This is a genomic window from Methylobacterium sp. Leaf399, from assembly GCF_001424525.1.
Classification (GTDB): Bacteria; Pseudomonadota; Alphaproteobacteria; order Rhizobiales; family Beijerinckiaceae; genus Methylobacterium.
Genome location: NZ_LMQK01000031.1, coordinates 57,672 through 112,874, shown reverse-complemented (window position 1 = coordinate 112,874; position 55,203 = coordinate 57,672). Strand labels below are relative to the sequence as shown.

The window sequence follows — 55,203 nt, the reverse complement described above, 5'->3', positions numbered from 1 at the left end:
GGCCGTCCTCGACGAAGATCGCGGTGACGGTGCCGGCGCGCGGCGCGACGATCTCGTTGAAGGTCTTCATCGCTTCGATGAGCAGCAGCTTCTCGCCCGCGGCGACCACCGAGCCGACGTCGACGAAGGCCTTGGCGTCCGGCGACGGCCGCCGATAGGCGGTGCCCACCATCGGCGACGGGAGCGCACCCGGATGCGCGGCCGCCGGCTTGGAGCGCTCGGCACCCGGCCCTGCCAGGGGCGGCGGGGGCGGCGCGGGGGCGAGGGCCACGGGTGCCGGCGCGGCGACCTGGACCTGGACCGGCTCGATCCGGCGGACCACGCGGATGCGCAGGTCGCCTTTCTCGATCTCGATCTCGGTGAGGTCGGTCTCGGTGACGAGATGGGCGAGCACGCGAACGAGCTCGGGGTCGAAGGGATCGTTCTTGGACATCGGGTCGGTCTTGGACTCAGGCGAGAGTGGGGGAGGCGGCGGCGCGCGCCGCGATGATGTGCGCCAGGGCGTCGAGGCCCAGCGCATAGCTATGGGGGCCGAACCCGCAGATCACCCCGGCGCAGACGGGGGCGATCAGCGAGACGTGCCGGAAGGCCTCGCGGGCGTGGACGTTGGAGAGATGCACCTCGACGGCGACGACGCCGCTGCCGGCGATGGCGTCGCGAAGGGCGATCGACGTGTGGGTGTAGGCGGCCGCGTTGATGAGAACCCCGGCGCCGGCCCGGCCGGCGGCCTGGACCAGGCCGACGAGATCGCCTTCGCAGTTGGTCTGGTGGAAGCCGAGCGCGACCCCGAGCGCGTCGGCGCGCAGGCGCAGGTCACGCTCGATGTCGGCGAGGGTAGCGCTGCCGTAGATCCCGGGCTCGCGCGTGCCGAGCAGATTGAGGTTGGGTCCGTTGAGGACGTGGATCGGGATCATGACGTCGCGTTCAGGAGCGGTCGGGCGGACTGGCGCCGCCACGCCGGGCGGTCCCGGCGTGGATCGGTGAGGCGGGCGCGGGCCGGAAAGGCCGGCCCCGCCGCGGAGCGAGCGGGGATCAGCAGCTCGCGTGGCCGCACTGGCGCACGTCGGCGATGGTCTTGCGGATCGGCTCGATGCCGACGGCGCCGGGGATGATCTCGTCGCCGATGACGAAGGCGGGCGTGCCCGAGAGGCCGAGCTTGTCGCCCAGGCCCACGTTCTCGGCGAGCGCGGCCTTCACCTCGGCCCCCTGCGCGTCCTTGGCGAGACGGGCGACGTCGAGGCCCATCTCCTTGGCCACCGCCATCGCCTTCTCGGCGGTCACCCGGCCCTTGCTCTCCAGGAGCTTGGTGTGGAACTCGAACAGCTTGTCGCCCTTCAGCTGCTGCTTGGCGGCCAGCGAGATCTTGCTCGCCTCCAGCGATTCGGCGCCGAGCACGGGGAAGTCCTTGAGGACGACGCGCAGCTTGGGGTCCGACTTGATCAGCGCCTGGATGTCGGTCAGCGCCTTGCGGCAATAGCCGCAGTTGTAGTCGAAGAACTCGACCAGGGTGACGTCGCCGTTGGGATTGCCGGCCACGACGCTGTGGGGCGAATTGACGAGGGCTTCGCGGGACTCCTTGAGAGCCGCGCCCTGCGCGAGCTTCTGGGTCTCCTGGGCGCGACGCTCGCCCTCGGCGATGGCCTCCTGCAGCACGTCCGGATTCTTGACGAGGTAGTCCTTGATGATCGCCTCGATGGCCTGGCGCTGGCCGTCGTTGAAGACGCTCGTCCCGGCCTGCGGCGTCGTCTGGGCCGATGCCGCGGAGGCGGCGAGGACGAGCGGGCCGGCGACGAAGGCGGCGATGAGGGAACGGGGCAGCGTCATGTGTCCTCGGCTTCTGGTCGCGGCAGGTGGCGTGGCGCCCCGCCTTTGGATGCGTCGGTAGTGCCGGGGTTAGGCGTTTTCGCGGCGCCCGGTCAAATCACCTTGCCGTCCGCGCGCCCGGCCATCGCAGCTCCGCGCGAACGGCGCGGGATACGCCGCGGGTGCTTGGATCGTCGCGCGAATGGCGCGATAGCTGCACCATGACGGTATCCCACCTCTCCCGCCGCGCCGCCACCGTGGCGCCGTTCCTCGCCATGGACGTCATGAGCGCCGCCGCCGCACGGGAACGGTCGGGCGCGCACGTCGTCCACATGGAGGTCGGCCAGCCCTCGGGACCGGCCCCGCGGGCGGTGATCGCCGCCGCCCGCGGGGCCCTCGAGACGGGGCAGCTGCCCTACACCGAGGCCCTCGGCCTGCCGGCCCTGCGCGAGCGCATCGCCCGGCATTACCGCGACACCCACGGCGTGACGGTGGCGCCCGGGCGCGTCGTCGTGACGACGGGATCCTCGGCGGGCTTCGTCCTCGCCTTTCTCGCCCTGTTCGACGCCGGCGCACGGGTGGCGGTGCCCGAGCCCGGCTATCCGGCCTATCGCAACATCCTGCGCGCGCTCGACATCGACCCGGTGCCGTTGCGCCTGCGCGCCGAGAACCGCTTCGCACCCACCGGCGCCGACGTGCGCGCGCTCCACGCGACGGGCGCGCTCTCGGGCCTCCTGGTGATGAGCCCGGCCAACCCGACCGGCACGGTGATCGCCCCCGACAGGCTGGCCGAACTCGGCCGGACCGCGCGGGACCTCGGCATCCCCTTCATCTCCGACGAGATCTACCACGGCCTGTCCTACGGCCTTCCCACCGACACCGCGCTGCGGAGCGAACCGGACGCGGTGATCATCAACTCGTTCTCGAAGACCTGGTCGATGACCGGCTGGCGCATCGGCTGGATGGTGGTGCCCGAGGCGCTGGTCCGGCCGGTCGAGCGCCTGGCGCAGAACCTCTTCATCTCGCCGCCCTACCTGTCGCAGGTGGCGGCAACGGCCGCCTTCGACGCGCACGAGGAGGTCGAGGCGACCCGGGCCGGCTACGCGGCCAACCGCAGCCTGCTCCTCGACGCCCTGCCGGGGCTCGGCCTCGGCCGCATCCATCCGGCCGACGGCGCCTTCTACCTCTACGCCGACGTGTCGCCGCTGGCCGACGACGCCTCCGCCTTCTGCCGGCGCATGCTGGCGGAGGCCGGCGTGGCGGCGACGCCGGGCCTCGATTTCGACCCCGTCGAGGGCGGGCATCACGTCCGCTTCTCGTTCGCCGGGTCGCGGGACGATTGCGAGGAAGCGGTGCGCCGGCTGCGGGCCTGGCTGGCCTGAACGATGGCGTGGATCGCGGGCGCGGACGGGTTCAAGAGCCGGTGGTGCGTGGTGCTGCAGGACCTCGACACCGGGGAACTGCGCGTCCGCATCGTGCCGACCTTCGCCGGCTTGCTCGATCTGGCCGAGCGCCCCTCGGTCGTCGCCGTCGATATCCCCATCGGCCTGCCGGAGGTCACGCTTGCCGGCGGCCGGGCCTGCGATGCGGCCGCGCGGCGGCTGCTCGGCCGGAGAGGCGCCAGCGTGTTCTCCGCTGTCGGACGCATCGCCCTGGCGGGCGCGAACCGGGCCGGGGCCGATGCCTTGAACCGGGCGCACGGTGGGATCGGCGTCGGCGCCCAGGCCTGGGGCCTCGCCGACAAGCTCAGGCAGGCCGATGCGGCGATGACGCCGGAACGCCAGGACACGGTCCGGGAGGTCCATCCCGAACTCTCGTTCTGGGCGATGAACGGTCGCACGCCGATGGCTGACGGCAAGAAGTCGGCGGCAGGCGCCCTCGCACGGACGGATGCGCTCGCGGCATCGGGCTTTCCCGAAGCCTTCGTGCGTCGTGCGCCCTGCGCGACGCCACGCATCGGCCCGGACGATTTCCTGGATGCCTGTGCCGCCCTGTGGAGCGCCCGCCGGATCGCCGCCGGCAGCGCCGAACGCCTGCCGGCGGCGGAGGACCGCGATGGGCGCGGTCTCGATCAGGCGATCTGGTTCTGAAGAGCCGGCGTCCGCTCACGCGATCCGCCGACCCCTTCCTTCGCGCATCCGATGTCTGCGAAAGCCGGCAACCACCTTCCGGTCCGATGCGATCGGCTTACCGAAACAGGTTCAGGAGGCCGCCGGGCTCGGCGTAGATGCCGGGCGCGGCGGTGGAGGTCTGGAAGGTGATCGAGCCGATCACCGCCTCGCCGCACCACTTCGAGGTGCCGCCGTTGGTCAACTGGCGGAAGTCGCCCGTGAGCGCCGCGCACTGGCGCTTGTCGAGGTCGGTGTCGTGGTAGCGCACGTCGAGGGTGATGTTCTTGTAGGTGTAGGACAGGCCGACGTTGCCGTAGAGGTAGCTCGGCAGGTTGAACGACGGGAAACGGCCCGGCGCGGTGCTGCCGAAGGCACCGGTGGCGGAACTCTTGGCGCTGCCGAGGAAGAAATAGCCGACTTCGCTGGAGAGCGAGAAGCCGCCGGCATAGGCCTCGGGCAGGAACGGGAACAGGGTGGCCGGCAGCAGGTAGGCGGCGGTGCCGGAGGCGTAGGTGCTGTTGGCGTGGGTGCCGAGGAAGTTGGGCGAGAAGAACACGTTGGCGCCCAGCGTCAACGCATCGGTGGCCGTGTAGAGCACCTTGCCGGCGGCCTCGTAATAATCGGTGTTGGCGGTGGTGAACGGCGTGATCCCGTCGGCGTTGAACAGGCGCGTCTCGTTCGGATAGAAGTAATACAGGATACCGAGATCGAAGGCGAGCTTGCCGAACGTCGGCCGAATACCGGCGACGAGATCGAACTCCATGTCCGGCCTGGTCGGCAGGCGGGTCTGGTAGGTGGCGAAACCGGCGTAGGCGAAGTTGTTGAGGAACTGTGCCTCGAAGAAGGTCTGGTAGCTGCCCTGCAGGTTCGACTGCGACACGCCGCGGAAATTATAGTCGGTCTGGTAGCGCGAGCCGAACGAGAAGCCGATCAGCGGGTCGGGCGCCTTGGCCTCCACCGGCATCACCTTGGGGGCGGCGAGATCGGCGGCGACCGCCGGGAGCGGGAGGCCGAGCCCGCAGAGGGCGGCCAGGGACAGTTTCGTGACGGTGCGCATACCCAAGATCCCCTCGCCCGCGTTGGTCGCCGGGCCGTTGTCGGCAGGGCGTCGCCGTCTCCCGCGAACCCGCCGAAGCCGGAATGCGATGTCGTGCGATCTCCTGATGAGGGATCAGCGTATCCGTGGGTTCTTAAGCGACAAACCCGACGGGCGGACACATCTGGTGAAATTCAATGCAATCCGCCCAGCAAACCGCCAAGTCGTTCCGCCGGCCAGAGAATGAAAAGCACTGTTGCCGCAATGCCGCATCGATCGTCGTGCCTCCAGGGTGGCAGGAGGTCTAGGTGAACTCGTCGATGTTCGTGATTCGGGCACCGCTAGCCGATTCTGGGCGCGGACGGGTCCGAGGGACGACAGGCCGAATGGACATCGGCGGATCGCGCGTTGCATCCGACGCGTTGGACGCCCGGAGCGTGCGTGGGCACGGCCGGCAACAGGGACAGGACCGGGATGGAGGCTGAACTCGCGCGGATGGTCAGGCAGGCGGCGGCGGATGCGCGCCGACGGGCCATGGGCTTTCCCGGATCGACCAGCGGGGACGACCTCCCCTGGGCGGTGACGAAAGCCTTCGACGACACCGTACGCGGCCATGTCGAGCGCGATCCGGGGATCGAGGACGAGCGGGACGGCGTGCTCGTCGCCGCCGTCGACCTCGCCGAGTCGGATCCGGAGGACGGCGACGAGATGCACCCGATGCTGCGCAAGCTCCTGGATGCCATCGACAGTCTCGAGCGGGTGACGCTGAGCCGGGGCGTCGTCAACCGCAAGGCGGCGGCGGCAGGCTACGGCACGGCCGGCCAGCGTCTCGCCCCGGCGAACTGAGCCGGTTCGGGCTGGCAGGCCGACGCTTCACCCTGCTCGGGTCCATGGTCTGTCGCGGGTCGTCGACGCAAAACCGGCGACCACTCTCGAGAGCCGGCGACCACTCTTGCGACACCGGCTCGGTTTCGCTCACCGACCCGAAACGGACCGTCGCGAGGGTGCCGGGGCGGGACGGAACGATCAGTACTCGATCACGTCTTCCAGGGCGTAGTGCTTCACGGTCTTGCGGTTGGCGATCAGCTCGTCGATCGTCGGCTCGCCCTTCATCGCCCGGGCGATGGCGAGCTTCGTCGCCTCGTAGTTGGTGCGATAGAGATCCTTGCGGTCGAGGTTCTCGTCGCTGCCGCAACGCTCGTCGAGCCAGATCGTGATGATCATGCACAACTCGTCGAGGCCGTCCTTGGGCAGGACGCCCTCGATCACGCAGTCGACGATCGCGTCGCCCGTGGCCGCCTGAACCACGCCGCCGAGAAGCTCGGCGTATTCGGCGGTGTGGATCGTGACCTTGGTGGTCATCATCGTGGACGGGCGCACGAGCTGGTTGAGGTCGCGCACCACGAACATGCGGGTGTGGCCCTGGACCTGTCCGAGCATGCCGGCGAAGGCGTGTCCGACGGGCCCGCGGGTGGAGCCGATCAGCACCTCCGGCATCGCGTCGGTGAATTGACCCTCGGCGGCGAGCACCGTCGCCTCGCCGGTGCGGAACCAGATCTCGGACATCGTCAGCCACTCCTCAACGTCCGCGACGGCGGCACGCGCGGGCGCACAAACACCGCCGACGCACCCGAGGTCAATCGCGCAGGGACCGTGCAAGGGCGATGATCGACAGAACCGCCCGGATCGTCCATTCAGGTCCGGCTTCGGGCGGGACGAGCCGGGGCGGGAGGCGTCATGACCGGGCCACAGACGGAACGCGACTGGAGCCTGTCGGTGGCGCCGTCGGCGGATGGGGTGCGACTGGCCCTCGACCTGAAGGATCTCGGCGGCCAGCCGTTCACGGCGATCCTGTCGCTCGACCCCGTCGAGGCCCGCCACCTCGCCCGCGCCCTCCTCGCCGCGGCCGGCGACGCCGCGGAACGGACGTTTCCCCGCCCGCCGACGATGGACTGAGCGCCGCTACCGGACGCCGACCTGGCTGCGGCCGGGCAGGCGCGGCACGGTGGTGCCGCGCGGCTCGATCGGCTCGGCGCAGGCGTAGGCGAACTCGGTCTGGAGGTCGGTGAAGACGATTTCGCCGGTGATGCGGCACTGCTCGCGCACGGTCTCGTCGAGGTAGGCCCGCGCCGCCGCCCGGAACCGCTTGGGACGGCTCGCCTCCGGCGACTCGCCGTCGAGGCCGCAGCCGGCGATCTCGCGCGGCCCGTTGGAGACGATCAGCATGCGCCGGGCCCGGCGCTGGTCGTAGACCTCGTAGGGGTCGTTGCAGCCGATCGTCACCACCTGCGGCGTCAGGCTGACGTAGGTCTTCGAGATGTAGGCGAAGCCGGTGCAGCCGCTCACCGCCGAACCGAGCACCAGGACGAGCGGAACCGCCAGCCGCTTCCCCATCACCGACACCCGCCTCATCACACGCGATCCCCGCCGCATTGGAACGGCCGTGCTTCCCCGGTCAAGCCCGAGCGGGTGGACCTTACCCCGCTTCGTCTTCGCAATTCTCCACCGGAAGATCCGGGACGCGCGAGAATTCGCGGGTGTTGCGCGTGACCACCACCAAGCCACGCTGCAGGGCCTGGCCGGCGATCAGGACCTCGCAAGGGCCGATGGGCGTCCCGGAGGCGGCGAGCGCGGCGCGGATTTCCGCGGCTCGCTTGGCGGCGGCCGACGTGAGGTCCAGGATCGGAAAGCGAAGGCGTTCGAACTGCTCGATCGCCCGCTCGGTACGGACGGCGCGATAGGCCCCATAGAAAAGCTCATGCGCGACGATGACCGATAGACAGATGTCGCGCGGGGATCGATCCCCCGGACCGTCTCGGAGACGCGCGGATGCGGTTTCAGGAGAGCGATGACGACATTGGTGTCGACGAGGTACTACACTCGAACGCCGTGTCGAGTTCCGGGCGCTCCTGTTGCGGGACGGCTTCCTCGATCGCCGCAATGACATCGTCATCGATCGGCCCGATGGTTTTCAACCACGCCCATTCGTCCTCGACGAGCGGCTAGAGGATGACGGCGTCGCCCTCGCGCCGAATCCGCACCGCGGCGGCGTCGAAGCGGAATTCCTTGGGCAGCCGCACCGCCTGGGAGCGGCCGGACCAGAAGACCTTCGCGATATCGCCCATGGGCGCCTCCTGCCATGTCTCGCCAGAGACATGGCAGGAGAGGCTCGGGCCGTCCCGCCCTACTCGGCGGCGACGGCGAGGTAGCGCGCCGGATCGTAGTTGAGGATCGGGCCGAGCCAGCGCTCCACAGCGACGAGGTCCATGCCCTTGCGGGCCGCGTAATCCTCGACCTGGTCGCGCTCGACCTTGGCGACGCCGAAGTAATGCGCCTCCGGATGCGCGATGTAGAGGCCCGACACCGACGAGCCCGGCCACATGGCGTAGCTCTCGGTGAGCTTTACGCCGATACGCGGCTCGGCCTGCAGGAGGTCGAACAGGGTGACCTTCTCCGTATGGTCGGGCTGCGAGGGATAGCCGGGCGCCGGGCGGATGCCGTCGTATTCCTCCTTCGAGAGGTCTTCCGGCGCATAGGCTTCGTGCGGCGCGTAGCCCCAGAACTCCTTGCGCACCCGTTCGTGCATGCGCTCGGCGAGCGCCTCGGCGATGCGGTCGGCGAGCGCCTTCACCAGGATCGAGCGGTAATCGTCGTTGGCCCGCTCGAACCGCTCCGCGATGCGGACCTCCTCGAGACCGGCGGTGACGACGAAGCCACCGACGTAGTCGGCCACGCCCGAGCCCTGCGGCGCGACGAAATCCGAGAGGCAGGTGTTGGCGCGCCCGTCGCGCTTCGACAGCTGCTGGCGAAGGCCGTGGAAGGTGGCGAGCGTCTCGCTGCGGCTGTCGCCGGTGTAGAGCCTGATGTCGTCACCGACGGCATTCGCCGGCCAGAAGCCGAGGATCGCCTTCGGGTTGAACCAGCGCTCCGCGACGATCTGCTTGAGCATGCCTTGAGCGTCGTCGAACAGGGCCTTGGCGGCCGGGCCCTGGTTCGGGTCCTCGAAGATCGCCGGATAGCGGCCCTTGAACTCGTAGGTCTGCAGGAACGGCGTCCAGTCGATGTAGGGTACGAGGTCGGCGACCTCGTAGGTGCGGAACACCCGCGTGCCGGTGAAGCTCGGGCGCACCGGCGCGTAGCCGGACCAGTCGATCTTGAACGGGTTGGCGCGGGCCTTGGCGAGCGACAGGCGCTGCTTGTCGAGCTCGGAGCGCGCGTGGGCGTCGGCGACCTTCTTGTACTCGGCCCGGGTCTTCTCGATGGTGGCGTCCCGCGTCTCCTTCGACAACAGGCTCGACACCACGCCGACGGCGCGGCTGGCGTCGGTGACGTAGACGGTCTGGCCGCGGGCGTAGGACGGGTGGATCTTCACCGCGGTATGGACGCGGCTGGTGGTGGCCCCGCCGATGAGGAGCGGCACGTCGAAGCCCTCGCGCTCCATCTCGGCGGCCACATGCACCATCTCGTCGAGCGAAGGCGTGATCAGGCCCGACAAACCGATGATGTCGACGTTCTCCTTGCGGGCGACGTCGAGGATCTTGGCCGCCGGCACCATCACGCCGAGATCGATGATCTCGTAGTTGTTGCAGGCGAGCACGACGCCGACGATGTTCTTGCCGATGTCGTGGACGTCGCCCTTCACCGTCGCCATCAGGATCTTGCCGGCAGCCTGGCGCTTGCCGTCACCGCCGTTGGCGAGCTTCTCCGCCTCCATGAACGGTTCGAGATAGGCCACGGCCTGCTTCATCACACGGGCGGACTTCACCACCTGCGGCAGGAACATCTTGCCGGACCCGAACAGGTCGCCGACCACGTTCATGCCGGCCATGAGCGGGCCCTCGATGACGTGGAGCGGGCGCGCCACGCCGAGCCGCGCTTCTTCCGTATCGGCGACCACGTATTCGGAGATGCCGTTGACCAGCGCGTGCTCCAGCCGCTTCTCCACCGGCGCCTCGCGCCACGACAGGTCGGCGGTCTTCGCCTGGACGCCGCCGCCGGACTTGAAGCGCGCCGCCGCATCGAGCAGGCGGTCGGTCGAATCGTCGCGGCGGTCGAGGACCACGTCCTCGCAGAGTTCGCGCAGTTCGGCCGGCAGCTCGTCGTAGATCGCGAGCTGGCCCGCGTTCACGATCCCCATGTCCATGCCGGCCTGGATGGCGTGGTAGAGGAACACCGCGTGCATCGCCTCGCGCACGGGCTCGTTGCCGCGGAAGGCGAAGGACAGGTTCGAGATGCCGCCCGAGATATGGGCGTGGGGCAACGTCTGGCGGATGATCCGGGTCGCCTCGATGAAGGCGACGCCGTAGCCGTTGTGCTCCTCGATGCCGGTGGCGACCGCGAACACGTTGGGATCGAAGATGATGTCTTCCGGCGGGAAGCCGATCTCCTCGGTCAGCACCTTGTAGGCCTTGGTGCAGATCTCGACCTTGCGCTCCAGCGTATCGGCCTGGCCCTGCTCGTCGAAGGCCATCACCACGACCGCCGCGCCGTAGGAACGGCAGATCTTGGCGTCGGCGACGAACTTCTCGATCCCCTCCTTCATGGAGATCGAGTTCACGATCGCCTTGCCCTGGACGCACTTGAGCCCGGCTTCGATGACGTTGAACTTCGAGGAATCGATCATCACCGGCACGCGGGCGATGTCGGGCTCGGCCGCCACGAGGTTGAGGAACTCGACCATCGCCTTCTCTGAGTCGAGCAGGCCCTCGTCCATGTTGATGTCGATGATGCTGGCCCCCGCCGCGACCTGGTCGCGGGCGACATCGAGCGCCGCGGCGTAGTCGCCGGCGGTGACGAGCTTCCTGAACTTGGCCGAGCCGGTGACGTTGGTGCGCTCGCCGACGTTCACGAAGGGGATCTCCTTCGTCAGCGTGAACGGCTCCAGGCCCGACAGGCGCATCAGCGGCGCGATCTGCGGGATCTTGCGCGGGGCCTTGTCGGCCACGGCCTGGGCGATGGCGCGGATGTGGTCCGGCGTGGTGCCGCAGCAGCCGCCGACCATGTTGACGATGCCGCCCTCGGCGAACTCGGCCACGAGCTTGGCCATCGCCTCCGGGCTCTCGTCGTAGAGGCCGAACTCGTTGGGCAGGCCGGCGTTCGGATAGGCGCAGACCAGCGTGTCGGCGATGCGCGACAATTCGCTGATGTGGCCGCGCATCTCGCGCGCGCCGAGGGCGCAGTTGAGGCCGATGGTGAGCGGAGCCGAGTGGCGCAGGGCGTTCCAGAACGCCTCCGGCGTCTGGCCCGACAGGGTGCGGCCGGAAAGATCGGTGATCGTCCCCGAGATCATGATCGGGAGCTTGAGCCCGAGTTCGTCGAACACCTGCCAGGTGGCCGCCACGGCGGCCTTGGCGTTGAGGGTGTCGAAGATCGTCTCGATCAGGATGAGCTCGGCGCCGCCCTCGATCAGGCCGCGGACCTGTTCGGCATAGGCGGTCTTGACCTCGTCGAAGGTCACGGCCCGGTAGCCGGGATTGTTCACGTCCGGCGAGATCGACAGGGTGCGGTTGGTCGGGCCGATGGCGCCGGCCACGAAGCGGCGGCGGCCGTCCTGAGCTTCGGCCAAGGCCGCGGCCTCGCGGGCGAGGCGCGCGCCGTCCCGGTTCAGCTCGTGGACGATCGATTCCATGCCGTAGTCGGCCTGGGCGATGGTGGTGCCCGAGAACGTGTTCGTCTCGCACATGTCGGCGCCGGCGAGGAAGTAATCGAGGTGGATCTGCCGGATCGCGTCGGGCTGGGTCAGGATCAGGAGGTCGTTGTTGCCCTTCTGGTCGTGGGAATGGTCGAGGAAGCGCGACCCGCGAAAATCGGCCTCGCCGTAGCCGAGGCGCTGGATCACGGTGCCCATCGCCCCGTCGAGGACGAGGATCTTCTCGGCCGCCCGCTGGCGCAGGGCCGCTTCGATTTCGGTGCCGTCGACGGGGCGCAGATCGGTCATGGGGTCTCTCGGATGTCGTGGGATCTCCCCTCCCCCGTGTGGGGAGGAGATACGCCTTGTTCGTCGAACTCGGGTCTCACGCGACTTTAGGCGGCCGCCTTCTGCACCGCCACCTTCGGTCCCTGCGAACGCAGGCCGAGCAGGTGGCAGATGGCGTAGACGAGGTCGGAACGGTTCATCGAATAGAAGTGGAAGTCGCTCACGCCGCGGTCGACGAGGTCGAGCACCTGCTCGGCCGCCACCGCGGCCGCCACGAGGCGGCGCGTCTCGACGTCGTCCTCCAGGCCCTCGAAGCGGGCCGCCAGCCAATACGGCACCGAGGCGCCGGTGCGGCGGGCGAAGTTGGCCGACTGCTTGAAATTCTGCACCGGCAGGATGCCGGGGATGATCGGGATGTCGATGCCGGCCGCGCGCACCTTGTCGACATAGCGCAGGTAGATGTCGTTCTCGAAGAAGAACTGGGTGATCGCCTGGTCGGCGCCGGCATCGACCTTGGCCTTCAACGCGTCGATGTCGGCGTCCAGCGACGAAGCCTCGGGGTGCTTCTCGGGGTAGGCCGAGACCGAGACCTTGAAGTCGCCGATGCGCTTGATGCCGGCGACGAGGTCGGAGGTCTGCGCATAGCCGCCCGGATGCGGCCGGTAGGCGGTGCCGATGCCGTCCTGCGGGTCGCCGCGCAGGGCCACGATGTGGCGCACGCCGGCATCCCAATAGGATTGCACGACGGCGTCGATCTCCTCGCGGCTGGCGTCGACGCAGGTGAGATGGGCGGCGGGCTTCAGGCCCGTCTCCTTCACCATGCGCGCCACCGTGTTGTGGGTGCGCTCACGGGTGGAGCCGCCCGCGCCGTAGGTCACCGAGACGAACTTCGGCTGCAGCGGAGCGAGGCGCTCGATCGACGACCACAGGATCTTCTCCATCTCGTCGGTCTTCGGGGGGAAGAACTCGATCGAGACGCGGATCGGCAGGTAGCCGTCGCGGCTGGCGCGGTGCTGTGAGGCGTTGGGCATCGGTTCGTCCTCTTCGTCGATCGTCGGTCAGGGCCGTCGGCGTCGCTTGAAAAAATCAGGCCGCGGTCAGGGCCAGCTGGTCTTCGGGCAGAATGTCTTTGGCCAAGATGTCGTCGGGCGAAATGGCGGATCGGGACTCGGCGGCCAGCCAGAGGGTCACCGTCAGGAGGTCGCCGGCCTCACCCGAGGGAACGAGGTGGCGAATCGCCACCGATCCGAGCCCGGCGTCGGCCAGCCAACCCGATACCTGTTCGGCGGCAAAACCGAGGCGGCGGTGGGCCTGCGTCTCGCGCAGGAACTCGTGGTCGTGGGACGCGAAGTCCACCACGAGGAGGCGCCCCCCCGGCGCCACCAGCCGTGCCGCCTCGCGCAGGGCGCGGGTCGGGTCGTCGAGGTAGTGCAACACCTGATGCACCAGCACGAGGTCGAAGCTACCGCGGCCGAAGGGCGGGGCGTGGATGTCGCCCTGGCGCAGGTCGACCCGCGACAGGCCGGCACGCTCGAGGTTGGCGCGGGCGACGGACAGCATGGCATGGCTGGAATCGAGGCCCGTGGCGCGCTTGGCGCGCGCCCCCAGCAGCGACAGCATGCGGCCCGTGCCGGTGCCGAGGTCGATGAGGCTGTGGATCGGACGCGGCCCCAGCACCTCGAGGACCGCGGCCTCCACCACCGCTTCCGCCACATGGAGCGAGCGCAGGCGGTCCCATTTGGGCGCGAGGCGGGCGAAGAAGCTCTGGGCGGCCTCGGCGCGCTGGGCGCGCACCGCATCGAGGCGCGCCTTGTCCTCCGACAGCGGCGGGCTCGCCCGGTCGAGGCCGGAGATCAACGGCTCGATCAGGCCGGCACGGTCCTCGGCCAGGCGAAAGAACGCCCAGGCCCCCTCCTTGTGGCGCTCGACGAGGCCGGATTCCACCAGGAGCTTGAGATGGCGCGAGATCCGCGGCTGCGACTGGCCGAGTATGTCGGTGAGATCGGTCACCGAAAGCTCCCCCCCGGTCAGCAGGGCGACGATGCGCAGCCGCGTTTCCTCCGCGGCCGCCCGGAGGGCGCCGAGGGCATCGGCGAACCGGATCGTTCCGGCCATGCTCGGGCTCTCATCAGACATAAAGATATCTTTATGTTAGTTATGAGCCGGGTGCAAGGGCGTTCCGAGGATCGTCGGCGGGGTGGTTTTCTCGGGCACCCCGTTCGTTTTCCCCAGCGCCCCGCGTTTCTTGCGGACCCCCGCGTTTCGTTGCAGAAGACCCGGGCGCCGAGAGCAGCGTCGTCACGCACGACGGATCGCCCGCCTGCCGGGCCGGGTCTCGCGCAAACGAGTCCCACCGATCGAGCCCCAGGATTGCCACCATGTCTCAGAGCCTTCGCCTCGGCGTCGCCGGTCTCGGCACGGTCGGTGCCGCGGTGGTCCGCATGGTCTCGCGCCGGGCCGAGGCGCTGGAGGCCGCCACCGGCCGCAGCATCCGCGTCACCGCCGTCTCCTCCCGCGACCGGGCCCGCGACCGCGGCCTCGACCTGTCCGGGGTGACCTGGTTCGACGATCCGGTGCAGCTTGCGCAATCCGACGCGGTCGATTGCGTGGTCGAACTCATCGGCGGCGCCGAGGGGCCGGCCCGGGCCACCGTCGAGGCGGCCATCGCGGCCGGTCACGACGTCGTCACCGCCAACAAGGCGCTGCTGGCCCGCCACGGCGCGGCGCTGGCCAAGGCGGCGGAGGCCAAGGGCGTGGTGCTGGCCTACGAGGCGTCGGTGGCCGGCGGCATCCCGGTGATCAAGGCCCTGCGCGAGGGCCTGGCCGGCAACCGGGTCAGCCGCCTGTACGGAATCATGAACGGCACCTGCAACTACATCCTCACCCGGATGGAACGGGAAGGGCTGACCTTCGACGCCTGCCTCGCCGACGCCCAGGCGCTCGGTTACGCCGAGGCCGACCCGACCTTCGACGTCGAGGGCTTCGACACCGCCCACAAGCTCGCCATCCTCGCCAGCCTCGCCTTCGGCATCGAGATCGACGCGGACGCCGTGTCGGTGGAAGGCATCTCGGCGATCCAGCCCCTCGACCTGCGCATGGCCGAAGAACTCGGCTACCGCATCAAGCTCCTGGGCGTCGCGCAGGCCGCGGACGGCGGCATCGAGCAGCGGGTCCATCCGACCATGGTGCCGAAGTCCTCCGCCATCGCGCAGGTCATGGGGGTCACCAACGCCGTCACCATCGACGCGGATGCGGTGGGCGAACTCACCCTGATCGGTCCCGGCGCCGGCGGCGAGGCCACCGCCTCGGCGGTCGTCGCCGACATCGCCGACATCGCCGCGGGCACCCGCCGCCCCACCTTCGGGCGGGCCGCCACAGCGCTGCCGGCCTCGCCGCGGGTGGCGATGCAGCGCCACGAGGGCGGCTACTACATCCGGCTCACGGTCCACGACCGCCCCGGCGTGGCCGCGGGCGTCGCCACCCGGATGGCCGAGCGCGACATCTCGATCGAGAGCATCCTGCAGCGGCGCTCGCCGAGCGCGGCGCTCACCGACCCGCACGGGCGCTCGGGCCAGCCGGTGCCGCTGGTGCTGATCACCTACGCGGCCACCGAGGGCACCATCCGCGCGGCGCTGGATGCCATCGCCGCCGACGGTCTCCTGGCGGAGACGCCGCAGTTGATCCGGATCGAGCGGGAATAGATCCATTATTTTGCCGGATGCTATGGCGCCCTGCAGGATAGCGCAGCTATAGGGCTCCGTGACGGAGCGCCCGGGCCCTGTCCCGGCGAGCGAGGGGCACGAGCTGCCATGACCACGATGAACGACGCGACGGCAGCCATGCCGGTGGCGCGCACCCTGACCCTCGAACTCGCCCGCGTGACCGAGCGGGCCGCCATCGCGGCCGCCCGCTTGCGCGGCCAGGGCAAGGAGAAGGAGGCCGACCAGGCCGCCGTCGACGCCATGCGCGACGAGCTCAACGCCCTGCCCATCGACGGCACCGTGGTGATCGGCGAGGGCGAGCGCGACGAGGCCCCGATGCTGTTCATCGGCGAGCGCCTCGGGACCGGCGTCGGGCCGAAGGTCGACATCGCGGTCGACCCCCTCGAGGGCACGACCCTGTGCGCCAAGGACATGCCCGGCGCCATCGCCGTGATGGCCATGGCCGAGGCGGGGTCGCTGCTGGCCGCCCCCGACGTCTACATGCAGAAGATCGCCATCGGCCCCGGCTATCCGGCCGGCACCGTCGACCTCGACGCCTCGCCCGCCGACAACATCGCGGCCCTGGCCAGAGCCAAGGGCGTCGATCCCTCGCAGATCACGGCGATCATCCTCGACCGGCCGCGCCACGCCGCCCTGGTCGCCGCGGTCCGCGAGACCGGAGCCGGCATCCGCCTGATCTCGGACGGCGACATCGCCGGCATCATCTTCACGACGAGCCCGGAGGAGACCGGCGTCGACATCTACCTCGGCACCGGCGCCGCACCCGAGGGCGTCATCGCGGCCGGCGCCCTGCGCTGCATCGGCGGCCACATGCAGGGGCGGCTGATCCTCGACAGCCACGACAAGCGCGAGCGCGCCGCCGCGATGGGCATCACCGACCCCAACCGGAAGTACGAGCTCGTCGACATGGCCCGGGGCGACGTCATCGTGGCGGCCACCGGCGTCACCGACGGGGCGCTCCTCAAGGGCGTGCGCTTCAAGCCGGGGCTGATCGAGACCGAGACCGTGGTCTACCGCTCGGCCACCGGCACCGTGCGCCGCATCCTGTGCGGCCACCGCAGGCCGCCGGCCAGGGGTTAGGAGACCAATGCCGGGCCTGCCCGGAGGCAAGCCCGGCCAGACCGGTCAGTTGAACAGCGAACCGACGCCGCCCTGCACCCGCGACAGGCCCTGGCTCGCCACCGGGTTGCCCGGCTCGAGGGACGAGGCGCGCTGGTAGTTCTCCATCGCCTCCTTGCGGCGCCCCGACTTCTCGTAGGCGAGGCCACGATAGGCCCAGGAGGTGGCGTCCTTGTTGTTGACGTTGAGCGCGGCGTTGTAGTCCTCGATCGCCTTGTCGAACTGGTTGGTGGCGATCAGGCTCTGGCCACGGGCGGCATAGGGGGCGCTGACGAAGGGGTTGCGGTCGATGGCGGCGTCGAAATCGCCGATCGCCTGCGTGTTCTGTCCCTGCTTCTGCCGCACCAGACCGCGGGCGTGGTAGGCCTCGGCCGATTCCGGCGCCAGACGGATCGCCTGGTTGAGGTCGCTGCCGGCGCCGTCGAGGTCGCCCTGGGCGCGCAGCACGTTGGCGCGGCCGATGTAGGCGGGCGCGTAGTTCGGATCGGCCGAGATCGCCTTCGAGAAATCGGCCAGCGCCGCATCGTTGCGGCCGGTCTGGCGATAGGCGAGCGCGCGGTTGTTGTAGGCCGAGCCGGAGTTGGGATCGATCTGGATCGCCTTCGAGAAATCGGCGATGGCGTCGTTGAACTGCCCGGCGCGGGCATAGGCCGCCCCGCGGGTGGTATAGGCGGCCGCGTCGTTGGGATTGCGCTGGATCACCTCGCTCAGCGAGGCGATGTTGACGGTGGTGGCGCCCGTCTTGTCCGATTCGAGCACCGCGAACTGCCGCGGCGCGGCGGCATTGCCGTAGGTCTCGCATCCGCCGAGCGCGGCCGCCGCCAGCGCCACCGCCCCGATCAGCCCCGCCTTCGATGCCTGCAGCATCACAACCGTCATCGCCCCGCTCCCTCCGGCGAACCGCGGCGTGCCGCGTCGTTCGCCTCCACCCGTTCGATTCGCTGTCCGGCTCGATCGCCGTGCCCCAATCGGCGGCGCTCGGCGCGGCACGCCGCATCGCGTCTCCGGCGAACCGTCGGCGAAGGCGGTGAACGCATGCTTAAAGCCGGGACACAGGCTCGCTCAAGCGGCTGCGTGTGGCGAAGATATGGCCTCTTCCGGCCTCACCCCGAGTCCGGGCCGGCGCGGGCCCGATCGGTCCGCGGGTGTGCCATCCGCGACGCAGTTTAGGCCAGGTATCGGCCAGGAATCGCCCGGCCCTACGGCGGGAGCAGGAGACGGGTGACGTGTCCCATCTTGCGGCCGGGCCGGGCCTCGCCCTTGCCGTAGAGGTGGAGGTGGGCGCCCGGCTCGGCCAGGATCGCGTCCCAGGCCGCCGCCTCGTCGCCGATGAGGTTGTGCATCTCCACGGCGACACCGCCGACCCGGGCGGGATCCCCGAGCGGCCAGCCGCAGACCGCCCGCACGTGCTGGGCGAATTGCGAGGTCAGCGCCCCCTCGATGGTCCAGTGACCGGAATTGTGGACGCGCGGGGCGATCTCGTTGACCACGACCCGTTCCGGCCCGTCCCCATCGGCGACCAGGAACATCTCGACGGCGAGCACGCCGACGTAATCGAGGGCCTCGGCGATGCGCCGTGCGATGTCGATGGCGCTGGCCGCGGTGGCAGGGGCGATGCCGGGGGCCGGCACCCGGGTGAGCGCGAGGATGTGGTCGCGGTGGGTGTTGGCGCAGGGATCGAAGGCGGCGAACGCTCCGTCTGCGCCGCGCGCGGCGACCACCGACACCTCGCGCTCGAAGGCGACGAAGCCTTCGAGGATGCAGGGCGCGCCGCCGAACTCGGACAGGATCGCGGCCGGGTCGATGGCATCGCCAACGCGCAGCATGCGCTGGCCCTTGCCGTCGTAGCCGAAGCGCCGGGTCTTGATCACCGCCGGCAGCCCGATCTCGGCCAGCGCGAGGGTCAGGTCCTCGGGCGTGTCGACGCTGCGGAACGGGGCCGTGGGAATGCCGAGCCCGTTGACGAAGGCCTTCTCCGACAGGCGGTCCTGGGTCGTGGCGAGGGCCGAGGCGCTCGGATGCAGGGGCGCGAGGGCGGCGAGCCGGTCGGCGGTCTCGCGCGGGATGTTCTCGAACTCGTAGGTGACCACGTCGACGCTGGAGGCGAAGCGCGCCAATGCCTCGGCGTCGTCGTAGGCGGCCACCGTCGTGGCGGCGGCGACATCGAAGGCCGGGCTGTCCGCGTCTGGGGCGAAGACGTGCGCCTTCAGCCCGTGCTGCGCAGCGGCGAGGGCGATCATGCGGCCGAGCTGGCCGCCGCCGACGATACCGAGGGTGGCGCCGGGTGCGATCCGGGTCATGACCATCCGCCCTATGGTGTCTCGGCCTGCGGGAACTCGACCTTGGGGAACTCGGCCTGCGGGAACTCCGCCACCGCCGCGCTCTGGGCGGCGCGCCAGGCCTCCAGCCGTTCGGCCAGCGCCTCGTCCGAGACCGCCAGGATCGCGGCCGCCAGGAGGGCGGCGTTGACCGCCCCGGCCCGGCCGATCGCCAGGGTCCCGACCGGAATGCCCGCGGGCATCTGCACGATGGAGAGCAGGCTGTCCTGGCCCGACAGGGCCTTGGATTCGACCGGCACGCCCAGCACCGGCAGCGACGTCATCGCCGCGCACATGCCGGGCAGATGGGCGGCCCCGCCCGCGCCTGCGATCACCACCTTGAAGCCGGCGGCCTTGGCGCCCTTGGCGAAGGCGACGAGACGGTCCGGCGTGCGGTGCGCCGAGACGATCCGGTCCTCGTGCGCCAGGCCGAGGGCGTCGAGGGTCTCGGCGGCATGGCGCATGGTCGCCCAGTCCGACTGGCTCCCCATGATGATCGCGATCCGGGGCTGGCCGGCCATCGTCTCGAATCCGTTTCTGTGGGCGTGCCGCGCGGCACGTCCGCCTCAACCCGAGTTCGCCGCATACGCGCCGGTCGCAGCGCGGGCAAGGCGGCTCGGGCGATAAGGCGGCTCAGGCGATGATGTCGGGGGTGATCTGGTCTTCGAGGTAGGTGATGCGGTCGCGCAGGCCGAGCTTGCGCTTCTTGAGACGCTGGATCTGGAGCTGGTCGCCGGCCACCACGAGCTCGAGGGCGTCGATGGCCCCGTCGAGGTCGCGATGCTCCTGCTTCAGCCTCAGGAGCTCGGCCTCGTACTCGGCCTTCGCCTCGTCACCCAACTCATCCGGCATCGCGTCCGACATCCTCGACAGCCGGCCCGGAGGCCTGCCCTCGAACCATGCGGCAGGGTGGTGCCAGGGGCAAGATCCGGCGGCGGCATCGCGGGGGGCAATCGTGTTTCGGGCGCGCGAACCCTGTTGAAAGGCTTCGTCAAGCACGGCCGATTTTGGGCTTCGACAGCCGGCGAAAGGTGTGCCAATCTGTCCACGTCGAAACGATGACAGGAGACATCCATGTCGCTGCAGACACACCTCACCCAGCTCGCTCGGAAGCACGAAGCCCTGGAGCGGGAGATCCACGACGCCATCCACAGCCCATCGGCGAACGATCTGCGCATCGCAGAGCTCAAGAGACGAAAGCTCCAACTCAAGGACTCGATGAACCGCCTCAAGACGGAATCCGTCCACTAGGCGCGTCACCGCCCCGGTCCTTCAAGTCTCATGCGTTCGCCGCCGCCGCTGGTCTCCAGGGCGGCGGTTTTTTTGTGCCGAATATCGTCCCTCCCGGGCGCGCGGTGGATATACTGGGCTCCGATCAGGCCGGCGTCGACGACCGGCCATCGGGGGAACGCCATGGCCAGCGACACCACAGACCCGACGGCGTCCAGCCGCTACGCCGCCGTTCACGCCGCCTCCCTCGCCGACCCCGAGGGGTTCTGGCTGGAAGCCGCCAAGGCGATCGACTGGATCTCGCCCCCCACCCGCGCCTTCGACGGGGCGGCCGGGGCCTACGGCCGCTGGTTTCCCGACGCGACGCTCAACGCCTGCCACAACGCCGTCGACCGCCACGTCGAGGCCGGGCGCGGCGACCAGTCCGCGATCCTGTACGATTCGCCCGTGGCCGGCGCCAAGCGACGCGTCACCTACGCCGAGCTGCGCGATGCGGTGGCGACGCTGGCCGCCGTGCTCGCCGACCTCGGCGTGAACCGCGGCGACCGCGTCGTCATCTACATGCCGATGGTGCCCGAGGCCCTGTTCGCGATGCTGGCCTGCGCCCGGCTCGGGGCGGTCCATTCGGTGGTGTTCGGCGGGTTCGCCGCCAACGAGCTCGCCATCCGCATCGAGGACGCGACTCCCAAGGTGGTGGTGGCCGCCTCCTGCGGCATCGAGCCGAGCCGGATCGTCCCCTACAAGCCGCTCCTCGACGCGGCCATCGCCGCCAGCACGCACAAGCCGGACGCCTGCCTGATCCTGCAGCGGCCCCAGCGCGAGGCCGACCTCGTGGCCGGGCGCGACCACGACTGGGCGCAGGCCGTGGCCGACGCGACGGCGGCAGGGCGCCGGGCCGATTGCGCGGCCATGGCCGCCACCGACCCGCTCTACATCCTCTACACCTCGGGCACGACGGGTAAGCCCAAGGGCGTGGTGCGCGATACCGGCGGCTATTGCGTCGCGCTGACCTGGTCGATGCCCAATCTCTACGACGTGAAGCCGGGCGAGGTGTACTTCTGCGCCTCGGACATCGGCTGGGTGGTGGGCCATTCCTACATCGTCTACGCGCCGCTGCTCCACGGCTGCACCACGGTGCTCTACGAGGGCAAGCCGGTGGGCACCCCCGATGCCGGCGCGTTCTGGCGGCTGATCGCCGAATACGGCATCGCCTGCCTGTTCACGGCCCCCACCGCGCTGCGCGCCGTCAAGAAGGAGGACCCGCGCGCCGAACTCGTCGCCGGCTACGACCTCTCCGGCTTCCGCAGCCTGTTCCTCGCCGGCGAGCGCGCCGACCCCGATTCGGTGGCCTGGGCCGAGCGCGCCCTCGACCGTCCTGTGATCGACCATTGGTGGCAGACCGAGACCGGCTGGGCCATCGCCGGCAATCCGGTCGGGATCGGGCAGCTGCCGGTCAAGCACGGCAGCGCCTGCAGGCCGATGCCGGGCTACGACCTCCACGTCCTCGACGAGGCCGGCAAGCCGGTGCCGGCCGACACCATGGGCACGATCGCTCTCAAGCTGCCGCTGCCGCCGGGCTGCCTGCCGACCCTCTGGGGCTCGGACGAGCGCTTCGCGCAGAGCTACCTCACCACCTTCCCCGGCTATTACGACACCTCGGACGCCGGCGTCGTGGATGCCGACGGCTACGTCACCGTGCTGGGACGAACCGACGATATCATCAACGTGGCCGGGCACCGGCTCTCGACGGGGGGCATGGAGGCGGTGCTCTCGGCCCATCCGGACGTCGCCGAATGCGCCGTCATCGGCATCCGCGACGCGCTCAAGGGCGAGCAGCCCTGCGGCTTCGTGGTGCTCAAGTCCGGCGTGTCGCGCGATACCGGCGAGATCGAGCGCGAACTCGTCGCCTCCATCCGCGAGCGCATCGGCCCCGTGGCCGCCTTCAAGCTGGCGCTGACCGTGGCGCGGCTGCCCAAGACCCGCTCGGGCAAGATCCTGCGCGGCACCATGAAGAAGATCGCCGACGGCGAGGCCTGGACCATGCCGGCCACCATCGACGACGCGGGCGTGCTCGAGGAGATCGGCGAGAGCCTGAAAGGACGCGGGATCGGCGGGTAGCTCGGCCAACCGGCGCGCCGCTTCCGACGGCGGCCCGGCCTCAGAGGGCATGGCGCGGGTCCGGCAAAGCGGCGTAGAACCCGGGCCGATCCTACGTACGTCCTGGTTCCTGCCCTCAATCTCGCCCTTGCCGGAGTCGCGCATGACCGCACGCCTGTTCGAGCCCCTGACCCTCGATGGGCTCACCCTCGACAACCGCATCGTCGTGGCGCCGATGTGCCAGTACTCGGCCCATGCCGGTCAGGCCGGCGACTGGCACCTGATGCACCTCGGCCAGATGGCGCAATCCGGGGCGGGCCTCCTGATCCTGGAGGCCACGGCGATTTCGCCGGAGGCGCGGATCTCGCCCGGCGACCTCGGGCTGTATTCCGACGCGACCGAGCTGGCGCTGGGCCGGGTGCTCGACGCCGTGCGGGCCTCTGCGCCGATTCCGATCGCCATCCAGATCGGGCACGCCGGCCGCAAGGGGTCGAGCCGGGCGCCCTGGGACGGCGGCGCCCAGATCCCGCCCGAGGCGCCGGACGGGTGGCGCACCGAAGGACCTTCCGCCGTTCCTCACGCGGAGGGAGAGGCGCCGCCGCACGCCCTCGACGCGGACGGCCTCAAGCGCGTGCGCGACGGCTTCGTCGCCACCGCGAGGCGCGCGCTCGCCATCGGCATCGACGGGTTCGAGCTGCACGGCGCCCACGGCTACCTGCTGCACCAGTTCCTGTCGCCGCTCGCCAACACGCGCACCGACGCCTACGGCGGCAGCCTGGAGAACCGGATGCGGTTCCCGCTCGAATGCTTCGACGCCGTCCGCGAGGCGGTGCCCTCGGGCAAGCCGGTGTGGATGCGGGTCTCGGCCACCGACTGGGTCGAGGGCGGCTGGACCCTGGAAGAGACCGTCGCGCTCGCCCGCGAATTGAAGCGCCGCGGGTCGGCCGCGATCCACGTCTCCACCGGCGGTGTGTCGACCCGGCAGCAGATTCCCCTGTCGGAGGGCTACCAGGTGCCCTTCGCCGCGCGGATCAAGGCCGAGACCGGGCTCACCACCATCGCGGTCGGGCTGATCACGCAGGCCCGGCAGGCCGAGGCGATCCTGGCCGAGGGCCAGGCCGACGCGATCGCGCTCGCCCGCGCGATGCTCTACGATCCGCGCTGGCCCTGGCACGCGGCAGCCGAACTCGGAGCCCAGGTGCGGGCGCCCCGGCAGTATTTTCGCTGCCAGCCGCGCGAGTTCAAGGCGTTGTTCGAGGACGCCACCCACGGACAACGCTGATGGACCGGAACACGCCGATGGACCGAGATACGCCACTCGACGACGTCACGACCTTCACGGTGGGCCGCGTCCGCCACGACGAGGAGAACGGGATCTGCCTGATCTCCGGGGCGGACGACGAGGAGGAGCCGGCCGGCTACTTCATCATCCAGATCGAGAAGGGCGACCCCGACGGGCCGCTGATCGAGGTGTTCGGCGAGGACCTGACCCAGTCGGACGGCGTGGTGTCCCTGGAGATCGGCGTGCGCCACCTCCTCTTCACCTTCGAGCCCACGAGCACGATCGGGTCCGAGATGCCGGCGGTGCGGATCGAATCCGAGACCGAGATCGCGCCGATCGTGCGCACGCGGCTCACCCTCGCCTTCGGCAAACGGGTGGCGCGGGCCTGAGCCGCCCTAGCGGCGCAGGCTGTCGAGGGGCACCGGCGCCGCGTGCGGCCGGCTCGCCAGCATGCCGTCGATGAGGGCCAGGACCTCGGCCCGGCCGCAGTTGGCGGCCGGCTCGAACGGCGTCCAGGTCTGGATGAAGTCGAGGGGCGCGAACACGTCGCGGTAGCGGCGCAACTCGTTGGGGGTGAGCGGTACGCCGCGCACGAAGGCCTTGTGGGCCGAGATCGTCAGGGCCGCGCGCGGGTCGGCCGGGTCGAGCTCGAACTTCAGGGCGTCGCCGCAGAACAGGATCTTCCGGGCACGGTCGAACAGCACGGCGTGGCCGTCGAAATGCCCCGCCGTGCGGTGCAGTTCGAGGCCCGGCAACGGTTCGAGGAGGTCGTCGTAGGGCCAGGAGACCTGGAGGCCGGCGCTCCAGGTGTAATCGGCCGCCGGCAGGCACAGCTCCGGGTCGAACCGGTCCTGCAGCTGGACGAGGGCGCCGTAGGAATGGGGATGCGAGGCCGAGAGCACCTGCATCCCGCCCAAGTCCGCGATGTGCCGCAGGGCCGCCTCGCTGAAGACCGGGCAGGCCTCGAAGCCCATGTTCCCGGCCGGCGTCTGGATCAGGTAGGCGCTCGGACCGATGCCGGAGACCGGGTCGTTCCAGAAGCGCCAGACGCCGGGCTCGAGTTCGGCCCAATGGCAGGGGAAGCGTTCCTGCGCCTGCGTCTCGGTCCAGAACTGCCACCCGCCCTGCGGCACCACGTGGCGGGCGTCGAGGCAGAGGGGACAGGAGGCGGGCGTCTCGAAGTGCCGCTGCCAGAACCCGCAGTTGTCGCAGGTATAGGCCGGGAGCTGGAGGGCGCCCGCGAAGGGCAGATAGCCGGGGGACAAGGGCGCTCTCTCTGGCGTGTCGCTGAACGGAATGGGGCCGGACCGATGGTCTCGGGCGGTGCGCACCGCATATAGGCCGGATCGGGCGGCCGGCGAAACCGCGCCGCCGTCGGCCACGTCCCGGAGGACCATGCCCGCCATCGCCATCGACCTCACCCGCCTGATCACCCGCCTGTCGCACGCGAGCCCGAGCGGCATCGACCGGGTCGACCTCGCCTATGCCCGCCATGTCCTCGACCAGCCGGGCGACCGCTTCGGCCTCGTGTCGACGATGCTCGGGCCGCGCGTCCTCGACCGCGCCGGGGCGCTGGCCGTGGTCGAGGCGGCGGCCTCGGGCTGGGAGGAGGATCGCGACGCCCTGGCCGACCCGGTCTATCGCGGCCTCATCGCCAGGCTCGGCGGCGCCGCGGGCCCGGCCGGTGCGCCCGCGGCCGGCCCGAGGCGGCGGACCCGCGTCCGCATCGAGGCGGCGCTGCGGACCCTGCGCGCCGGCGGCCACGAGGCGCTGCCGAAGGGCACGCTCTATCTCCACACCTCGCACCTGCGCCTCGACAAGCCCGGGCGGTTCGACTGGCTCTACGACCGCCCGGACGTCCGCGCGGTGTTCTTCGTCCACGACCTCATCCCGATCGCCTATCCCGAATACGGCCGCCCGGGGGAGGACGCGCGCCACGCGGTGCGGATGGAGACGATGGCCCGCCATGCCGACCACGTGATCGCTAATTCCGCCGACGTCGCGGGGCATTTCTTGCGTCACCTCGCGGCGAACGGGCTTCGGGCGAGGCCGGTGAGCGTGGCGCCGCTGGGAGTCGAGACGGTGTTCTGCGAGGCCGACCGCGCCACCGCCTTCGCGCCAGGGCGACCGGTCTTCGTGGCCTGCGGCACCATCGAGCCGCGCAAGAACCACCTCCTCCTGCTCAACCTCTGGCGTCGCCTCGCCGCCGATCTCGGCGAGGCGACGCCCCACCTTGTCATCGTCGGGCGCCGCGGCTGGGAGGCGGAGAACGTCATCGACATGCTGGACCGGTGCCCGGCCATCGAGGCCCATGTGACGGAGGTCCACGGGCTCTCCACCCACGGCCTGGCCGGGATCCTGCGCGGCGCCACCGCCCTCCTGATGCCCTCCTTCGCGGAAGGCTACGGCATCCCGGTGGTGGAGGCGGCGGCCTGCGGCCTGCCGGTGGTGGCCTCCGACATTCCCGTCCATCGCGAGGTCGGCTCGGGCTTCGCGACCCTGATCGACCCCCTCGACGGCCCCGGCTGGCGCGACGCGATCCTGGCCCTGAGCGAGCCGGGCTCGGAAACGCGCGCCGCCATGGCGGACCGGCTGCGAGGCTACGCCCCCCCGACCTGGCGCGACCACTTCGCGCTCGTCGACCCGATCCTCGCCACCTTTGCGTGAACCGGCTCGCATTTCACGGGACAACACGATGAGACCGAGGCCGCCGTCGGAAGCGGCCTCATGGTCGCCACGGCAGGCCCGGATTTGCGGTCGTGACGCCTGACGAATATGAACATGCGTTAGCGATGCCCGGCCGCCTTCGGCCGACACCCCGAGACGACCGCCTCCACCGCTCCGAGAAAAGGACCACCATGACGATCGTCGATCTGCACCGGGACGACATCAAGCGGGGCCTCGCCGAAGGCGGTATCCTCCTCATCGACGTGCGCGAGGCGCACGAGTTCGAGGGCGGCCACATCCCCGGCGCCGTGCCGCATCCGCTCTCGACCCTGGACACCACGGCGCTGGCGGCGCTGATCGCCGAGGACGGGCGCCGCCCGGTGTTCTCCTGCATGTCCGGCGTCCGCTCGGTCCATGCCCTGCATGCGGCGCAGGCCGCCGGCATCCCCGTCGAGGCCCACTACCGGGGCGGCTTCAAGGATTGGGCGGCCGCCGGCGAGCCGATCGACTCGTAATCCCCCGGCACGGCCGGTTCCCGTCAGGGTGGAGCCAGCATGTGCGCAACCGCACGACAAGCCGTGGACCGAGCCTCTAGCTCGGGACGCGCAGGGAACCAGAACATGCCCATGGCTCGATTGATTCGTCGCTTGTCGTCCATGGGCCTCGCCCTGGCGGTGCTCGGGGCGCCGCTGGCGGTACATGCCCAGGCCCCCGGCGGACCGCCGCCGAAGGTGACGACGGCCAAGCCCGTGGTGCGCGAGTTCGTCGAGACCGACACCTACACCGGCCGCTTCGAGGCGGTCGACTACGTCGAGGTCCGCGCCCGCGTCACCGGCTACCTCGAGAAGGTGCTGTTCCAGGACGGCGCCACCGTGAAGAAGGGCGACATCCTGTTCGTGATCGACCGGCGCCCCTACAAGGCGGCCCTCGACCAGGCACAGGCGGCACTCACTTCCGCCAAGGCCAGCCTGAATTTTTCCACCACCGACCTCGAGCGCGCTCAGACCCTGAGCCGCTCGGGCAACATCTCCGAGCAGGTCACCGACCAGCGCCGCCAGGCCTCGCAGACGGCGCAGGCCAACGTCGACAGCGCCGACGCGCAATTGCGCCAGGCCCAGCTCAACTACGATTTCACCGAGGTGAAGGCCCCCGTCTCCGGCCGGATCAGCCGCCGCCTCGTCACCGAGGGCAACATCGTCGTCACCGACCAGACCATGCTGACGACGATCGTGTCGCTCGACCCGATCTACTTCAGCTTCACCGTCGACGAGCGGTCGTTCCTGAAATACCAGACCACCCTCAAGATCGGGATGGGCGCGACCCAGAAGCAGAACGCCGCGCCGATCATGATCGCGCTCACCAACGAGACGAAGCCGACCCGCAAGGGCCTGCTCGACTTCGTGGACAACCGGGTCGACAACGCCACCGGCACCGTGCTCCTGCGTGCCACCGTCGAGAACCCCGACGGCTTCATCAAGCCGGGCCTGTTCGGCATCGTCTCCCTGCCGGCGACGAAGCCGGCGCAAGGGGTGCTGCTGCCCGACGAGGCGGTCTCCGCCAACCAGGACAAGCGCATCGTCTACGTGGTGGCCGAAGACGGTTCGGTCTCGACCCGCGACGTGCAGCTCGGCCCCAAGGTCGACGGCTACCGGGTCATCCGGTCCGGCCTCAAGGGCGACGAGAACGTGGTCGTGAACGGGCTGACACGGGTGCGGCCCGGGGCCAAGGTGGCGGCCGAAGCCACCACCCTGCCGCCGTCGCGGACGTAAGACGCATCGCACCGCGGTCCTGACCTCCCCCTTCTGCGGGGGAGGGTTGAAACACCGAGACATCACCGCCGAGCCGCATGACGCGGCGAGAGGTCTGACCGATGCGCTTTGCCCATTTCTTCGTCGATCGGCCGATCTTCGCGTCCGTCACGTCGATCATCTTCCTGATCCTCGGCTACGTCGCCTACGAATCGCTGCCCGTGGCGCAGTATCCCGAGATCGTGCCGCCGACCGTGGTGGTGCGCGCCTCCTACCCCGGCGCCAACGCCGAGACGGTGGCCGCCACGATCGCGACGCCCATCGAGCAGGAGGTGAACGGCGTCGACAACATGCTCTACATGACGTCGTTGTCGACCAACGACGGCAACATGCAGCTGACCGTCACCTTCAAGGTCGGCACCAACCTCGATATCGCCAACGTGCTGGTGCAGAACCGCCTGTCGGTGGCCCAGCCGCGCCTGCCGCCGGACGTCCGCAACCTCGGCGTCACCGTGCGCAAGTCCTCGCCCGACCTCATGATGGTCGTGCACCTGCTGTCGCCCGACAATTCCTACGACCAGAACTACCTCTCGAACTACATCTACCTGCGCATCCGCGACGAACTCCTGCGCCTCGACGGCGTCGGCGACATCACGGTGTTCGGCGGCAGCGAGTACGCCCTTCGCATCTGGATCGACCCCAACAAGCTCGCCGCCTACGGCCTGTCCACCACAGACGTCCTCTCGTCCCTGCAGGAGCAGAACGTGCAGGTCGCCTCCGGTGCCCTGGGGGCGCCGCCGGCGCCGAAGGACAACGCCTTCCAGCTCGTGGTGCAGTCGCAGGGCCGCTTCCAGACCCCCGAAGAGTTCACCGAGGTCATCGTCAAGGCGAGCGACGGCCGCCTCGTGCGCATCAAGGACATCGCCCGGGTCGAGCTCGGCCAGCAGACCTACACCACCCAGTCCTTCCTGAACGGGACGCCCGCGGTGGGCGTGGGTGTGTTCCAGCGGCCAGGCACCAACGCCCTCGACGCGGCCAAGCAGGTCCGCGCGACGATGGACACCATCAAGAAGAACTTCCCGCCCGGCGTCGAGTACAAGATCGCCTACAACCCGACCGAGTTCATCGAGGAATCTGTCTACGAGGTCTACAAGACCCTGTTCGAGGCGGTCGCCCTCGTCATCATCGTGGTGCTGGTGTTCCTCCAGAGCTGGCGCACCGCCCTGATCCCGGTGATCGCGATCCCGGTGTCGCTCATCGGCACCTTCGCGGTGATGCAGGCGCTCGGGTTCTCGATCAACAACCTGACCCTGTTCGGACTGGTGCTCGCCATCGGCATCGTGGTCGACGACGCCATCGTCGTCGTCGAGAACGTCGAGCGCAACATGGCGGAGGGGCTCTCGCCGGGTGACGCCGCGCACAAGACCATGGACGAGGTCGGCGGCGCCGTCGTCGCCATCGCCCTGGTGCTGTCGGCGGTGTTCATCCCCACCGCCTTCATCCCCGGCATCTCGGGCCAGTTCTACAAGCAGTTCGCGCTCACCATCGCGGCCTCGACCATCATCTCGATGTTCAACTCGCTGACGCTGTCGCCCGCGCTCTGCAAGCTGCTGCTCAAGCCGCACCACGCCCACGCCAAGCCGACGTTCTTCCTGACGCGGTTCCTCGCCTGGTGCGCGGACGTCTTCAACCGCGCCTTCGACAAGCTCTCGAACGGCTACGCCAGCACCATCAACTTCCTCACCGGCAAGACCGTCGGCATCATCGGCATGGTGATCGTCTACGCCGCCATCATCGCCGGGACGCTGCATCTGGTGACGACGACGCCGACGGGCTTCATCCCGCAGCAGGACCAGGGTTACCTCATCGGCGTTGTGCAGTTGCCGGCGGGTTCGGCCCTGGAACGCACCACCGCCGTGGTGCGCAAGGCGGCCGATCTCGCCCTGAAGGTCGACGGCGTCGCCAATGCGGTCATCATCTCGGGCTTCGACGGGGCGACCTTCACCAACACCACCAACGGCGCGGTGATGTTCCTCACCCTCAAGGGGGCCAAGGAACGGGCGGCCGCCGGCCGGACGGCGGCGGTCATCACCGGGGACGTCTTCAAGGCGACCGCCGGTATCCAGGAGGCGCGAGTCTTGTTCATCCCGCCGCCACCCGTGCGCGGCCTGGGCACCGGCGGCGGCTTCAAGATGCAGATCGAGAGCCGGCAGAGCTCCGAGATCGGGCCGTTGCTGGCGGCCGTCAACGAGATCCTGGGGCAGGCCAACCAGAGCAACGACGTCCAGCGCGTCTTCACCACCTTCGGCAACGACACGCCCCAGCTCTACATCGACATCGACCGCACCATGGCGCGGATGCTGAACGTGCCGCTGGCGAGCGTGTTCTCGACGCTCCAGACCAACCTCGGCGGCGCCTACGTCAACGACTTCAACACCTTCGGGCGCATCTACCAGGTCCGCGCCCAGGCCGATGCCGGCTTCCGCCTGGAGAAGCGCGACATCGAGCAGCTCAAGGTGCGCTCCTCCACCGGCGCGCTGGTGCCGATCGGGACGCTCGCCTCGATCCGCGAGATCAGCGGGCCGCAGATCGTGCAGCGGTTCAACCTGTTCTACTCGGTGCCGATCCAGGGCGATTCCAAGCCCGGCGTCTCCACCGGCCAGGCCCTCAACGCCATGGAGAAGATCGCGCAGAGCCTGCCGCAGGGCTACGCCTACGACTGGACCGAGATCGCGTTCCAGCAGAAGGCCACCGGCAACACCGCGATCCTGGTGTTCGGTCTGGGCGTGCTCCTCGTCTTCCTGGTGCTGGCCGCCCAGTACGAATCCTGGGCCCTGCCCTTGGCCATCATCCTCGTGGTCCCCACCGGCGTGCTCTCGGCGCTGGCGGCGGTGCAATTCAGGGGGCAGGACAACAACATCCTGACCCAGATCGGCCTGATCGTGCTGATCGGTCTGGCCGCCAAGAACGCGATCCTGATCGTCGAGTTCGCGCACCAGCTCGAGGAAACCGAGAAGAAGGGGCCGGTCGCCGCCGCCGTCGAGGCCTGCCGCCTGCGCCTGCGCCCGATCCTGATGACGGCCTTCGCCTTCATCCTGGGCACCGTGCCGCTGGTCATCGCCACGGGGCCCGGCGCCGAGATGCGCCAGGCCCTGGGCACCGCCGTGTGCTTCGGCATGATCGGCGCCACCGTGTTCGGCCTGTTCCTCACCCCGGTGTTCTACGTCGTGATCCGCAAGATCCTGATCCGGTTCACCGGCAAGAAGAGCGGCCACGACGGGCATGGCGGCACGCCGGATGCCCATGGGCCGCATGCCACACCGGCAGGAGCGTAAAGCAGGGCCGATAAAGGGTTGCGCCGCGAGGGTCGGGAAGCTAAGACCCCCGCACCCTTCGGGGTGTCGGAGCGTGGCGCAGCCCGGTTAGCGCACTAGTCTGGGGGACTAGGGGTCGGAGGTTCGAATCCTCTCGCTCCGACCAAGAATTCACGATGGACGGTAATGGATCACAGGGGCGGCCTTCGGGTCGCCTTTTTGTTTGCCGGTTCCGTGCAGGGTGAGATCGGGCCGGTCACCACGGCGTGGAGGAGATTGCGTGCCATCCCTGCCTCCCGCAGCCCGGCCGACCGCCGCGAGCCCCCTTCGCGATGTCGACCTCTGGGCCGGCATCGGCCTCGCCTTCGTCGCGGGCTTCGTGGACGCCGCCGCCTTCATCGCCCTGGCCGGCCTGTTCACGGCGCATGTCACCGGCAACTTCGTGCTGATCGGTGCCGAACTCGTCTCGACCTCGACGGGGGTGGTAGCGAAGTTGCTCGCGCTGCCCGTCTTCGTCGCCGCCGTCGCCGTCACGCGATTGGCGTCGCTCGCCCTGGAGCGGCGCGGCCGCGCGCCGTTGCGTTGGCTCCTGGTCATCGAGATCGTGGTGCTGGCCGCCTTCTGCGGGATCGGCATCGCCCTCTCGCCGCTCGGTTCGCCCGACGGCATCGCCTCGATCACCGTCGGCATGCTCGGCGTGGCCGCCATGGGCGTTCAGAACGCCATCGGCCGCCTCGGGTTCGCGCATCTCGCCGCCACGACGGTGATGACGGTGAACGTCACCCAGGCCGTCATCGACGCCGTCGACCTCGGCCGGGGCGCCGCACCGGTCGGCGGCCCGGCGCGGGCGCGCCTGCGGCGGATGGTGCCGGCCGTCGTCGCCTTCGCAGGAGGGGCGCTCGCGGGGGCGTTCGGCGTCGCGGCGTGGTCGTTCGGATGTCTCGTCGTACCGATCGTGGTGCTGATCGGGCTCGTGGCGCTGGTTCGGACCCCGGCGCCTTCGCCCCCCTGAGCGGGTTCCGGGAACGCGGCCACGGCCGCCCCCGAAACCCGCCTCTCCGGCGAGACGACGTCAGGCGAGATCGACCTTCTTGGTCTCGGTCTTGGGCGATTCGCCCGTGAGGGCCGCCTTCACGTAGCCGAAGACGTGCAGCATCGTCGCGTTGGGGCTGTCCCAGTACTCGCCCTTCTCGGGATGCACGCGGATCAAGGCGACCTCGGGGTCTTCCTTGCCCTTGGGGAACCAGGTTTTCATGCTCTCCGACCACTTCTGGTCGATGATCGCCTGGTCGCGCACGATCTCGGCCTTGCCGGCCACCGAGACGTAGGTCTGGTTCGAGGGGTCGGAATAGGACAGGTTCACCGCGTTGTCCCGGCTGATCTCGGCGGTCTTGGGGCTGTGCAGCTTGGTGAAGAACCACAGGTCACCGGCCTCGTCGGCGTCCTGGTTCCACATCGGGCGGCTGTAGAGCTTTCCGTCGGTGTCGGCGGTGGTCATCATCGCGACCTTGATGTCCTTGATCAGGTCGAACAGTTTCTTCGCGCCGTCGTGGTCGCGATGGTTGCCGTCGTGCATGCGAGGGTACTCCGTGATGGGGATGGGTTCCGAAGCGACAGCCGACGCTCTGGAAATCGTGTCGACAACGGACGGGCGCCGGGATGGTTTCGGCGCGGGGATGCGGCGCACTGGTGTTTCGCGCCGACACGGCTACATGCATGCACGGGACGGGTGATCGGCGCCCGCCCGCCTCAAGGAACTGAGTGTGTGGCCATGACCCGCGACGACGTGCTGAAAGCGCTCTCCGCCGTCACCATCGACAACGCGGGAACGAGCCTGTCGGCCTCCGGCCGCCTGTCGCAGGTGGTGGTCGACGCCACGAATCGCGTGATGTTCTCTATCCTGATCGACCCGAGCGAGGCCGCGCGCTTCGAGCCGATCCGCAGCCGCGCCGAGGGAACGGTGCTGGCGATGCCGGGCGTCTCCGGCGTCTTCGCGAGCCTCACCTCCGAGCGCGGCCCGAGCCAGCCGGCCCCGCCGCAGCCGCCCGCCCCCGGCCGCGCCGCGCCGCCGCGCACCGGCCCGGCCCTGCCGGGCGTCCGCCACATCGTCGCCGTCGCCTCCGGCAAGGGCGGCGTCGGCAAGTCGACCACCGCCTGCAACCTCGCCCTGGCGCTCTCGGCGCAAGGGTTGAAGGTCGGCCTGCTCGATGCCGACATCTACGGCCCCTCGGTGCCGAAACTGTTCGGGCTGTCGGGCAAGCCCAAGGTGATCGAGGAGCGCCTGCTGGCGCCCATGGACGGCTACGGCATCAAGGTGATGTCGATCGGCTTCCTGATCGAGCCCGAGACGGCGATGATCTGGCGCGGGCCGATGGTGCAATCGGCCATCACCCAGATGCTGCGCGAGGTCGCCTGGGGCGAACTCGACATCCTGATCGTCGACATGCCGCCGGGCACCGGCGACGCGCAGCTCACGATGGCGCAGGCGACGCCGCTCTCGGGCGCCGTCATCGTCTCGACGCCCCAGGATCTCGCGCTGATCGACGCGAGGCGCGGCGTCACCATGTTCCGCAAGGTCGCGGTGCCGATCCTCGGCGTCATCGAGAACATGGCGACCTTCGTCTGCCCGAACTGCGGCCATGCCTCCCACATCTTCGGCCACGGCGGGGCCAGGGCCGAGGCGGCGCGGCTCGACGTGCCGTTCCTCGGCGAGATCCCGCTCAACATGACGATCCGCGAGACTTCCGATTCCGGCCGGCCGGTGGTGGCGGTGGACCCCGACGGGCCGCAGGCCAAGGTCTACCGCGAGATCGCCGCGCTGCTGTGGCGCAACCTCGCGGGCGGGCCGGCACCCCGCGCCGCGCCGCGCATCGTCATCGAGTAGCCGCACCATGCCGGTCCTCGGCGTGATCCTGGCCGGCGGCCTGTCGCGCCGGATGGGCGGTGGCGACAAGTCGCTCCTGCGCCTCGGCGGACGCTCGCTCCTCGACCACGTCTGCGAGCGGTTCGCGCCGCAATGCGCGGCCGGCGTAATCCTGAACGCCAACGGCGACCCGGCCCGCTTCGCGGGGTTCGCCCATCCCATCGTCCGCGATGGGGTGCCGGGACATCCGGGGCCGCTGGCGGGCATCCTGGCGGCCCTCGACCATGCCGTGGCCCATCATCCCGACGTCACGCATGTCGCCAGCGTCACCGGCGATTCGCCTTTCCTGCCGCGCGATCTGGTGGGGCGGCTCAGGGCGGCCATCGCGGGAGGGACCGCGGCCGGGGATGCAGCGAACGCGACGATCGCGGTCGCTTCCTCCGGCGGGCGGCAGCATTTCACGACCGCGCTGTGGCCGGTCGGCCTGCGCGACGACCTGCGGGCGGCCCTGGTCGAGCGCGACGAGCGCAGGGTCGGCGCCTACCTCGCCCGCCATGGTGCCGTGGCGGTGGAATGGGCGGCGACGCCCCTCGACCCGTTCCTCAACGTCAACACGCCCGAGGATCTGGCGGCGGCCCAAGCGTGTCTGCGAGCGCCGGGATAGGATACGCGGCTGGCGCTCACGCGGCCGGCGGAAGGCCGTCGAGCACGGTCCGGCGGCGCCAGCGCGGATACAGGACGCCGATGGCCAGGCCGCTCAGCACCAGCAGCGCCGCCCCGATCTTCCAGAACGGCAGGGGCTCGCCGAACCAGAGCGCGGAGGTCGCAAGGCCGATCACCGGCACCAGCAGCGACAGCGGCGCCACCAGCGCGGTGGAATGGCGCGCCAGCAGCCAGCCCCAGATCGCGTAGCCGAACATCACGTTGCCCACCGACTGCCACATCACGGTGGCCCAGGTGACGGCGTCGGCGCTGAGAAGGCCGGCCCGGATGGCGTCCCAGCCCTCCAGCGCGAAGGACAGCGCCAGCAGCGGCGGCGTCGAGAACAGGGCGGCCCAGACCACGTAGGCCAGCATGTTGGGCGCGCCGCCGCGCTTGGCGACGATGTTGCCCCCCGCCCAGCCCATGGCGGCGAAGGTCACGAGCCCGAGCCCCAGAGGCGTCGTGGTGGCATCCGTATGGAGTGCGATGATCGCGATGCCGGCCGCCGCCAGGGCGAGCGCCGCCCATTGGTAGCCCCGCACCCGTTCGCCCATCGTCGCGACGGACAGGCCGATGGTGAAGAAGACTTGCACCTGGATCACCAGCGAAGCGAGGCCCGGAGAGATGTCGCCGCGGAGCGCCACGAACAGCACGCCGAACTGCCCGACGCCGATGAGGAGGCCGTAGGCGGCCAGGTTCGGCCAGGGCACGGGCGGGCGCGGCAGCAGGAAGACCGCGGGCAAGGCCGCGAAGAGGAACCGCAGGGCGGCGAACAGCAGCGGCGGCAGGTGGTCCAGCCCGATCCGGATCACCACGAAGTTGGTTCCCCACACCGCCACCACCGCGAGGGCGAGGAGGAGGTCGCGAAGGGGGAGCGTCGCCGGACTCATCGGGTCGCTTTCGGGAGGTGGCCGGGGAGGAGGCCGCAACGAAACGGAGCGCCCGAGCCGGGCTCGGACGCTCCAGGAGGTGAGCGGGCGGCCATGTAACGTCCTGCGACGTGTTGCGCGATTCGCAGGAAGAAACGATGCGCCATGAAAGAGGTCTCAGCCCATTTCCGGTTGATCACTTCGTAATGCGGAAATGGGCTTCGCTCAGGCGCCGCGCGGGCTCGGTGATACGGTTCCCGCTTGATTCAAGCGGGAACCGTATCAGCCGGCTTTCGTGGGGCAACCCACGAAAGCCGGCTGAAGATCAGGCCGCGGCGCCGACCGTCACCTTGACGATCTTGTCCGGCGAGCGCGGCGGCTCGCCCTTGTTGAGGGTGTCGACCACGTCCATGCCCTCCGTGACCTTGCCCCAGACGGTGTACTGCTTGTCGAGGAAGCGCGCGTCGCCAAAGCAGATGAAGAACTGCGAGTTGGCCGAATGCGGGAAGTTGGTGCGCGCCATCGAGCAGGTGCCGCGCACGTGCGGCTCGGCGTTGAACTCGGCGTTGAGGTCGGGCAGCTCGGAGCCGCCCGAGCCGGTGCCGGTGGGGTCGCCGGTCTGGGCCATGAAGCCGTCGATGACGCGGTGGAACGGCACGCCGTCGTAGAAGCCCTGTCCCGCCAGCGTCTTGATGCGCTCGACGTGGTTGGGCGCCAGGTCCGGCCGCAGGCCGATCACGATGCGGCCCTTGGTGGTCTCGAGGGTGAGGGTCTCGGTCTCTGCCATGGTCAAACTCCCTGTCCTTTGGGTCCTTGATAGATGAAACGGAGCGCGATGGGGCGCCCCGCGATGGCGCCGCCGAGCCCGGGCGTGATCGGCGCGGGCGTACAGCGACGGATGGCGTCGCGGGCGGCGTCGGCCAGGAGCCGGAAGGCTCGGCCGTCGCTCGGCTGCGTCGCGAAGGTGATGCGCGGCTCGCCGATCACCGAACCGTCCCGCCGCAGGGCGAAACGGGCGGTGACCTCGGTGCGCTCGAAGCGGGCGAGGCCCGCCGGCGGCTGCCAGCAGGCGGCGAGCCGGGCGTAGAGTGCGCGCAGGCTCGAGGCCGGCTCGGGCGCGACGCCCGGGGCCTGGACTGGCACCTGGACCGTCGCGCGCAGCGTGGTGGGCAGGCTCAGCGGCTGCCCGACGGCCGCCACCGCCGCCAGGGGGATCGCCGAGGCGCTGACGACCGCCAGCGCCACGCCGCCGCGCAACGGGACGGCCGCCCGGCTACGACGATCCATGCCCCGGAGTCCCGCTACTTCGCCCCTTGGGCGAGCTGCAGCTTCACGATGGAATCCGGGTTCTGCACGGCGCCGCCCTGCGCGCCGGGGGCGGCTTTCTTGATCTTGTCCACGACATCCATGCCGGAGGTGACGACCCCGACCACGGTGTACTGGCCGTCGAGGAACGGCGCGTCGCCCAGGCAGATGAAGAACTGCGAATTGGCCGAGTTCGGCGAGGACGAGCGGGCCATGCCGACGGTGCCGCGCTTGAACGGCGCCTGCGAGAATTCGGCCGGGATGTTGGGCAGCGACGAGCCTCCGGTGCCGTTGCCCTTCGGGTCGCCGGTCTGGGCCATGAACCCGTCCATGACGCGGTGGAACTTGAGACCGTCGTAGAAGCCCTGGCGGACCAGCGTCTTGATCTGGGCGGCGTGCTTGGGGGCGATGTCGGGGCGCAGCACGATGGTGACGCGGCCGTCCTTGGTGTCGAGGTAGAGGGTGTCGCCGTCGGCGGCGCGGGCGGCCGGTGCGCCGCCGAGGGTGGCGGCGAACAGGAGGGCGGCGGCGAGGCGGCGCGTCATCGGGGTAGGCATCGTCTTCGAGGCACGAGTCGTCATGGGCAAGTCTTCTCCGGAAAACGACAAAGGAGGGGGGGGGTCAGGCCTTGCGGAAGCGCGCGGCGAGGCGCTCGGCCACCGCCGGCGGGACGAAGGCGCCGACATCGCCGCCCATCGCCGCGATCTGGCGCACGAGGGTAGCGGTGATCGGCCGGACGTGGATGGAGGCGGGCAGGAACACGGTCTGGACCTCCGGCGCCATGGTGCCGTTCATGCCGGCGAGCTGCATCTCGTAGTCGAGGTCGGTCCCGTCGCGCAGGCCCCGGATGAACAGGGTCGCCCCGTGGCGCCGCGCGGCGGTGACGGCGAGATCGTCGAAGGTGGCGATGTCGAGCGCGGTGCCTTCCGCGATCGCAAGGGGCTCGCAGGTGGACCGGAGCAGGTCCACCCGCTCCTCGGGCGAGAACAGCGGGGTCTTGCCCGGATGGATGCCGATGGCGATGACGAGACGGGGCACGAGCCGGCAGGCCTGACGGATGACGTCGAGGTGTCCGTTCGTGACCGGGTCGAAGGACCCGGCGTAGAGCGCGGTGCGGATCATCGTGTGGCGGCCTAGAGCATTTCGCCCCGAAACGGAACCTCCGGCGGGCCCGGCGCGGTTTTCGGCTGCGCACCCGCCGGCGGGAAAGGAGCCGGCATCGACCGCAGACCGTTTCGCCCGGCGCGTTCCCAAGCCGGCCGGTTTCCAGTAGCGTCCCGCCGCCGAACCGCCCCCCCTTTTTCGTCGCCGGCGCCGTCGACGGGCGCGGCACCGTCCCGAACCCTGGCTTCAGACAGGATCGTCATCCCCCATGCCGGCTTTCCCGCCACGATGAACGACATCGCACCATCCGGCACCATCGCCTCGGCGCGTCTCGTCCTCGCGTCCGCCTCGCCCCGCCGCCTCGCCCTCCTGCAGCAGGCCGGCATCGAGCCCGATGCCCTCCTGCCGGCGGACGTCGACGAGACGCCCCTCAAGGGCGAGACGCCCCGCGACCACGCGCGTCGCCTGGCACGGGACAAGCTCGCCGTGGCCGGCGAGGCCGCGCGCCGGCGCGACGACATGCGGGCGGCCTACATCGTGTCGGCCGACACCGTGGTGGCGGTGGGCCGGCGCATCCTGCCCAAAACCGAGTTGCCCGACGAGGCCGCCGATTGCCTGCGCCTGCTGTCGGGCCGCCAGCACCGCGTCTTCACCGCGGTCTGCGTCCTGTCGCCCAAGGACCAGCGCCGCGAGCGGCTGGTGGAGACCCGGGTGCGGTTCAAGCGCCTGTCGTCCCGCGACATCGAGCGCTACCTCGCCTCGGGGGAGTGGCGCGGCAAGGCCGGGGGCTACGCCATCCAGGGGCTGGCCGGGGCTTTCGTGGTCAAGCTCGTCGGGTCCTACGGGGCGGTGGTCGGCCTGCCGCTCTACGAAACCCTCACCCTCCTGGAGGGGGAAGGCTTTCCCGTACGCGACCGCTGGGGGAGCCCGCTGTGAGCGCCCGCAAGGCTCCGACCTCCGACGTGCCGCCCTGCCCGATCTGCGCCAAGCCGGCGAAGGCGGGCTTCGCGCCGTTCTGCTCGGCGCGCTGCGCCGACGTCGACCTCGGGCGCTGGCTCACCGACCGCTACGCCATCCCGACGCCCATCGACGAGGACGAGGACGGCGAGCCGCCCGAGAGCGGGCCCCGCGGGACGCCCTGAGCGCGGCCCGCTACAAGCCCCCACCGGCACCCCCTCGTCCCGGCCGGACGACCGCACCACGATCCCACAAGGCAGCGATGACATCCCGCCTCGACGAAGCCCGGCGCGCCCTCAAGACCACCTTCGGCTACGACGATTTCCGCCCCGGGCAGGACGAGGTGATCGGGGCCGTCCTCGACGGGACCGACGTGTTCGCGGTGATGCCGACGGGGTCGGGCAAGTCGATGACCTACCAGCTGCCGGCCCTCGTCGAGCATTCGCTCACGGTGGTGGTCTCGCCGCTGATCGCGCTCATGCACGATCAGGTGCAGCAGATGCTCGGCTTCGGCGTCGCGGCCGCCACGCTGAATTCGTCGGTGCCGGAGGCGACCTCCCGCGAGACCTGGCGGCAGATCCGGTCCGGCGACCTGCGCCTGCTGTTCGTCTCGCCCGAGCGGCTGATGATGGAGGGGCTGATCGAGGCCCTGCGCGACGCCGACGTGCGGCGCCTGGCCGTCGACGAGGCGCATTGCGTCTCGCAATGGGGGCACGACTTCCGGCCCGAATACCGCGACCTCGCCCGCGCCCGCAGCGCGCTCGGCGACGTCCAGACCCTGGCGCTCACCGCCACCGCCGACAAGGCGACGCGGGCCGACATCACCGAGCGGCTGTTTCCCGCCGGGCGCCCGCTCAAGGCCTTCGTCCATTCCTTCGACCGGCCCAACATCCGGCTGACCTTCGCGCCCAAGGACCAGCCGACGCGCCAGATCGAGCGGTTCCTGAAGTCGCGCCGCCAGGAGAGCGGCATCATCTACTGCTCGTCGCGCAAGCGCACCGAGCAACTGGCAGAGGTGCTGGCCAAGGACGGCTTCAACGCCCTGCCCTATCACGCCGGTCTCGACCAGGGCACGCGCATGAAGAACCAGGACACCTTCCTGCAGGAGGACGGCGTGGTGATGACCGCCACCGTCGCCTTCGGCATGGGCATCAACAAGCCCGACGTCCGCTTCGTCTGCCACGCCGACATGCCCTCCAACGTCGAGGGCTACTACCAGGAGATCGGCCGGGCCGGGCGCGACGGCCTGCCCGCCGACACCCTCACCCTCTACGGCCTCGACGACATGTCGTTGAAGCGCCGCCAGATCGACGAGAAGGACGTGCCGGACGAGCGTCGGCGGGTCGAGCGGCGCAAGCTCGAGGCGATGATCGCCCTGTGCGAGGGCGCCCTGTGCCGGCGCCAGTCGCTGCTCGCCTATTTCGACGAGGCGAGCGAGCCGTGCGGGCGTTGCGACCTGTGCCGCGGCGGCGTCTCGCTGGTGGATTCCACGGTGCCGGCCCAGAAGCTGCTCTCGGCGATCGTGCGCACCGGCCAGCGGTTCGGGGCGGCCTACGTCTGCGACGTGGTCCACGGCAAGGAATCCGACCAGATCCGCCGCAACGGCCACGCCGCGCTCAAGACCTTCGGGGTCGGCGCCGACCGGCCGGTGCCGGCCTGGCGTGCGATGCTGCGCCAGCTCTTCGCCGCCGGCGCGGTGGCCGAGAACGCCGACGGGCACGGCGGCCTCAGCCTGACCGGCAAGGGCGAGGACATCCTGTTCGGGCGCCAGACCGTGCAGCTGCGCCCCGACCCCGAGCCGCGCCCCGCCGAACCGCGCGACCGCCGCCGGGCCGGACCCGTGCGCGACGAAGCCGACCTCGACCTCGATCCGGCGACGGAGGCCCTGTTCCAGCACCTGCGCGGCCTGCGTGCCACCATCGCGCGCTCCGAAGGCATCGCCGCCTTCATGGTCTTTCCCGACCGCACCCTGATCGAGATGGCCAAATCCAAGCCGGTCGACCTCTATGCCCTGCGCACCGTCCACGGGGTCGGCGAGAAGAAGCGCGAGGCGTATGGCGAGCGCTTCGTGGGGGCGATCGCCGAGTTCCTGGCCGGGAGCCCCGCCGCGTCGGCCTGACGCGGTTTCCCCTCGTCGCAGGGTGGCCGGATCGTGTAGGGGACATGTCCCGCGCGCGTCCGAGGCCCCATCGCCCCGGCGCCGCCACAACCGGACGGACGGCCCATCTCCCACGACATCGCGCCCACCGGCACGCCACCCGAGACCCGAGCCAGGGACGCCCTGCCCCGGCAGGTGTTCTACATGCCCGGTTTCGATCCGCGCGAGCCCGAGACCTACTGGGGGTTGTTCCGCCGCGAGGCGCGGCTCACCGCGACGCGGCGGGACACGCCGATCACGGTCGGCGATCCGGTGCGCTCGGCCGACGGGCTGCGGCTCGACTGGGAGCTCGCGAGCGAGGGACAGGCGACCCGCTACACCCTGCTGCGCTGGGACGACATCGTGCGTGCCCGGTTTCCCCGCCCCAACGGCCGGCGCTTCGTGGAGACCCTGGCGCTCGGCTGGCGCCTGTGGCGCACCGGTTACCTCAGCGCCTACCGGCGCGAGGCGCGGCGGTTCTACCGGGTCATCGTCGGCATCCACCTGATCTACCTCGGCATCGTGGCGGCGAGCGTCGCCCTCGCCTGCACCCTGCTGCTGCTCCCAGCCCAGGTCATGCCGACGCCGCTGGCCATCCTCGCCGTGCCGGCGGCGGCCTACGCCATCCTGTGGTGGCTGATGCGGATCACCCGCGGGAAACCGTTCTTCGTCGCCCATCTCGTGGACGACACCGCCTTCACCCATGCCCATGCCAAGGGCGAGGCCCCCGAGATGGAGGCGCGGCTCGACGCCTTCGCGGCCCTGATCCGCGCCGCCGAGGGCAAGGCCAGCGAGATCGTGCTGATCGGCCATTCCTCGTCGAGCTTCTTCGGCTACGAGGCCCTCGACCGGGTGCTCCTGAACGACCCCGACTTCGGCACCCGCGGCACCCCGGTCTCCTTCGTGACGATCGGCAGCGTGATCCCCTGGATCACGCTGGACGCCAACGCGCACGCCAGCCGCGCGGCGCTCGCCCGGGTGGGGGCCGCCGCGGCGATCGGCTGGCTCGACATCCGCACGAAGTGGGACTGGCTCTCGATCCACAAGCGCGATCCGCTCAGCGCCTCGGGGCTGCCCTCGCCCAAAGCGCATCGGCCGGTGGAATTCCACGTGCGGATGCCCGACCTCGTTTCGGAGAAGCGCCTGTCGCGCCGGCGCTTCAACCTGTTCCAGATGCACTTCCAGCTCCTGATGTCGAGCGAGAGCCCCGACACCTTCGACTACATCAGCCTCATCACGGGCGCGGAGCCGATCCACGGGCTGATCGAGCGGTGGCGCAGCGTGAAGGCGCAGCCGATGGGGCAGGAGTCCGCCGAGGTCGAGCGCTGACGGCCGGGTTTTCGTCGCGAAACCGGCGGCCACAAACCGGTGGCCACATCGCGCAAACCTGCTTAGAGCCGTGCCTTCCGGTTCCGGCCGAGCCGGTCGAGGGGAGTCGCATGTTCCGCAACGAAGTTCCGATCACCCCCGAGCTCATCAAGCAGCACGGCCTGACGCCCGACGAGTACGCGCGGTTCCGCGGCCTGATCGGACGCGACCCGACGCTGACGGAGCTCGGCATCGTCTCGGCGATGTGGAACGAGCACTGCTCCTACAAGTCGTCGCGCAAGCATCTGCGCGGGCTGCCGACCACGGGGCCGCACGTGATCCAGGGGCCGGGCGAGAACGCCGGCGTCATCGACATCGGCGACGGGCTGGCCTGCGTCTTCAAGATGGAGAGCCACAACCACCCGAGCTTCATCGAGCCCTACCAGGGCGCGGCGACGGGGGTCGGCGGCATCCTGCGCGACGTCTTCACGATGGGAGCGCGGCCGATCGCGGCCTTGAACGCCCTGCGGTTCGGCTCGCCGGACCATCCGCGCACCCGCCACCTCGTCTCGGGCGTGGTGGCCGGCATCGGCGGCTACGGCAATTCCTTCGGCGTGCCGACGGTGGGCGGCGCCGTCGGCTTCCATTCCCGCTACGACGGCAACATCCTCGTCAACGCCATGGCGGTGGGCTTGGCGCGCACCGACGCGATCTTCTACGCGGCGGCCACCGGCGTCGGTAACCCGATCGTCTACCTCGGCTCGAAGACCGGCCGCGACGGCATCCACGGCGCCAGCATGGCCTCGGCCGAGTTCGACGACGCCTCGGAATCGAAGCGCCCCACCGTCCAGGTCGGCGACCCCTTCGCGGAGAAGCTGCTGCTGGAGGCCTGTCTCGAACTCATGGCCTCGGGCGCCGTCATCGCGATCCAGGACATGGGGGCGGCGGGGCTGACCTGCTCGGCCGTCGAGATGGGCGCCAAGGGCGATCTGGGCGTCGAACTCCACATCGAGAAGGTGCCGGCCCGCGAGGCCGGCATGAGCGCCTACGAGATGATGCTGTCGGAGAGCCAGGAGCGCATGCTCATGGTCCTCAAGCCCGGCATGGAGGCCGAGGCGCAAGCCATCTTCGTGAAGTGGGGCCTCGACTTCGCGGTGATCGGGCACACCACAGACACGCTGCGCTTCGTCGTCAAGCACGACGGCGTCGTCATGGCCGACCTGCCGATCAAGGAGCTAGGCGACGAGGCCCCCCTCTACGACCGCCCCCACATCGCCAACACCCACCAGCCGGTGGTCGCGGCCGCCGAGGTAGCGGCCCCGGTCGGCGACGCCGAGGCGCTGCTGACCCTCCTCGGGTCGCCGGACCTGTCCTCGAAGCGCTGGGTCTACGAGCAGTACGATCACTTCATCGGCGGCAACACCGTCCAGAAGCCCGGCGGCGACGCCGCCATCGTCCGCGTCGAGGACGGTCCCAAGGGTCTGGCGCTCACCTGCGACGTCACCCCACGCTACTGCGAGGCCGATCCGGTCGCCGGCGGCCGGCAGGCGGTGGCGGAGGCCTGGCGCAACATCACCGCCGTCGGCGGTCGCCCGCTCGCGATCACCGACAACCTCAACTTCGGTAACCCGGAGAAGCCCGAGGTGATGGGCCAGCTGGTGGGCTGCCTCAAGGGCATCGGCGAGGCCTGCCTGGCGTTGGACTTCCCCGTCGTGTCGGGCAACGTCTCGCTCTACAACGAGACCAACGGCGTCGGCATCCTTCCCACCCCGACCATCGGCGGCGTCGGCCTCCTCGACGACGTCACGCGCCACGCCACGATCGCCCTGAAGCGCGAGGGCGACGTCCTGGTGCTGCTGGGCGAGACCGCGGGCTGGCTCGGCCAGTCGGTCTACCTCGCGGTCGTCGCCGGCCGCGAGGAAGGTGCACCACCCCCGGTCGACCTCGCCGCCGAGCGCCGCAACGGCGACTTTTTGCGCGGCTTCATCAGCTCCGGGCGGATCGACAGCGTCCACGACCTCTCCGACGGCGGCCTCGGCATCGCCGTGGCCGAGATGGCCCTGGCCGGCGGCCTCGGCGCGACCCTGGGCGAGGGCCCCGCCGGCGTCCCGGCCCATGCCTGGCTCTTCGGCGAGGACCAGGCCCGCTACCTCCTGAGCACCGACCTCACCACGGCGCAGGACCTGCTGGCGCGCGCAGCGGAACTCGGCATCGCGGCGGCCATCGTCGGCAGCGTCGGCGGCGACGGTTTGACCTTGCCCGGCGGACAGACCATCTCGCTGACGGCCCTGCGCGAGGCGCACGAGGGCTGGCTTCCCGCCTACATGGCGAGCCGGCCGGCCGCCGCCTGACATTTCTTCGAGGAGACACCCGATGCCGATGGATGCGCGCGAGATCGAGGCGATGATCCGGGAAGCGCTGCCCGACGCGAGGATCGAGATCAAGGATCTCGCAGGCGACGGCGACCATTACGCCGCCACCGTCATCTCGTCGGCCTTCAAGGGCAAGACGCGGGTGGCCCAGCACCAGCTCGTCTACAACGCGCTCCAGGGGCGGATGGGGGGTGTCCTCCACGCCCTTGCGCTGACCACGGGCGTCCCCCAGGATTGATCCGCTTCAGCGGGGTCGATCACATGGATCAGCCGAGCCTCTACGACGACGACATCGTGACCTGGGCCGAGCAGCAGGCCGCTGCCGTTCGCGCCCTCGCGTCACGGCCCGATCTGTCGAATGCCCTCGACTGGGAGAACGTCGCCGAGGAGATCGAGAGCGTGGGGCGGTCCCAGATCAGCGCGGTCGAGCAGAAGCTCCTGCAGGTGCTCATCCACGTGCTGAAGTACATGTCTGGGCCGAGTGCACAATCGACCCGATCCTGGCGATCCGAGGTGATCGCTTTTCATGCGGCGGCCCACCGGGCCTACTCTCCCGGCATGCGGCAGCGGATCGACTGGTCGTGGTTGTGGAAGACGGCACGGATCCAGGCGGAAGTCTCCCTCCGGATGTTCGACGATCGCCTCGTCGTGGGCTTACCCGATGCGATACCGTTCACACCCGAAGAACTCGTTTCCGAGACCTTCACGATGGACTGGGCCTTGGAGCGCCTCGCCTCGACCTTGAACAGGCCGGCCGACCATCACTAGATCAAGCCACCAACGAGGACATACCCGATGACCGACGCCAACACCGCCATCAAGGCCGAGATCGAATCCCAGGACGTGGTCGTGTTCATGAAGGGCACGCCGCAATTTCCGATGTGCGGCTTCTCGGGCCAGGTCGTGCAGATCCTCAACCACCTCGAAGTGCCGTTCAAGGGCGTGAACGTGCTCGACGACATGGCCATCCGCGACGGGATCAAGGCCTTCTCGAACTGGCCCACCATCCCGCAGATCTACGTGAAGGGCGAGTTCGTCGGCGGCTGCGACATCACCCGCGAGATGTTCCAGTCCGGCGAACTGCAGCAGTTCCTGGCCGAGAAGGGCGTACCGGTAAAGGCGCCCGCCGCCTGAGCGGCATCGTCACGGAACGTCGGAAAAGGGCGCGGGACCGCTTTGGCGGGCCGCGCCCTTGTCGTGAGGGAGGGTACCGTCCCGTCCAACCACACTGAGGCAGGGTTGCCACAGCGTCGGTCCATGTGCGCGGCCACTCTTGCGCGGCACGATTTCGCCACGGTTCGGACTTAGCCGTTTGCCTGCAAACGATGCAGCGTTCGGGTCCGTTAACCCCCCGTTTACGGTTTTCGGCAACCCTGCATTCACCATGACGTGTCGCGCTCAGGCGTGGTCTGGCAGAGGGTGGGGACGATCGTGCAGGCACATCAGCGAGACAGATCGCCCGCGCCATCCCGGCATCGCCGCGGACTCCTGTCGCGATCCCTCGCCCTGATGACCGGCATCGCCGCGGGCGTCCTCGGTGGCGCGCACGGGACGCAGGACGCGGTCGCCAACGGCGACACCCGAACGATCTCGATCTTCCATTCCCACACGAAGGAAAGCGCGACGATCACGTTCAAGCGTGACGGGCGCTACGACCGCGCCGCCCTGGAGCAGCTCAACTGGATGCTGCGCGACTGGCGGGTCGACGAGCCGACCAAGATGGACCCGCGCCTGTTCGACACGGTGTGGGAGGCCTACCGCTCGGTGGGCTCGTCCGAGCCGATCACCGTCGTCTCGGCCTACCGCTCGCCGGGTACCAACGCGATGCTGCGCCGCCGTTCGCGGGGCGTGGCCGAGTTCAGCCAGCATACCCGCGGCAAGGCGATGGATTTCTACCTGCCGGACGTCTCGGTCGACCGCATCCGCGCGGTGGGCATGCAGATGCAGCGGGGCGGCGTCGGCTGGTACCCGAGCGCCGGTTCTCCCTTCGTCCACCTCGACGTCGGCTCGGTCCGCTCCTGGCCGCGCATGAGCCACGACCAGCTCGCGCGCCTGTTCCCCGACGGCCGGACCGTCCACCTGCCCAGCGATAACCGTCCGCTCGCCCGCTACGAGGAAGCCCGCGCCGAGATCCTGTCGCGCGGCGGCACCGTGCTGGGCTACACCCAGAACGCCCAAGGCGGCGAGGAGGACGAGGGCCCGAGCCTGAAGGGCTTCTTCGCCGGCCTGTTCGGCGGCGGCAGCCGGCCGAGCGAGGCCCAGATCCAAGCACCGGCCGCGCCCGCCAAGGCACGGACCAGGCCCATCGTCGCCGTCGCCAGCGCCGATCCGGAGGACACGACCGGGACCCGCGCGGCACTGGCTTACGCCGCCGCCGAGCAGACCGCGAAATCCGCCCGTCGCGATGGCCGCGATGCCCAGAGCCTGCTCACCGCCGAGCCGCAGGCGGTGAAGGACACGGTCCAGGCGATCATGCCGGCGCCGCCGCGCAGGCCGTCCGAATTCGCCGCCGTGGCCGCTGCCCTCGCGATGCCTCCGCCGCCGCCGCGTCCCTCCGTCCAGGTCGCCTCGCTCGGAACCGCCGGCATGGCCAATCTCGGTCCGGTGCCGGCGCGGGCCGCCGCGACGGCGAACCTCGCCGCCGCAGAGCCCGATCCGCTTCCCGCATCCGCGCGACTGCCGCCGGATTCCGATCCGCGCGCGCAGATGCGCTGGTTGTTCGCCGTCGCGGTCGCCCAGTCGATCGATCGGGTGGCGCCGGTGGTGCATATGGCGATCGCCCGCCCCCGCACCGAGGGCGCTCCCGACGGTCTCGTCGCCCGGCCGGCCGACGCCATGGCGGCGACCCGCTTCACGGCGCAAGGATCGCAGGCTCCGGCCACCGCCCGGTTCTCGGGCTCCGCCACGCAGGCCCTCGCCCCGCGCTGATCGCCGGCCGGACTTGATGTCCGGTCACGTCACGGACGGGGACCGCCTCAAGATGCCGGGTCGGCTTTCGAGGCGTCACCCAAAAGCTCACTGCGTGGGGCCGCTTCCAGGGCGACGCCGCTGCCGTCCTTGAGGCTCACCCCCGTAATCCCGCGCAGAAGAGCCTCGCGCAGCAGCCATTCGAGCTTGAACGCCGCCAGCTCGTGGGACAGCCCGGCCGGCCGCACGTTCGAGATGCAGTTGCGCTCGGCATCCGAGCGCCCGACACGGGGCGCGAAGGTGAGGTAGACGCCGAGGCTGTCGGGCGAGGACAGGCCCGGCCGTTCGCCGATGAGCACCACCACCGCGCGGGCCTTGAGTGCCGCGCCGATGCCGTCACCTAGCGCCACCCTCCCCTGCGTCGCCACCACCACCGGGGCGAGGCTCCAGCCGGCCTTGTCGATGTGCGGCTTGAAGGCGGTGAGGAAGCCCGCCGCACCCTCGTGGACGGCACGGGCCGAGAGCCCGTCGGCCACCACGATGGCGAGGTCGACCGGCTCGGCCGGTTCCTGCGTCAATGCGGCGAGGCCGTCCTCGCTCAAGGCGCGCCCGAGATCGGGCCGGCGCAGGTAGGTCGCGCGGTCGGTGGCGGCGGAAGCCACGGTCAGGGTCGTGAAGCCGAGCGCTTCGATGCCGGCGGCGACCTCGCCGGCGTCCATCGGGGTGTGGACCGCGTCGCGGGCCTGGGCGTGGGCGAGGCCGAAGCGCAGCACCTCGATGGTGGGCAGGCCGGCGCCGGCCCGCCCGAGGCCGATCCGGGCGGGCGTGAGGCGGGCGAGGCGCGCCCAGGGGTCTTCGCCGGTCATGCCGCGAGGTCTCCCGACAGGCCCGGGGCGGCGGCGATGAGCCGGGCGCTCGGCTCCTCCGGCAGCAGTGTCCCGTCGGCGTCGGTCAGCCCGATCTGTTCGAGCCAGGCCTCGAACTCCGGCGCCCGCTTCAGGCCGAGCACCTCGCGGATGTAGAGCGAATCGTGGAACGAGGTGGACTGGTAGTTCAGCATCACGTCGTCGGCACCCGGGATGCCCATGATGAAGGTGCACCCGGCCGTACCCAGCAACGTCAGGAGCGTGTCCATGTCGTTCTGGTCGGCCTCGGCGTGGTTGGTGTAGCAGACGTCGCAGCCCAACGGCAGGCCCATGAGCTTGCCGCAGAAGTGGTCCTCCAGCCCGGCCCTGATGATCTCCTTGCCGTCGTAGAGGTATTCGGGCCCGATGAAGCCGACCACGGTGTTGACCAGCAGCGGCCGGAACGGCCGCGCCACCGCGTAGGCGCGCGCTTCCAGGGTCTGCTGGTCGATGCCGTGATGGGCGTCGGCCGAGAGCGCCGAACCCTGGCCGGTCTCGAAGTACATCACGTTGTCGCCCACCGTGCCGCGCTTGAGCGCCAGCGCCGCCTCGTGCGCCTCCTTCAGGATGGGGAGGGTGACGCCGAAGCTGGCGTTGGCCTTCTGGGTGCCGGCGATGGACTGGAACACGAGATCCACCGGCAGGCCGAGGTTCATGGCGTCCAGCGTCGTGGTGACGTGGGTGAGAATGCAGCCCTGCGTCGGGATCGCGAGGCGCTGGATCAGGTCGTCGAAGAGATGGAGCAGGCCGCTGAGGGTGGAGACCGAATCGGACGCCGGGTTCAGCCCGATCACCGCGTCGCCGCAGCCGTAGGACAGGCCGTCGACGATCGCCGCGGTGATGCCGGCGGCATCGTCGGTGGGGTGGTTGGGCTGGAGGCGCACCGAGAGCCGGCCGGGCAGGCCGATGGTGTTGCGGAACTTCGTCACCACCCGGCACTTGCGGGCGACCAGGATCAGGTCCTGGTTGCGCATCACCTTCGAGACCGCGGCCGCGATCTCCGGTGTGATGCCGGGCGCGATCCGGGTCAGCGTCTCCGGAGAGGCCTTGATCAGGAACTCGCGAAAGTCGCCGACGGTGAGATGGGCGATCTCGGCGAAGGCCGGCGCGTCGTGGCCGTCGAGGATCAGGCGGGTGACGTCGTCGTCCTCGTAAGCGATCAGGGGTCTGGCCAGGATCTCCGCCAGCGGCACCTCCGAAAGGCACCAGCGCGCGGCCATCCCTTCCTCCGCCGTCTCGGCGGCGATGCCCGCGAGCCGGTCGCCGGAGCGCACCGGGGTCGCCTTGGCCATGAGCGTGGCGAGGTCGGCGAACACATGGGTCTTGGGGCCGACGACGTGGCGATAGGGCATGGGCTCACGAACTCCTCGACAACCTGTCGTGCCAATGCCGCTGCCGATCCTCGGGGCACGGCAGCGGCGCTAGCCGGTCATGCCGCCCCCGCATGCGGAGCGGGGATCTCCGTCGAGATCGCGTCGACGGTGCGGATCACCGCGTCGCTCACCCCGTCCGAGCGGGCGATGCGCACCTGCATGGCGGTGGGCTGCATGTTGCCGAAGGGGGTCGAGAACGCGATCTCGGCCGCGTCGCGGCCGACGCCGATGCGCACGAGGCCGTCGAGGTTGGCCTGCCGGGTCGCGTCGAACAGCCACCAGCGCCCGTCGAGATAGGCCTCGAACACTGCGTGGAAGTCGCTCGGCACGAGGCCGTGCGCATAGGCGGAGACGAACCGGGCGGGAATGCCCAGGGCCCGGCAGAAGGCGATCCCGAGATGTGCGAAGTCGCGGCAGACGCCGGCTCGGCGCAGCAGGCTCTCGTCGGCGGTGGTCTCCGCATCGCTTGTGCCGGCCTGATAGGTGATGTGGGTGTGGATCCACGAGCAGATCGCGTTGACGCGCTGGTGGCCCTTGGGCAGGGCGCCGAACTCGGCCACGGCGAAGGGCGTCAGCCGGTCGGAGGAGACGTAGCGGCTCGGCAGCAGGAAGGGCAGGATGTCGAGGGGCAGCCGATTGACCGGGGTCTCGCCGATGGTCGCCGGGTCGGCCCGGAACGGGGTCAGATCCACCGTAGCGTTGTACTCGAGCGAGAACGGACCGGGTTGCACCACGACGCCGAGGTAGCGGTTCTGCAGGTCGGGGGTCACGTAGGTCCGCCGCGGCAGGTCGGGGGCCAGGGTCAGGGCCTCGCTCAGGATCTCCAGGCTTTGGAGGTGGGCGACCTCCACGTTGAAGATGAAGACCGTCTCCGAAAGGATGTTGTAGGACAGACTGCAGCCCAGCTCGTATCGCACTCGTCGCTCCCTGGCATCACATCGACCGCCGTTCCGTGCCGCAAAGCAAGGACCGGACCTCGCACAGCCAAGATCGCGAGACGGGCGGGGTTCCACGCGCTCGCGCCAGGCGGGCGTCGGAGAACCGCGTCGCCGCTGCACGATCCGCGACGGCCCGCGGCCACGGCGTGGGCGGCGGCGTTCAGGACGTCGCGGACCGTTCGCCGACGCCCTCCTCCGTCCGCGGCAGCAGCAGTACCGTCAGCGAGCGCACCCCTTGCGCGCCGTGGATCAGCACGCCCTCGATGTCGGCGGTGGCCGAGGGGCCGGTGTGGAGCACGGCGTAATCCGCCCGGGCGAAGTCCGGCCGGCGGTAGGCGGCCTGGATGTTGACCAGGATATCGGCCGGGTCGAGCAGCACGACGAGGTGCTGGGCGAGGTAGGCCACGGCGTTCACCTGCAACTCGGCCTGGGTGAACAGCACGGAACCGGTCTCGGCGACGCCGAACACCGCGCGCACGATCGCCACGTCCACATCGGCCAGATCGGCCGGCAGCGCCACCTGCGCCAGGTCGCGGTTGCCCGCGATCTCGGGCACGGCGGAGGCGATCACCGCGGCGCCGTCGAGACGCTCGCGCACGGCGGCGAACGGGTCCTGCCCGGGCACGACCTCGGCGACCCGCCCGCCCATGCGCTGAAGGCGCTCGCCGAACTCGGCCACGAGATCGTCGCCGACCAGGGGCGCGAACGCCGGGATCTCCGGCAGGGGATGATCGCCGGCCGGGCGGTTGCGCCGGATCGTGGCGAGGGTGGTCTCGCGCGCGCTCACGATGCGCCGTCCTTCTTCGCAGCGGACGTTTCGGCTCCGGCCTTCTTCCCCATCCGGTTCTGCTTGTACCAGCTGTGGAAGCTCCGGCCCGGGCTGTCGGGCATCTCGCGCGCCTTCCCCCAGGTGTTGAGCGGGTTGTAGACGGCAAAGCGCGGCAGGACCTTCAAGGCGGAATCGGCCGCACCGATGGCGGCGCGGTAGGCCGCCGGGCGGCTCAGCACCTGGCCCGCCGCCTTCATCATGCCCTGCTTGAGGAGCGGGATCTGGTGCTCCTCGGCCAGCACCTTGCGCCAGGCGAAGATCTGCTCGTGGATGTTGATCTTGACCGGGCAGACGTTGGTGCAGGAACCGTTCATCGTCGAGGAGAACGGCAGGGTCGAGTACTTCCGCTTGTTGAAGGTCGGATCGATGATGAGACCGATCGGCCCCGAATAGGTGGCGCCGTAGCTCAAGCCTCCGCTGCGCCGGTAGACCGGGCAGGTGTTCATGCAGGCGCCGCAGCGGATGCATTTGAGCGAGGTCCAGAACTCCTCCATCCCGAGCCGCTCCGAACGGCCGTTGTCGACCAGCACCATGTGCATCTCGGTGCCCTTGCGGGGCGCGCGGAAATGCGAGGTGTACTGGGTGATGGGGGAGCCGAGCGCCGAGCGCGAGAGCAGGCGCAGGAACACGCCGAGATGCTCGATGCGCGGGATCAGCTTCTCGATGCCGATGGAGTGGATCTGGAGCTTGGGCACGTTGCCCGAGAGATCGGCGTTGCCCTCGTTGGTGCAGGTCACCACCGTGCCGGTCTCGGCGATGGCGAAGTTGCACCCCGTCAACCCGGCGTCCGCCTCCAGGATAAGCGGGCGCGTGTGCATGCGCTGGCTCTCGGCGAGGTACTTGGCATCGTCGTTCTCCGGGTCGGTGCCCATGGTGCGAGCAAACACCTCGGCCACGTCGAAGCGGGTCTTGTGCACGGCCGGCACCACCACGTGGCTCGGCTCCTCGTCGTCGAGCTGCTGGATGCGCTCGCCCAGATCCGTCTCGATCACCTCGATGCCGGTGGTCGCCATGTAGTGGCGAAACCCGCATTCCTCGGTCAGCATCGACTTCGACTTGATCAGCGACCTGGCGCCATGATCCTTGAGGATGCCGTGGACGATGCGGTTGTGGTCGGCCCCGTCGGTCGCCCAATGCACGTGGACGCCGTTGGCCTTGGCGGCCGCCTCGAACTGCTCGAGGTAGTGGTCGAGGCGGCTCAGCGTGTGGGTCTTGATGGCGGAGGCGAGCTCGCGCAGCTCCTCCCACTCCGGGATGCCGAAGGCGGCGGTGTCGCGCTTGGTGCGCAGGTCCCAGAGCCGTGCGTCGTGGGCGGCCTGGTGCAGCGGGGCGGCGAGGAAGCGTTCGGCCGCCTCGGCCTGGTCGATCGGCCGGTCGCCGCGGATCTTGGCGCCGCGCGGCTGGGCCTCCCGCGGGGCTTTCACCGCCACGGGCTTCGTCGCGGCCTCGGCATGCTGGAGGGGGCGCCCGTCCTGGCCGCGGGCGCTCTCGGCCGGGGGCTCGGAGAGGCGGGGCTGGTCCTCGATGCTCATGCTGTCGCTCCATTGAGGATGCGGGCGATGTGGATGAACTTGAGCGGCACGCCGACCCGGTCGGCACAGCCCTTCTGGTGCATCAGGCAGGAGGAATCGGCCGAGACCACGTAGTCGGCCCCCGCCCTGGCCTGATCGGCCACCTTGTCGTAGCCCATCTTGGCCGAGACCGCCGGCTCGAACACGCTGAAGGTGCCACCGAAACCGCAGCATTCGTCGGGCCGCGCCAGCTTGACCACCTCGATGCCGGAGACCTTGGCCAGGAGATCGAGGGGCTTGGAGAAGGCCGGCGCGTTCAGCTCCGACGGCTTGGCGTGGTGGATGCCGCGCAGGGCGTTGCAGTTGGAGTGATAGGCGACCTTGTGGGGGAAGCGCGCCCAGGGAAACGCCTCGACCTTCAGCACGTCGTGCAGGAACTCCACCAGTTCGTAGGTCCTTTCCCGCACCGCCGTCACCTCGGGGGTCTGCGGGATCGCGGTCAGATGTTCGCGCACCTGGTGCGCGCAGGAGCCGGACGGGGTCACGACGTAGTCGAAGCCGGTGAAGTTCCTGACGAACAAAGCCTCGGTGGCGGCGGCCTCGGCGTGGCAGCCGGTGTTGGTCATCGGCTGGCCGCAGCAGGTCTGGTCGAACGGGTATTCGACGTCGAGCCCCAGGCGTTCGAGCAACTCCAGGGTGGCGATGCCCACCTCCGGCTCGAAGGCGTCGACGTAGCACGGCACGAACAGTCCGATGCGCATGGCGTTTCCATATCGTTCTCGTCCAGCCCGCGTGCGCTTCCCTCCCCGCAAGGGGGAGGCGAGACGAGTCGGCCCGTTTCCAGTTTGGAAAAGCTCTACCGAATCACGTTCGTCTTCGCCAGATCGAGCACCGCGTCACCGCGTCCGCTCATCACGGCGCGCAGGACGTAGAGGCTGAAGCCCTTCACCTGCTGGCCGTCGATCTTCGGGGGGATCGACAGCTCCTGGCGGTTCACCACCACGTCGAGGACGGCGGGGCCGTCGTGGGCCAGCACCCCGCGGGCGGCGGCCTCCAAGTCGGCCGGGTCATCGACGCGCACGGCGTGGATGCCGGCGGCCCGGGCCATGGCGGCGAAATCCGGGTTCTCGAGTTCGACGCCGGTCTCGAGATAGCCCGCGGCCTTCATTTCCATCTCGACGAAGCCGAGGGAGCCGTTGTTGAAGATCACCACCTTCACCGGCAGCTTTTCCTGGCGCAGGGTGAGGAGGTCGCCCATCAGCATGGTGAAGCCGCCGTCGCCCGAGAGCGACACCACCTGCCGACCCGGCTGGGCCGCCTGCACGCCGATGGCCTGGGCCATGGCGTTGGCCATGGAGCCGTGCACCCACGATCCCAGCAGCCGGCGCTTACCGTTCATCCTGAGGTAGCGGGCCGCCCAGATCGTCGGGGTGCCGACATCGGCGGTGAAGACCGCGTCCTCGGCCGCCGCATCGCTCAGGACCTTGGCCAGGTACTGCGGATGGATCGGCGATTTGGTCCCGGCCTTGAGGCCGAACCAGCCCGACTTCGGCGTTCCGGTGGCCAGAGCGTCGAGATCCTCGCGGGCCTTGGCGTAATGCTTCAGGCTCGCATCGAGCCACGCGCGGTCGGCCTTCACCGTGAGCTTGGGCAAGAGCGCCCGCAGGGTGTCGCCGACGTCGCCCACGAGGCCGAGTGCGAGGCGGCTGCGCCGGCCGAGTTGCTCGGGCCGGATGTCGACCTGCGCCACCTTGGCGTCG

General features: G+C 70.1%; 55 protein-coding genes and 1 tRNA gene (2 of these 56 running past the window's edge). 27 read left to right on the top strand and 29 right to left on the bottom strand.

Going from position 1 to position 55,203, the window contains the following annotated elements; translation table 11 throughout:
• The 3 genes from accB to ASG40_RS15535 form a co-directional block, all read right to left on the bottom strand.
• Positions 1 to 433, bottom strand: partial view of an acetyl-CoA carboxylase biotin carboxyl carrier protein gene (gene accB / locus ASG40_RS15545; protein WP_055887751.1) — the 5' portion only. It extends 41 nt beyond the left edge of the window; 433 of the gene's 474 nt are visible here — the first part of the coding sequence; its start codon is at positions 431 to 433; its stop codon lies beyond the left edge, outside the window.
• A gap of 16 nt (positions 434 to 449) precedes the next feature.
• A complete protein-coding gene (gene aroQ, locus ASG40_RS15540) occupies positions 450 to 914 on the bottom strand; it encodes a type II 3-dehydroquinate dehydratase (protein WP_055887748.1) in 465 nt (154 codons plus the stop codon).
• A 118-nt stretch (positions 915 to 1,032) separates the two neighbouring features.
• Entirely contained in the window at positions 1,033 to 1,824 is a 792-nt protein-coding gene (locus tag ASG40_RS15535; RefSeq protein ID WP_055887746.1) for a DsbA family protein, read from the bottom strand.
• Between the two features lie 200 nt (positions 1,825 to 2,024).
• On the opposite strand from ASG40_RS15535, the gene ASG40_RS15530 reads away from it, so the two are divergent.
• Together ASG40_RS15530 and ASG40_RS15525 are read left to right on the top strand one after the other, a co-directional pair.
• Positions 2,025 to 3,185, top strand: a complete 1,161-nt coding sequence (locus ASG40_RS15530; protein WP_055887743.1) for a pyridoxal phosphate-dependent aminotransferase — start codon at positions 2,025 to 2,027, stop codon at positions 3,183 to 3,185.
• A gap of 3 nt (positions 3,186 to 3,188) precedes the next feature.
• Complete coding sequence (locus tag ASG40_RS15525; protein ID WP_055887741.1) at positions 3,189 to 3,893, top strand: DUF429 domain-containing protein; 705 nt, start codon at positions 3,189 to 3,191, stop codon at positions 3,891 to 3,893.
• Positions 3,894 to 3,990: 97 nt separating this feature from the next.
• Here ASG40_RS15525 and ASG40_RS15520 read toward each other — a convergent pair whose 3' ends face one another.
• Positions 3,991 to 4,971, bottom strand: a complete 981-nt coding sequence (locus ASG40_RS15520) for a TorF family putative porin (protein ID WP_082524104.1) — start codon at positions 4,969 to 4,971, stop codon at positions 3,991 to 3,993.
• A 453-nt stretch (positions 4,972 to 5,424) separates the two neighbouring features.
• Here ASG40_RS15520 and ASG40_RS15515 point away from each other — a divergent pair, with 453 nt between their 5' ends.
• The gene (locus tag ASG40_RS15515; protein WP_055887738.1) at positions 5,425 to 5,796 is read left to right on the top strand and encodes a hypothetical protein; all 372 of its coding nucleotides are present in this window, start codon (positions 5,425 to 5,427) and stop codon (positions 5,794 to 5,796) included.
• A 180-nt stretch (positions 5,797 to 5,976) separates the two neighbouring features.
• Here ASG40_RS15515 and fae read toward each other — a convergent pair whose 3' ends face one another.
• The gene (fae, locus tag ASG40_RS15510) at positions 5,977 to 6,516 is read right to left on the bottom strand and encodes a formaldehyde-activating enzyme (protein ID WP_055887735.1); all 540 of its coding nucleotides are present in this window, start codon (positions 6,514 to 6,516) and stop codon (positions 5,977 to 5,979) included.
• 171 nt (positions 6,517 to 6,687) lie between these two features.
• On the opposite strand from fae, the gene ASG40_RS15505 reads away from it, so the two are divergent.
• On the top strand, positions 6,688 to 6,906 hold the full coding sequence (locus ASG40_RS15505; RefSeq protein WP_055887732.1) for a hypothetical protein: 219 nt from the start codon (positions 6,688 to 6,690) through the stop codon (positions 6,904 to 6,906).
• Positions 6,907 to 6,912: 6 nt separating this feature from the next.
• On the opposite strand, the gene ASG40_RS15500 is transcribed toward ASG40_RS15505, so the two are convergent.
• The 6 genes from ASG40_RS15500 to ASG40_RS15480 all read right to left on the bottom strand — a co-directional run bounded on the left by ASG40_RS15500 (position 6,913) and on the right by ASG40_RS15480 (position 13,981).
• Positions 6,913 to 7,353, bottom strand: coding sequence for a hypothetical protein (locus ASG40_RS15500; protein ID WP_443136625.1), 441 nt, complete (start codon positions 7,351 to 7,353; stop codon positions 6,913 to 6,915).
• 73 nt (positions 7,354 to 7,426) lie between these two features.
• Positions 7,427 to 7,903 carry a PIN domain-containing protein gene (locus tag ASG40_RS20745; protein WP_244480636.1) on the bottom strand — a complete coding sequence of 159 codons (477 nt, stop codon included), beginning with the start codon at positions 7,901 to 7,903 and terminating at the stop codon, positions 7,427 to 7,429.
• A gap of 49 nt (positions 7,904 to 7,952) precedes the next feature.
• Positions 7,953 to 8,075 (bottom strand): AbrB/MazE/SpoVT family DNA-binding domain-containing protein, encoded by a 123-nt coding sequence (locus tag ASG40_RS20740; protein ID WP_082524103.1) that lies wholly within the window; start codon positions 8,073 to 8,075, stop codon positions 7,953 to 7,955.
• A gap of 59 nt (positions 8,076 to 8,134) precedes the next feature.
• Positions 8,135 to 11,887: a methionine synthase gene (gene metH / locus ASG40_RS15490; RefSeq protein WP_055887718.1), complete on the bottom strand. Its 3,753-nt coding sequence runs from the start codon at positions 11,885 to 11,887 to the stop codon at positions 8,135 to 8,137.
• A gap of 86 nt (positions 11,888 to 11,973) precedes the next feature.
• Positions 11,974 to 12,897, bottom strand: a complete 924-nt coding sequence (gene metF, locus ASG40_RS15485) for a methylenetetrahydrofolate reductase [NAD(P)H] (protein WP_055887715.1) — start codon at positions 12,895 to 12,897, stop codon at positions 11,974 to 11,976.
• Between the two features lie 55 nt (positions 12,898 to 12,952).
• The gene (locus ASG40_RS15480) at positions 12,953 to 13,981 is read right to left on the bottom strand and encodes an ArsR/SmtB family transcription factor (RefSeq protein WP_443136623.1); all 1,029 of its coding nucleotides are present in this window, start codon (positions 13,979 to 13,981) and stop codon (positions 12,953 to 12,955) included.
• Between the two features lie 263 nt (positions 13,982 to 14,244).
• On the opposite strand from ASG40_RS15480, the gene ASG40_RS15475 reads away from it, so the two are divergent.
• On the top strand, positions 14,245 to 15,567 hold the full coding sequence (locus tag ASG40_RS15475) for a homoserine dehydrogenase (protein ID WP_055887710.1): 1,323 nt from the start codon (positions 14,245 to 14,247) through the stop codon (positions 15,565 to 15,567).
• A gap of 117 nt (positions 15,568 to 15,684) precedes the next feature.
• Positions 15,685 to 16,668 (top strand): class II fructose-bisphosphatase, encoded by a 984-nt coding sequence (gene glpX, locus ASG40_RS15470; RefSeq protein WP_055888086.1) that lies wholly within the window; start codon positions 15,685 to 15,687, stop codon positions 16,666 to 16,668.
• Between the two features lie 45 nt (positions 16,669 to 16,713).
• Here the strand turns inward: glpX and ASG40_RS15465 are convergent, their stop codons facing one another.
• The 4 genes from ASG40_RS15465 to ASG40_RS15450 form a co-directional block, all read right to left on the bottom strand.
• A complete protein-coding gene (locus ASG40_RS15465) occupies positions 16,714 to 17,586 on the bottom strand; it encodes a tetratricopeptide repeat protein (RefSeq protein ID WP_055887707.1) in 873 nt (290 codons plus the stop codon).
• Between the two features lie 320 nt (positions 17,587 to 17,906).
• Complete coding sequence (locus ASG40_RS15460) at positions 17,907 to 19,007, bottom strand: 5-(carboxyamino)imidazole ribonucleotide synthase (RefSeq protein WP_200944271.1); 1,101 nt, start codon at positions 19,005 to 19,007, stop codon at positions 17,907 to 17,909.
• 11 nt (positions 19,008 to 19,018) lie between these two features.
• Entirely contained in the window at positions 19,019 to 19,546 is a 528-nt protein-coding gene (gene purE / locus ASG40_RS15455) for a 5-(carboxyamino)imidazole ribonucleotide mutase (RefSeq protein ID WP_055887702.1), read from the bottom strand.
• 112 nt (positions 19,547 to 19,658) lie between these two features.
• Complete coding sequence (locus ASG40_RS15450) at positions 19,659 to 19,877, bottom strand: YdcH family protein (RefSeq protein ID WP_055887699.1); 219 nt, start codon at positions 19,875 to 19,877, stop codon at positions 19,659 to 19,661.
• Between the two features lie 222 nt (positions 19,878 to 20,099).
• On the opposite strand from ASG40_RS15450, the gene ASG40_RS20735 reads away from it, so the two are divergent.
• The 4 genes from ASG40_RS20735 to ASG40_RS15435 all read left to right on the top strand — a co-directional run bounded on the left by ASG40_RS20735 (position 20,100) and on the right by ASG40_RS15435 (position 24,023).
• Positions 20,100 to 20,276, top strand: a complete 177-nt coding sequence (locus ASG40_RS20735; protein ID WP_082494456.1) for a YdcH family protein — start codon at positions 20,100 to 20,102, stop codon at positions 20,274 to 20,276.
• Between the two features lie 162 nt (positions 20,277 to 20,438).
• Positions 20,439 to 22,373 carry a propionyl-CoA synthetase gene (locus ASG40_RS15445; protein WP_055887689.1) on the top strand — a complete coding sequence of 645 codons (1,935 nt, stop codon included), beginning with the start codon at positions 20,439 to 20,441 and terminating at the stop codon, positions 22,371 to 22,373.
• 142 nt (positions 22,374 to 22,515) lie between these two features.
• The gene (locus ASG40_RS15440) at positions 22,516 to 23,634 is read left to right on the top strand and encodes an NADH:flavin oxidoreductase/NADH oxidase (RefSeq protein ID WP_055887685.1); all 1,119 of its coding nucleotides are present in this window, start codon (positions 22,516 to 22,518) and stop codon (positions 23,632 to 23,634) included.
• Between the two features lie 17 nt (positions 23,635 to 23,651).
• Positions 23,652 to 24,023, top strand: coding sequence for a hypothetical protein (locus ASG40_RS15435; RefSeq protein WP_055888084.1), 372 nt, complete (start codon positions 23,652 to 23,654; stop codon positions 24,021 to 24,023).
• A gap of 6 nt (positions 24,024 to 24,029) precedes the next feature.
• On the opposite strand, the gene ASG40_RS15430 is transcribed toward ASG40_RS15435, so the two are convergent.
• Positions 24,030 to 24,899 (bottom strand): MBL fold metallo-hydrolase, encoded by an 870-nt coding sequence (locus tag ASG40_RS15430; RefSeq protein WP_055888083.1) that lies wholly within the window; start codon positions 24,897 to 24,899, stop codon positions 24,030 to 24,032.
• A gap of 130 nt (positions 24,900 to 25,029) precedes the next feature.
• Between ASG40_RS15430 and ASG40_RS15425 the strand changes: the two genes are divergently transcribed.
• From ASG40_RS15425 to ASG40_RS15400, 6 genes are all read left to right on the top strand, one after another.
• Entirely contained in the window at positions 25,030 to 26,301 is a 1,272-nt protein-coding gene (locus ASG40_RS15425; RefSeq protein ID WP_055887682.1) for a glycosyltransferase family 4 protein, read from the top strand.
• Between the two features lie 191 nt (positions 26,302 to 26,492).
• Positions 26,493 to 26,816 carry a rhodanese-like domain-containing protein gene (locus ASG40_RS15420; RefSeq protein WP_055887679.1) on the top strand — a complete coding sequence of 108 codons (324 nt, stop codon included), beginning with the start codon at positions 26,493 to 26,495 and terminating at the stop codon, positions 26,814 to 26,816.
• A 141-nt stretch (positions 26,817 to 26,957) separates the two neighbouring features.
• A complete protein-coding gene (locus ASG40_RS15415; RefSeq protein ID WP_055887676.1) occupies positions 26,958 to 28,070 on the top strand; it encodes an efflux RND transporter periplasmic adaptor subunit in 1,113 nt (370 codons plus the stop codon).
• A gap of 101 nt (positions 28,071 to 28,171) precedes the next feature.
• The gene (locus ASG40_RS15410) at positions 28,172 to 31,384 is read left to right on the top strand and encodes an efflux RND transporter permease subunit (protein ID WP_055887673.1); all 3,213 of its coding nucleotides are present in this window, start codon (positions 28,172 to 28,174) and stop codon (positions 31,382 to 31,384) included.
• A gap of 67 nt (positions 31,385 to 31,451) precedes the next feature.
• Positions 31,452 to 31,529 (top strand) — tRNA-Pro (locus tag ASG40_RS15405).
• Between the two features lie 123 nt (positions 31,530 to 31,652).
• Positions 31,653 to 32,375 carry a YoaK family protein gene (locus tag ASG40_RS15400; protein ID WP_055888081.1) on the top strand — a complete coding sequence of 241 codons (723 nt, stop codon included), beginning with the start codon at positions 31,653 to 31,655 and terminating at the stop codon, positions 32,373 to 32,375.
• A gap of 60 nt (positions 32,376 to 32,435) precedes the next feature.
• Here the strand turns inward: ASG40_RS15400 and ASG40_RS15395 are convergent, their stop codons facing one another.
• Positions 32,436 to 32,939 carry a pyridoxamine 5'-phosphate oxidase family protein gene (locus tag ASG40_RS15395; protein ID WP_055887670.1) on the bottom strand — a complete coding sequence of 168 codons (504 nt, stop codon included), beginning with the start codon at positions 32,937 to 32,939 and terminating at the stop codon, positions 32,436 to 32,438.
• A 189-nt stretch (positions 32,940 to 33,128) separates the two neighbouring features.
• Between ASG40_RS15395 and ASG40_RS15390 the strand changes: the two genes are divergently transcribed.
• Together ASG40_RS15390 and mobA are read left to right on the top strand one after the other, a co-directional pair.
• Positions 33,129 to 34,247 (top strand): Mrp/NBP35 family ATP-binding protein, encoded by a 1,119-nt coding sequence (locus ASG40_RS15390; protein ID WP_055887667.1) that lies wholly within the window; start codon positions 33,129 to 33,131, stop codon positions 34,245 to 34,247.
• Between the two features lie 7 nt (positions 34,248 to 34,254).
• A complete protein-coding gene (gene mobA / locus ASG40_RS15385) occupies positions 34,255 to 34,890 on the top strand; it encodes a molybdenum cofactor guanylyltransferase MobA (RefSeq protein WP_055887665.1) in 636 nt (211 codons plus the stop codon).
• A 16-nt stretch (positions 34,891 to 34,906) separates the two neighbouring features.
• Here mobA and ASG40_RS15380 read toward each other — a convergent pair whose 3' ends face one another.
• The 5 genes from ASG40_RS15380 to coaD form a co-directional block, all read right to left on the bottom strand.
• On the bottom strand, positions 34,907 to 35,818 hold the full coding sequence (locus ASG40_RS15380) for an EamA family transporter (RefSeq protein WP_055887661.1): 912 nt from the start codon (positions 35,816 to 35,818) through the stop codon (positions 34,907 to 34,909).
• A 304-nt stretch (positions 35,819 to 36,122) separates the two neighbouring features.
• Complete coding sequence (locus ASG40_RS15375) at positions 36,123 to 36,584, bottom strand: peptidylprolyl isomerase (RefSeq protein WP_055887658.1); 462 nt, start codon at positions 36,582 to 36,584, stop codon at positions 36,123 to 36,125.
• A 2-nt stretch (positions 36,585 to 36,586) separates the two neighbouring features.
• Entirely contained in the window at positions 36,587 to 37,084 is a 498-nt protein-coding gene (locus ASG40_RS15370; protein ID WP_055887655.1) for a hypothetical protein, read from the bottom strand.
• Between the two features lie 14 nt (positions 37,085 to 37,098).
• Positions 37,099 to 37,647 carry a peptidylprolyl isomerase gene (locus ASG40_RS15365; RefSeq protein WP_055887654.1) on the bottom strand — a complete coding sequence of 183 codons (549 nt, stop codon included), beginning with the start codon at positions 37,645 to 37,647 and terminating at the stop codon, positions 37,099 to 37,101.
• Between the two features lie 76 nt (positions 37,648 to 37,723).
• Complete coding sequence (coaD, locus tag ASG40_RS15360; protein ID WP_055887651.1) at positions 37,724 to 38,224, bottom strand: pantetheine-phosphate adenylyltransferase; 501 nt, start codon at positions 38,222 to 38,224, stop codon at positions 37,724 to 37,726.
• Positions 38,225 to 38,494: 270 nt separating this feature from the next.
• Between coaD and ASG40_RS15355 the strand changes: the two genes are divergently transcribed.
• The 9 genes from ASG40_RS15355 (at position 38,495) to ASG40_RS15315 (ending at position 47,908) form a co-directional block, all read left to right on the top strand.
• Positions 38,495 to 39,142, top strand: a complete 648-nt coding sequence (locus ASG40_RS15355) for a Maf-like protein (RefSeq protein ID WP_055887649.1) — start codon at positions 38,495 to 38,497, stop codon at positions 39,140 to 39,142.
• On the top strand, positions 39,139 to 39,348 hold the full coding sequence (locus ASG40_RS15350; protein ID WP_055887646.1) for a DNA gyrase inhibitor YacG: 210 nt from the start codon (positions 39,139 to 39,141) through the stop codon (positions 39,346 to 39,348). Before ASG40_RS15355 ends, ASG40_RS15350 begins: the two co-directional genes overlap by 4 nt.
• A 77-nt stretch (positions 39,349 to 39,425) precedes the next feature.
• Positions 39,426 to 41,282 (top strand): DNA helicase RecQ, encoded by a 1,857-nt coding sequence (gene recQ / locus ASG40_RS15345; RefSeq protein WP_055887643.1) that lies wholly within the window; start codon positions 39,426 to 39,428, stop codon positions 41,280 to 41,282.
• Between the two features lie 183 nt (positions 41,283 to 41,465).
• The gene (locus tag ASG40_RS15340) at positions 41,466 to 42,629 is read left to right on the top strand and encodes a hypothetical protein (protein ID WP_055888078.1); all 1,164 of its coding nucleotides are present in this window, start codon (positions 41,466 to 41,468) and stop codon (positions 42,627 to 42,629) included.
• Positions 42,630 to 42,739: 110 nt separating this feature from the next.
• Positions 42,740 to 44,959 carry a phosphoribosylformylglycinamidine synthase subunit PurL gene (gene purL / locus ASG40_RS15335; RefSeq protein ID WP_055887640.1) on the top strand — a complete coding sequence of 740 codons (2,220 nt, stop codon included), beginning with the start codon at positions 42,740 to 42,742 and terminating at the stop codon, positions 44,957 to 44,959.
• Between the two features lie 22 nt (positions 44,960 to 44,981).
• Positions 44,982 to 45,218: a BolA family protein gene (locus tag ASG40_RS15330; RefSeq protein ID WP_055887638.1), complete on the top strand. Its 237-nt coding sequence runs from the start codon at positions 44,982 to 44,984 to the stop codon at positions 45,216 to 45,218.
• Positions 45,219 to 45,241: 23 nt separating this feature from the next.
• A complete protein-coding gene (locus ASG40_RS15325) occupies positions 45,242 to 45,748 on the top strand; it encodes a DUF29 domain-containing protein (protein WP_055887635.1) in 507 nt (168 codons plus the stop codon).
• A gap of 27 nt (positions 45,749 to 45,775) precedes the next feature.
• Positions 45,776 to 46,114, top strand: coding sequence for a Grx4 family monothiol glutaredoxin (gene grxD, locus ASG40_RS15320; RefSeq protein WP_055887632.1), 339 nt, complete (start codon positions 45,776 to 45,778; stop codon positions 46,112 to 46,114).
• A 375-nt stretch (positions 46,115 to 46,489) separates the two neighbouring features.
• The gene (locus ASG40_RS15315) at positions 46,490 to 47,908 is read left to right on the top strand and encodes a DUF882 domain-containing protein (RefSeq protein WP_082524102.1); all 1,419 of its coding nucleotides are present in this window, start codon (positions 46,490 to 46,492) and stop codon (positions 47,906 to 47,908) included.
• A 47-nt stretch (positions 47,909 to 47,955) separates the two neighbouring features.
• Here ASG40_RS15315 and eutC read toward each other — a convergent pair whose 3' ends face one another.
• The 7 genes from eutC to poxB form a co-directional block, all read right to left on the bottom strand.
• Entirely contained in the window at positions 47,956 to 48,753 is a 798-nt protein-coding gene (gene eutC, locus ASG40_RS15310) for an ethanolamine ammonia-lyase subunit EutC (protein WP_055887627.1), read from the bottom strand.
• On the bottom strand, positions 48,750 to 50,144 hold the full coding sequence (locus tag ASG40_RS15305; protein WP_055887624.1) for an ethanolamine ammonia-lyase subunit EutB: 1,395 nt from the start codon (positions 50,142 to 50,144) through the stop codon (positions 48,750 to 48,752). Before ASG40_RS15305 ends, eutC begins: the two co-directional genes overlap by 4 nt.
• A gap of 77 nt (positions 50,145 to 50,221) precedes the next feature.
• Complete coding sequence (locus tag ASG40_RS15300; RefSeq protein ID WP_055887622.1) at positions 50,222 to 51,082, bottom strand: transglutaminase-like domain-containing protein; 861 nt, start codon at positions 51,080 to 51,082, stop codon at positions 50,222 to 50,224.
• 181 nt (positions 51,083 to 51,263) lie between these two features.
• Positions 51,264 to 51,890, bottom strand: a complete 627-nt coding sequence (locus ASG40_RS15295) for a LutC/YkgG family protein (RefSeq protein ID WP_055887620.1) — start codon at positions 51,888 to 51,890, stop codon at positions 51,264 to 51,266.
• Positions 51,887 to 53,464: a lactate utilization protein B gene (locus ASG40_RS15290; RefSeq protein ID WP_055887617.1), complete on the bottom strand. Its 1,578-nt coding sequence runs from the start codon at positions 53,462 to 53,464 to the stop codon at positions 51,887 to 51,889. Before ASG40_RS15290 ends, ASG40_RS15295 begins: the two co-directional genes overlap by 4 nt.
• Positions 53,461 to 54,204, bottom strand: coding sequence for a (Fe-S)-binding protein (locus tag ASG40_RS15285; protein ID WP_055887615.1), 744 nt, complete (start codon positions 54,202 to 54,204; stop codon positions 53,461 to 53,463). The genes ASG40_RS15290 and ASG40_RS15285 overlap by 4 nt, the downstream gene beginning before the upstream one ends.
• Before the next feature lie 95 nt (positions 54,205 to 54,299).
• Positions 54,300 to 55,203, bottom strand: the 3' portion of a protein-coding gene (gene poxB / locus ASG40_RS15280) for a ubiquinone-dependent pyruvate dehydrogenase (RefSeq protein WP_055887612.1). The gene runs 860 nt beyond the window's last position; only the last 904 of its 1,764 coding nucleotides appear in the window; the start codon falls outside the window, past its right edge; the stop codon is at positions 54,300 to 54,302.

Bases quoted from the DNA above. Each gene is read 5' to 3' on its own strand.
- fae (WP_055887735.1), bottom strand. From the start codon at position 6,516: ATGTCCGAGATCTGGTTCCGCACCGGCGAGGCGACGGTGCTCGCCGCC.
- ASG40_RS15325 (WP_055887635.1), top strand. From the start codon at position 45,242: ATGGATCAGCCGAGCCTCTACGACGACGACATCGTGACCTGGGCCGAG.
- glpX (WP_055888086.1), top strand. From the start codon at position 15,685: ATGAACGACGCGACGGCAGCCATGCCGGTGGCGCGCACCCTGACCCTC.
- ASG40_RS15305 (WP_055887624.1), bottom strand. From the start codon at position 50,144: ATGCCCTATCGCCACGTCGTCGGCCCCAAGACCCATGTGTTCGCCGAC.
- ASG40_RS15315 (WP_082524102.1), top strand. From the start codon at position 46,490: ATGACCGGCATCGCCGCGGGCGTCCTCGGTGGCGCGCACGGGACGCAG.
- ASG40_RS15395 (WP_055887670.1), bottom strand. From the start codon at position 32,939: ATGCACGACGGCAACCATCGCGACCACGACGGCGCGAAGAAACTGTTC.
- ASG40_RS20735 (WP_082494456.1), top strand. From the start codon at position 20,100: ATGTCGCTGCAGACACACCTCACCCAGCTCGCTCGGAAGCACGAAGCC.
- ASG40_RS15535 (WP_055887746.1), bottom strand. From the start codon at position 1,824: ATGACGCTGCCCCGTTCCCTCATCGCCGCCTTCGTCGCCGGCCCGCTC.
- ASG40_RS15475 (WP_055887710.1), top strand. From the start codon at position 14,245: ATGTCTCAGAGCCTTCGCCTCGGCGTCGCCGGTCTCGGCACGGTCGGT.
- ASG40_RS15290 (WP_055887617.1), bottom strand. From the start codon at position 53,464: ATGAGCATCGAGGACCAGCCCCGCCTCTCCGAGCCCCCGGCCGAGAGC.
- aroQ (WP_055887748.1), bottom strand. From the start codon at position 914: ATGATCCCGATCCACGTCCTCAACGGACCCAACCTCAATCTGCTCGGC.
- ASG40_RS15415 (WP_055887676.1), top strand. From the start codon at position 26,958: ATGGGCCTCGCCCTGGCGGTGCTCGGGGCGCCGCTGGCGGTACATGCC.
- ASG40_RS15530 (WP_055887743.1), top strand. From the start codon at position 2,025: ATGACGGTATCCCACCTCTCCCGCCGCGCCGCCACCGTGGCGCCGTTC.
- ASG40_RS15285 (WP_055887615.1), bottom strand. From the start codon at position 54,204: ATGCGCATCGGACTGTTCGTGCCGTGCTACGTCGACGCCTTCGAGCCG.
- ASG40_RS15520 (WP_082524104.1), bottom strand. From the start codon at position 4,971: ATGCGCACCGTCACGAAACTGTCCCTGGCCGCCCTCTGCGGGCTCGGC.
- ASG40_RS15380 (WP_055887661.1), bottom strand. From the start codon at position 35,818: ATGAGTCCGGCGACGCTCCCCCTTCGCGACCTCCTCCTCGCCCTCGCG.
- eutC (WP_055887627.1), bottom strand. From the start codon at position 48,753: ATGACCGGCGAAGACCCCTGGGCGCGCCTCGCCCGCCTCACGCCCGCC.
- mobA (WP_055887665.1), top strand. From the start codon at position 34,255: ATGCCGGTCCTCGGCGTGATCCTGGCCGGCGGCCTGTCGCGCCGGATG.
- ASG40_RS15515 (WP_055887738.1), top strand. From the start codon at position 5,425: ATGGAGGCTGAACTCGCGCGGATGGTCAGGCAGGCGGCGGCGGATGCG.
- ASG40_RS15330 (WP_055887638.1), top strand. From the start codon at position 44,982: ATGCCGATGGATGCGCGCGAGATCGAGGCGATGATCCGGGAAGCGCTG.
- ASG40_RS15435 (WP_055888084.1), top strand. From the start codon at position 23,652: ATGGACCGAGATACGCCACTCGACGACGTCACGACCTTCACGGTGGGC.
- ASG40_RS15420 (WP_055887679.1), top strand. From the start codon at position 26,493: ATGACGATCGTCGATCTGCACCGGGACGACATCAAGCGGGGCCTCGCC.
- ASG40_RS15410 (WP_055887673.1), top strand. From the start codon at position 28,172: ATGCGCTTTGCCCATTTCTTCGTCGATCGGCCGATCTTCGCGTCCGTC.
- purL (WP_055887640.1), top strand. From the start codon at position 42,740: ATGTTCCGCAACGAAGTTCCGATCACCCCCGAGCTCATCAAGCAGCAC.
- recQ (WP_055887643.1), top strand. From the start codon at position 39,426: ATGACATCCCGCCTCGACGAAGCCCGGCGCGCCCTCAAGACCACCTTC.
- purE (WP_055887702.1), bottom strand. From the start codon at position 19,546: ATGGCCGGCCAGCCCCGGATCGCGATCATCATGGGGAGCCAGTCGGAC.
- ASG40_RS15450 (WP_055887699.1), bottom strand. From the start codon at position 19,877: ATGCCGGATGAGTTGGGTGACGAGGCGAAGGCCGAGTACGAGGCCGAG.
- ASG40_RS15465 (WP_055887707.1), bottom strand. From the start codon at position 17,586: ATGACGGTTGTGATGCTGCAGGCATCGAAGGCGGGGCTGATCGGGGCG.
- ASG40_RS15340 (WP_055888078.1), top strand. From the start codon at position 41,466: ATGCCCGGTTTCGATCCGCGCGAGCCCGAGACCTACTGGGGGTTGTTC.
- ASG40_RS20740 (WP_082524103.1), bottom strand. From the start codon at position 8,075: ATGGGCGATATCGCGAAGGTCTTCTGGTCCGGCCGCTCCCAGGCGGTG.
- ASG40_RS15425 (WP_055887682.1), top strand. From the start codon at position 25,030: ATGCCCGCCATCGCCATCGACCTCACCCGCCTGATCACCCGCCTGTCG.
- ASG40_RS20745 (WP_244480636.1), bottom strand. From the start codon at position 7,903: ATGACGATGTCATTGCGGCGATCGAGGAAGCCGTCCCGCAACAGGAGC.
- grxD (WP_055887632.1), top strand. From the start codon at position 45,776: ATGACCGACGCCAACACCGCCATCAAGGCCGAGATCGAATCCCAGGAC.
- ASG40_RS15460 (WP_200944271.1), bottom strand. From the start codon at position 19,007: ATGACCCGGATCGCACCCGGCGCCACCCTCGGTATCGTCGGCGGCGGC.
- ASG40_RS15440 (WP_055887685.1), top strand. From the start codon at position 22,516: ATGACCGCACGCCTGTTCGAGCCCCTGACCCTCGATGGGCTCACCCTC.
- ASG40_RS15525 (WP_055887741.1), top strand. From the start codon at position 3,189: ATGGCGTGGATCGCGGGCGCGGACGGGTTCAAGAGCCGGTGGTGCGTG.
- coaD (WP_055887651.1), bottom strand. From the start codon at position 38,224: ATGATCCGCACCGCGCTCTACGCCGGGTCCTTCGACCCGGTCACGAAC.
- metF (WP_055887715.1), bottom strand. From the start codon at position 12,897: ATGCCCAACGCCTCACAGCACCGCGCCAGCCGCGACGGCTACCTGCCG.
- ASG40_RS15370 (WP_055887655.1), bottom strand. From the start codon at position 37,084: ATGGATCGTCGTAGCCGGGCGGCCGTCCCGTTGCGCGGCGGCGTGGCG.
- ASG40_RS15480 (WP_443136623.1), bottom strand. From the start codon at position 13,981: ATGGCCGGAACGATCCGGTTCGCCGATGCCCTCGGCGCCCTCCGGGCG.
- ASG40_RS15445 (WP_055887689.1), top strand. From the start codon at position 20,439: ATGGCCAGCGACACCACAGACCCGACGGCGTCCAGCCGCTACGCCGCC.
- ASG40_RS15365 (WP_055887654.1), bottom strand. From the start codon at position 37,647: ATGACGCGCCGCCTCGCCGCCGCCCTCCTGTTCGCCGCCACCCTCGGC.
- metH (WP_055887718.1), bottom strand. From the start codon at position 11,887: ATGACCGATCTGCGCCCCGTCGACGGCACCGAAATCGAAGCGGCCCTG.
- ASG40_RS15375 (WP_055887658.1), bottom strand. From the start codon at position 36,584: ATGGCAGAGACCGAGACCCTCACCCTCGAGACCACCAAGGGCCGCATC.
- ASG40_RS15355 (WP_055887649.1), top strand. From the start codon at position 38,495: ATGAACGACATCGCACCATCCGGCACCATCGCCTCGGCGCGTCTCGTC.
- ASG40_RS15505 (WP_055887732.1), top strand. From the start codon at position 6,688: ATGACCGGGCCACAGACGGAACGCGACTGGAGCCTGTCGGTGGCGCCG.